The organism is Hephaestia sp. MAHUQ-44 (genome assembly GCF_023806085.1).
In the GTDB taxonomy this organism is placed as follows: Bacteria; Pseudomonadota; Alphaproteobacteria; order Sphingomonadales; family Sphingomonadaceae; genus Sphingomonas.
Window position 1 is genome coordinate 1 of the sequence record NZ_JAMSLX010000012.1, and the last position, 55785, is coordinate 55785.

Annotated in this window: 56 protein-coding genes, 1 tRNA gene and 1 pseudogene (1 of these 58 only partly in view); 39 read left to right on the top strand and 19 right to left on the bottom strand. The window is 64.7% G+C overall.

All coding sequences use genetic code 11. From position 1 onward, the window contains the following. Window positions 1–223: 223 nt before the first annotated feature. A pseudogene (locus NFE57_RS12625) lies at window positions 224–427 on the bottom strand (tyrosine-type recombinase/integrase); the annotation flags it as partial. 126 nt (window positions 428–553) lie between these two features. Between NFE57_RS12625 and trbF the strand changes: the two are divergent. Genes trbF through NFE57_RS12650 form a run of 5 tightly spaced genes read left to right on the top strand, consistent with a single transcriptional unit; the run spans window position 554 to window position 3919 of the window. After that, window positions 554–1366, top strand: a complete 813-nt coding sequence (trbF, locus tag NFE57_RS12630; protein ID WP_252135947.1) for a conjugal transfer protein TrbF — start codon at window positions 554–556, stop codon at window positions 1364–1366. Beyond that, complete coding sequence (trbG, locus tag NFE57_RS12635) at window positions 1363–2295, top strand: P-type conjugative transfer protein TrbG (protein ID WP_252135948.1); 933 nt, start codon at window positions 1363–1365, stop codon at window positions 2293–2295. The genes trbF and trbG overlap by 4 nt, the downstream gene beginning before the upstream one ends. Then, window positions 2292–3476, top strand: coding sequence for a TraB/TrbI/VirB10 family type IV secretion system protein (locus NFE57_RS12640; protein WP_252135949.1), 1185 nt, complete (start codon window positions 2292–2294; stop codon window positions 3474–3476). Before trbG ends, NFE57_RS12640 begins: the two co-directional genes overlap by 4 nt. Window positions 3477–3485: 9 nt before the next feature. Further along, complete coding sequence (locus NFE57_RS12645) at window positions 3486–3704, top strand: DUF2274 domain-containing protein (RefSeq protein WP_252135950.1); 219 nt, start codon at window positions 3486–3488, stop codon at window positions 3702–3704. Beyond that, the gene (locus NFE57_RS12650) at window positions 3701–3919 is read left to right on the top strand and encodes a helix-turn-helix transcriptional regulator (RefSeq protein ID WP_252135951.1); all 219 of its coding nucleotides are present in this window, start codon (window positions 3701–3703) and stop codon (window positions 3917–3919) included. Before NFE57_RS12645 ends, NFE57_RS12650 begins: the two co-directional genes overlap by 4 nt. Before the next feature lie 49 nt (window positions 3920–3968). On the opposite strand, the gene NFE57_RS12655 is transcribed toward NFE57_RS12650, so the two are convergent. Further along, window positions 3969–5309, bottom strand: a complete 1341-nt coding sequence (locus tag NFE57_RS12655; protein WP_252135952.1) for a tyrosine-type recombinase/integrase — start codon at window positions 5307–5309, stop codon at window positions 3969–3971. 381 nt (window positions 5310–5690) lie between these two features. Here NFE57_RS12655 and NFE57_RS12660 point away from each other — a divergent pair, with 381 nt between their 5' ends. Further along, window positions 5691–7670 (top strand): ATP-dependent nuclease, encoded by a 1980-nt coding sequence (locus tag NFE57_RS12660; RefSeq protein WP_252135953.1) that lies wholly within the window; start codon window positions 5691–5693, stop codon window positions 7668–7670. A 25-nt stretch (window positions 7671–7695) separates the two neighbouring features. Here NFE57_RS12660 and NFE57_RS12665 read toward each other — a convergent pair whose 3' ends face one another. Then, on the bottom strand, window positions 7696–11769 hold the full coding sequence (locus NFE57_RS12665; RefSeq protein ID WP_252135954.1) for an Eco57I restriction-modification methylase domain-containing protein: 4074 nt from the start codon (window positions 11767–11769) through the stop codon (window positions 7696–7698). 685 nt (window positions 11770–12454) lie between these two features. Here NFE57_RS12665 and NFE57_RS12670 point away from each other — a divergent pair. The 4 genes from NFE57_RS12670 to NFE57_RS12685 all read left to right on the top strand — a co-directional run bounded on the left by NFE57_RS12670 (window position 12455) and on the right by NFE57_RS12685 (window position 15435). After that, complete coding sequence (locus tag NFE57_RS12670; RefSeq protein WP_252135955.1) at window positions 12455–13048, top strand: hypothetical protein; 594 nt, start codon at window positions 12455–12457, stop codon at window positions 13046–13048. Then, on the top strand, window positions 13041–13430 hold the full coding sequence (locus tag NFE57_RS12675; protein ID WP_252135956.1) for a hypothetical protein: 390 nt from the start codon (window positions 13041–13043) through the stop codon (window positions 13428–13430). Before NFE57_RS12670 ends, NFE57_RS12675 begins: the two co-directional genes overlap by 8 nt. A gap of 130 nt (window positions 13431–13560) precedes the next feature. After that, the gene (locus NFE57_RS12680; protein ID WP_252135957.1) at window positions 13561–13785 is read left to right on the top strand and encodes a hypothetical protein; all 225 of its coding nucleotides are present in this window, start codon (window positions 13561–13563) and stop codon (window positions 13783–13785) included. A gap of 21 nt (window positions 13786–13806) precedes the next feature. Next, window positions 13807–15435, top strand: a complete 1629-nt coding sequence (locus tag NFE57_RS12685) for a recombinase family protein (protein WP_252135958.1) — start codon at window positions 13807–13809, stop codon at window positions 15433–15435. Here the strand turns inward: NFE57_RS12685 and NFE57_RS12690 are convergent. Further along, a tRNA-Ser gene (locus tag NFE57_RS12690) sits at window positions 15397–15486 on the bottom strand. The genes NFE57_RS12685 and NFE57_RS12690 overlap by 39 nt on opposite strands. A gap of 120 nt (window positions 15487–15606) precedes the next feature. On the opposite strand from NFE57_RS12690, the gene hspQ reads away from it, so the two are divergent. From hspQ to lptG, 13 genes are all read left to right on the top strand, one after another. Further along, window positions 15607–15987: a heat shock protein HspQ gene (gene hspQ / locus NFE57_RS12695; protein WP_252135959.1), complete on the top strand. Its 381-nt coding sequence runs from the start codon at window positions 15607–15609 to the stop codon at window positions 15985–15987. A gap of 141 nt (window positions 15988–16128) precedes the next feature. Then, window positions 16129–16554, top strand: coding sequence for a 50S ribosomal protein L21 (gene rplU / locus NFE57_RS12700; RefSeq protein WP_252136029.1), 426 nt, complete (start codon window positions 16129–16131; stop codon window positions 16552–16554). Between the two features lie 19 nt (window positions 16555–16573). Next, window positions 16574–16843, top strand: a complete 270-nt coding sequence (gene rpmA / locus NFE57_RS12705) for a 50S ribosomal protein L27 (RefSeq protein WP_252135960.1) — start codon at window positions 16574–16576, stop codon at window positions 16841–16843. Between the two features lie 172 nt (window positions 16844–17015). Next, window positions 17016–17573 carry a GNAT family N-acetyltransferase gene (locus NFE57_RS12710; protein WP_252135961.1) on the top strand — a complete coding sequence of 186 codons (558 nt, stop codon included), beginning with the start codon at window positions 17016–17018 and terminating at the stop codon, window positions 17571–17573. 79 nt (window positions 17574–17652) lie between these two features. Then, window positions 17653–18246, top strand: coding sequence for a TetR family transcriptional regulator (locus NFE57_RS12715; protein ID WP_252135962.1), 594 nt, complete (start codon window positions 17653–17655; stop codon window positions 18244–18246). Between the two features lie 27 nt (window positions 18247–18273). Beyond that, window positions 18274–19320: a GTPase ObgE gene (obgE, locus tag NFE57_RS12720; RefSeq protein ID WP_252135963.1), complete on the top strand. Its 1047-nt coding sequence runs from the start codon at window positions 18274–18276 to the stop codon at window positions 19318–19320. A gap of 33 nt (window positions 19321–19353) precedes the next feature. After that, window positions 19354–20484: a glutamate 5-kinase gene (gene proB / locus NFE57_RS12725; RefSeq protein WP_252135964.1), complete on the top strand. Its 1131-nt coding sequence runs from the start codon at window positions 19354–19356 to the stop codon at window positions 20482–20484. Next, window positions 20481–21386, top strand: coding sequence for an NAD-dependent epimerase/dehydratase family protein (locus tag NFE57_RS12730; protein ID WP_252135965.1), 906 nt, complete (start codon window positions 20481–20483; stop codon window positions 21384–21386). The genes proB and NFE57_RS12730 overlap by 4 nt, the downstream gene beginning before the upstream one ends. Window positions 21387–21452: 66 nt before the next feature. Then, a complete protein-coding gene (locus tag NFE57_RS12735; RefSeq protein ID WP_252135966.1) occupies window positions 21453–21698 on the top strand; it encodes an acyl carrier protein in 246 nt (81 codons plus the stop codon). A 106-nt stretch (window positions 21699–21804) separates the two neighbouring features. Continuing rightward, a complete protein-coding gene (spt, locus tag NFE57_RS12740) occupies window positions 21805–23028 on the top strand; it encodes a serine palmitoyltransferase (RefSeq protein ID WP_252135967.1) in 1224 nt (407 codons plus the stop codon). 51 nt (window positions 23029–23079) lie between these two features. Further along, window positions 23080–25026, top strand: a complete 1947-nt coding sequence (locus tag NFE57_RS12745; protein WP_252135968.1) for a hybrid sensor histidine kinase/response regulator — start codon at window positions 23080–23082, stop codon at window positions 25024–25026. A gap of 71 nt (window positions 25027–25097) precedes the next feature. Then, the gene (gene lptF / locus NFE57_RS12750; RefSeq protein WP_252135969.1) at window positions 25098–26291 is read left to right on the top strand and encodes an LPS export ABC transporter permease LptF; all 1194 of its coding nucleotides are present in this window, start codon (window positions 25098–25100) and stop codon (window positions 26289–26291) included. Beyond that, on the top strand, window positions 26288–27385 hold the full coding sequence (gene lptG / locus NFE57_RS12755; RefSeq protein ID WP_252135970.1) for an LPS export ABC transporter permease LptG: 1098 nt from the start codon (window positions 26288–26290) through the stop codon (window positions 27383–27385). The genes lptF and lptG overlap by 4 nt, the downstream gene beginning before the upstream one ends. A 65-nt stretch (window positions 27386–27450) precedes the next feature. On the opposite strand, the gene NFE57_RS12760 is transcribed toward lptG, so the two are convergent. Then, complete coding sequence (locus tag NFE57_RS12760; RefSeq protein WP_252135971.1) at window positions 27451–28539, bottom strand: fatty acid desaturase family protein; 1089 nt, start codon at window positions 28537–28539, stop codon at window positions 27451–27453. Window positions 28540–28767: 228 nt separating this feature from the next. Here NFE57_RS12760 and NFE57_RS12765 point away from each other — a divergent pair, with 228 nt between their 5' ends. Next, the gene (locus NFE57_RS12765) at window positions 28768–29922 is read left to right on the top strand and encodes an N-acetyltransferase (RefSeq protein WP_252135972.1); all 1155 of its coding nucleotides are present in this window, start codon (window positions 28768–28770) and stop codon (window positions 29920–29922) included. Window positions 29923–29957: 35 nt separating this feature from the next. Next, entirely contained in the window at window positions 29958–30512 is a 555-nt protein-coding gene (dcd, locus tag NFE57_RS12770; protein WP_252135973.1) for a dCTP deaminase, read from the top strand. A gap of 179 nt (window positions 30513–30691) precedes the next feature. Here dcd and NFE57_RS12775 read toward each other — a convergent pair whose 3' ends face one another. The 4 genes from NFE57_RS12775 to NFE57_RS12790 form a co-directional block, all read right to left on the bottom strand. Then, entirely contained in the window at window positions 30692–31120 is a 429-nt protein-coding gene (locus NFE57_RS12775) for an ExbD/TolR family protein (RefSeq protein WP_252135974.1), read from the bottom strand. 26 nt (window positions 31121–31146) lie between these two features. Continuing rightward, window positions 31147–31629 carry an ExbD/TolR family protein gene (locus NFE57_RS12780; RefSeq protein ID WP_252135975.1) on the bottom strand — a complete coding sequence of 161 codons (483 nt, stop codon included), beginning with the start codon at window positions 31627–31629 and terminating at the stop codon, window positions 31147–31149. A gap of 90 nt (window positions 31630–31719) precedes the next feature. Beyond that, entirely contained in the window at window positions 31720–32493 is a 774-nt protein-coding gene (locus NFE57_RS12785) for a MotA/TolQ/ExbB proton channel family protein (RefSeq protein ID WP_252135976.1), read from the bottom strand. A gap of 95 nt (window positions 32494–32588) precedes the next feature. Next, window positions 32589–33251 carry an energy transducer TonB gene (locus NFE57_RS12790; protein ID WP_252135977.1) on the bottom strand — a complete coding sequence of 221 codons (663 nt, stop codon included), beginning with the start codon at window positions 33249–33251 and terminating at the stop codon, window positions 32589–32591. A 335-nt stretch (window positions 33252–33586) separates the two neighbouring features. Here NFE57_RS12790 and NFE57_RS12795 point away from each other — a divergent pair, with 335 nt between their 5' ends. Next, window positions 33587–34333 carry a hypothetical protein gene (locus tag NFE57_RS12795; protein ID WP_252135978.1) on the top strand — a complete coding sequence of 249 codons (747 nt, stop codon included), beginning with the start codon at window positions 33587–33589 and terminating at the stop codon, window positions 34331–34333. A 45-nt stretch (window positions 34334–34378) separates the two neighbouring features. Here NFE57_RS12795 and NFE57_RS12800 read toward each other — a convergent pair whose 3' ends face one another. Together NFE57_RS12800 and NFE57_RS12805 are read right to left on the bottom strand one after the other, a co-directional pair. Then, a complete protein-coding gene (locus tag NFE57_RS12800) occupies window positions 34379–34750 on the bottom strand; it encodes a dihydroneopterin aldolase (RefSeq protein WP_252135979.1) in 372 nt (123 codons plus the stop codon). A gap of 92 nt (window positions 34751–34842) precedes the next feature. After that, a complete protein-coding gene (locus NFE57_RS12805) occupies window positions 34843–35475 on the bottom strand; it encodes a glutathione S-transferase family protein (RefSeq protein ID WP_252135980.1) in 633 nt (210 codons plus the stop codon). A 103-nt stretch (window positions 35476–35578) separates the two neighbouring features. Between NFE57_RS12805 and NFE57_RS12810 the strand changes: the two genes are divergently transcribed. From NFE57_RS12810 to NFE57_RS12825, 4 genes are all read left to right on the top strand, one after another. Continuing rightward, complete coding sequence (locus NFE57_RS12810) at window positions 35579–36085, top strand: GNAT family N-acetyltransferase (RefSeq protein ID WP_252135981.1); 507 nt, start codon at window positions 35579–35581, stop codon at window positions 36083–36085. An 89-nt stretch (window positions 36086–36174) separates the two neighbouring features. Continuing rightward, window positions 36175–36738 carry a DUF1285 domain-containing protein gene (locus NFE57_RS12815; RefSeq protein WP_252135982.1) on the top strand — a complete coding sequence of 188 codons (564 nt, stop codon included), beginning with the start codon at window positions 36175–36177 and terminating at the stop codon, window positions 36736–36738. Then, the gene (locus tag NFE57_RS12820) at window positions 36735–37337 is read left to right on the top strand and encodes a CoA pyrophosphatase (protein WP_252135983.1); all 603 of its coding nucleotides are present in this window, start codon (window positions 36735–36737) and stop codon (window positions 37335–37337) included. Before NFE57_RS12815 ends, NFE57_RS12820 begins: the two co-directional genes overlap by 4 nt. After that, the gene (locus tag NFE57_RS12825) at window positions 37325–38527 is read left to right on the top strand and encodes a CCA tRNA nucleotidyltransferase (RefSeq protein ID WP_252135984.1); all 1203 of its coding nucleotides are present in this window, start codon (window positions 37325–37327) and stop codon (window positions 38525–38527) included. The genes NFE57_RS12820 and NFE57_RS12825 overlap by 13 nt, the downstream gene beginning before the upstream one ends. Here the strand turns inward: NFE57_RS12825 and NFE57_RS12830 are convergent. The 4 genes from NFE57_RS12830 to NFE57_RS12845 all read right to left on the bottom strand — a co-directional run bounded on the left by NFE57_RS12830 (window position 38491) and on the right by NFE57_RS12845 (window position 42617). After that, a complete protein-coding gene (locus NFE57_RS12830) occupies window positions 38491–40107 on the bottom strand; it encodes a putative bifunctional diguanylate cyclase/phosphodiesterase (RefSeq protein ID WP_252136030.1) in 1617 nt (538 codons plus the stop codon). The genes NFE57_RS12825 and NFE57_RS12830 overlap by 37 nt on opposite strands. A 149-nt stretch (window positions 40108–40256) precedes the next feature. Continuing rightward, complete coding sequence (gene kynU, locus NFE57_RS12835) at window positions 40257–41471, bottom strand: kynureninase (RefSeq protein ID WP_252136031.1); 1215 nt, start codon at window positions 41469–41471, stop codon at window positions 40257–40259. A gap of 2 nt (window positions 41472–41473) precedes the next feature. Further along, on the bottom strand, window positions 41474–42334 hold the full coding sequence (locus NFE57_RS12840) for an alpha/beta hydrolase (protein ID WP_252135985.1): 861 nt from the start codon (window positions 42332–42334) through the stop codon (window positions 41474–41476). 94 nt (window positions 42335–42428) lie between these two features. After that, window positions 42429–42617 carry a hypothetical protein gene (locus tag NFE57_RS12845; RefSeq protein WP_252135986.1) on the bottom strand — a complete coding sequence of 63 codons (189 nt, stop codon included), beginning with the start codon at window positions 42615–42617 and terminating at the stop codon, window positions 42429–42431. Between the two features lie 94 nt (window positions 42618–42711). On the opposite strand from NFE57_RS12845, the gene gcvA reads away from it, so the two are divergent. Then, the gene (gcvA, locus tag NFE57_RS12850) at window positions 42712–43638 is read left to right on the top strand and encodes a transcriptional regulator GcvA (RefSeq protein WP_252135987.1); all 927 of its coding nucleotides are present in this window, start codon (window positions 42712–42714) and stop codon (window positions 43636–43638) included. Between the two features lie 74 nt (window positions 43639–43712). Beyond that, complete coding sequence (gene parC, locus NFE57_RS12855) at window positions 43713–45974, top strand: DNA topoisomerase IV subunit A (RefSeq protein ID WP_252135988.1); 2262 nt, start codon at window positions 43713–43715, stop codon at window positions 45972–45974. Between the two features lie 3 nt (window positions 45975–45977). Here parC and NFE57_RS12860 read toward each other — a convergent pair whose 3' ends face one another. Then, on the bottom strand, window positions 45978–47495 hold the full coding sequence (locus NFE57_RS12860) for a PAS domain-containing hybrid sensor histidine kinase/response regulator family protein (RefSeq protein ID WP_252135989.1): 1518 nt from the start codon (window positions 47493–47495) through the stop codon (window positions 45978–45980). Window positions 47496–47633: 138 nt separating this feature from the next. Then, entirely contained in the window at window positions 47634–48020 is a 387-nt protein-coding gene (locus NFE57_RS12865) for a hypothetical protein (protein ID WP_252135990.1), read from the bottom strand. 224 nt (window positions 48021–48244) lie between these two features. Between NFE57_RS12865 and NFE57_RS12870 the strand changes: the two genes are divergently transcribed. The 3 genes from NFE57_RS12870 to NFE57_RS12880 all read left to right on the top strand — a co-directional run bounded on the left by NFE57_RS12870 (window position 48245) and on the right by NFE57_RS12880 (window position 50827). Further along, window positions 48245–49414, top strand: a complete 1170-nt coding sequence (locus NFE57_RS12870; RefSeq protein WP_252135991.1) for an acetyl-CoA C-acetyltransferase — start codon at window positions 48245–48247, stop codon at window positions 49412–49414. A 124-nt stretch (window positions 49415–49538) separates the two neighbouring features. Further along, the gene (locus NFE57_RS12875) at window positions 49539–50321 is read left to right on the top strand and encodes an SDR family NAD(P)-dependent oxidoreductase (RefSeq protein WP_252135992.1); all 783 of its coding nucleotides are present in this window, start codon (window positions 49539–49541) and stop codon (window positions 50319–50321) included. 95 nt (window positions 50322–50416) lie between these two features. Further along, complete coding sequence (locus NFE57_RS12880) at window positions 50417–50827, top strand: endonuclease domain-containing protein (RefSeq protein WP_252135993.1); 411 nt, start codon at window positions 50417–50419, stop codon at window positions 50825–50827. A gap of 28 nt (window positions 50828–50855) precedes the next feature. Here NFE57_RS12880 and NFE57_RS12885 read toward each other — a convergent pair whose 3' ends face one another. Beyond that, window positions 50856–51638 (bottom strand): crotonase/enoyl-CoA hydratase family protein, encoded by a 783-nt coding sequence (locus NFE57_RS12885; protein WP_252135994.1) that lies wholly within the window; start codon window positions 51636–51638, stop codon window positions 50856–50858. Between the two features lie 104 nt (window positions 51639–51742). Between NFE57_RS12885 and NFE57_RS12890 the strand changes: the two genes are divergently transcribed. After that, entirely contained in the window at window positions 51743–52192 is a 450-nt protein-coding gene (locus NFE57_RS12890; RefSeq protein WP_252136032.1) for a PaaI family thioesterase, read from the top strand. Further along, a complete protein-coding gene (locus tag NFE57_RS12895; RefSeq protein WP_252135995.1) occupies window positions 52189–52572 on the top strand; it encodes a PaaI family thioesterase in 384 nt (127 codons plus the stop codon). The genes NFE57_RS12890 and NFE57_RS12895 overlap by 4 nt, the downstream gene beginning before the upstream one ends. A 14-nt stretch (window positions 52573–52586) precedes the next feature. Here the strand turns inward: NFE57_RS12895 and NFE57_RS12900 are convergent, their stop codons facing one another. Beyond that, window positions 52587–53837, bottom strand: a complete 1251-nt coding sequence (locus NFE57_RS12900) for a PQQ-dependent sugar dehydrogenase (protein WP_252135996.1) — start codon at window positions 53835–53837, stop codon at window positions 52587–52589. 192 nt (window positions 53838–54029) lie between these two features. Between NFE57_RS12900 and rimP the strand changes: the two genes are divergently transcribed. Then, complete coding sequence (rimP, locus tag NFE57_RS12905; RefSeq protein ID WP_252135997.1) at window positions 54030–54572, top strand: ribosome maturation protein RimP; 543 nt, start codon at window positions 54030–54032, stop codon at window positions 54570–54572. Window positions 54573–54578: 6 nt separating this feature from the next. Beyond that, window positions 54579–55785: the 5' portion of a transcription termination factor NusA gene (gene nusA / locus NFE57_RS12910; RefSeq protein ID WP_252135998.1), read on the top strand. It continues 443 nt past the right edge of the window; only the first 1207 of its 1650 coding nucleotides appear in the window; it begins with the start codon at window positions 54579–54581; its stop codon lies off the right edge, out of view.

Below are 55785 nucleotides of genomic sequence, written 5' to 3' on the forward strand. Positions count from 1 at the left end.
CCCCCGGCAAGCCGTCGCAACGCGGCGAGATGTTCGATCGACTCGTTCATTTCAAATGTTCTCGCTATGTTCCTTATAGCGCTTTGGACCTGTTTTTTGTCAAGCGATCAGCGCAGGACTGCCAACATAGCGCTCGTTCACGGGGCCGGTTCACCCAATTGATACCTGCCGGTCGTTCATATGGGTGAACCGGCTTCCCAGAGATCTCGGGAAGCCGGAATTTTCAAATTTCGGTCCGCTCGGACAACGTCAAAGCATCATCGACATCTACGCCGAGGTATCTGACGGTATTTTCGATGTTGGCATGGCCGAGCAGGATCTGCACGGCGCGAAGGTTGCCTGTGGCTTTGTAGATCAGCGCCGCCTTGGTCCGTCGCATTGAGTGCGTGCCATATTCCCGCCTGTCGAGACCAATCGTTGACACCCATGGGCGCGCGCCATGCGCGGTCAGCAGTCCGCCCGCCATCACCGCCAGATCGCGATGCACACCCTTCAGCAGGGTGATCGCGGCGGTGCCTCCGCCACCCCCGACATCAAAGAAAGGGACTGATCGATGATCTTCAAACGCGCTGTCCAGCGATACGGACGAACCCCGGAGCCGGAGACGCCCTACCAGCGCGCCGGCCAGGTCTGGGACGAGCGGATCGGGTCCGCCCGTGCGCAGGCGCGAAACTGGCGACTGATGGCGTTCGGCTGCCTGACGCTGACCGGCGGCCTTTCGTCCAGTCTCGTCTGGCAATCGACCCAAAGCCGCGTCACGCCCTATGTCGTCGAGGTCGATCGGCTGGGCGAGGCTCGCGCCGTCACCGAGGTCGAGGCCGGATATCATCCGACCGATCCGCAGATTGCGTGGCACCTGTCCCGCTTCATCGCGAATGTTCGTGGCCGTTCGCTCGATCCGGTGCTGGTTCGCCAGGACTGGCTCGAGGCCTATGATTTCACGACCAAGCGCGGTAGCCAATTCCTAGGCGACTATGCGCGGGATTCCGATCCCTTCGCCAATATCGGCGAGCGGACAGTGTCGGTACAGGTCACCAGCGTGGTGCGGGCGTCCGACCGCTCGTTTCAGGTCAAATGGACCGAGACCGCCTATGAGCATGGCGCCGAGGCGGGAACGTCGCGTTGGACCGCGATCCTCACCGTGATGATCAAACCGCCTGACGATGCCGATACGCTCCGCAGGAATCCGCTCGGCGTCTATGTCGACGCGGTCGACTGGAGCCGCGAACTCGAGACCGCAACGCCGCCGCGACCATCCGCGCCGCCGACCCCGGTCCCGCCGCTAGCCGTCAACGCTGCCTCGGACATGCCCCTCGATCTCACCCTCGCTGCGCCCACGCAGCCCGCCCCGGAGTTACGCCAATGAGATTCATCCTTGCCGTATCGGCCATCGCCCTCGCGACCGCGCCAGCGTCCGCGCAGAGCGTCGCGTCACCGAGGGTGTCGGCACCTGTGGCCGCGCACGCTACCGCACCAACATCGAAGCCCACGGTCCGTCGCGCTCGGGTCAAAAGACAGATCAGCCCTAACGTGGCGCGCGTCGCCGCCGCGAACAAGGCGGCAACGCAGGAACCGGAGCGCCAAGCGTTCATGAACGCCGTGCAAGTCTTTCCCTTTTCGGATGGAGCAATCTACCAGGTCTACACCGCACCGGGCGCGGTGACCGACATAGCCCTCCAGCCCGGCGAAAGCCTCGTGGCGGTTGCCGCCGGCGATACGGTACGCTGGGTGATCGGCGACACGACCAGTGGCAGCGGCGCAGAGAAACGCACCCATATATTGGTGAAGCCGTTCGCGTCAGGCTTGGCCACCAACCTCGTCATCACCACCGATCGGCGAAGCTACTACCTCCAGCTTGCGGCCACCTCCCGAACTGCGATGGCTGCGCTGTCCTGGACCTATCCGGCGGACGAGCTGATCGCACTTCGCCGGACCGCCGAACAGTCTGCCGCGGCCGCCCCGGTTGCGGAAGGCCTGTCGGTCGACAGCCTTCATTTCAACTACACCATCAGCGGTGATCACCCGGCATGGCGACCGCTGCGCGCGTTCGATGACGGCCGGCAGACGTTCGTCGAGTTTCCCGCCAGCATCGCCTTCGGCGAAGCGCCGCCGTTCTTCATCATCGGACCGACGGGCGAGGTCGCACTCGCCAACTATCGCGTCCGTGGTCGATTCTACGTGGTCGATCGTATCTTCGATGTGGCCGAGCTCAGGCTCGGCACCAAAAAGCAGCAGATCGTCCGCATCAGCCGCGTTGTCGAAAGCGGTGCCTCACGCAAGGGCAAGCACTCATGAGCGGGGCCGTCATTTCGCCGGCTCCGAAGGTCGATCCCGAGACCTTGGAAATCCGGACCAATCCTCCTCGGGCAATCCGGTTTCGCCGGGATGTCATCATCGCCATTGCCGCCTTGGGATCGGTCAGCCTGATGACGGTGGCCTGGATCGCGTTGAGGCCGCGCGTGTTCAGCGCCATTACCGACCGCCAGGAATTGTCGGAGCCGCGCAATCGGCCATCAACCGACACGCTGAATGGATTGCCTGCGACCTATGGTGACATCCCGAAGCTTGGGCCGCTATTGCCGGGAGATCTCGGACGGCCGATTCTCGAAAGTCAGCGCAGAATGGCGGCGGAGACCGGCACCCGTAGTGATCCGTCGGCTCAACAGGCAGCGCAGGAAAGGGAGCGCCGGCTTTCGGAATTGAAGGCCGCTCGCGAATCCGCGGTGTTGGTGCAGGGGCGTACTGCTGCGACAACGACCGCCATGCCCGAAATGGCGACAACGCTACCCTCTGCAGCAGCGGAAGTATCTGGTTCGACCCTCTATCCTGGCCGTGACTCCAACGCCAAGGCCAAAGCTGCCGATGCGCTCGATCGCCGCGGCGACGTGAATCCACACACGCTAACGCCGGCGCCGTCGCCCTATCTGCTTTCGGCAGGAAGCATCATTTCGGCGAGTCTGATCACCGGCCTGCGCTCCGATCTGCCGGGGCTGGTGACGGCGCAGGTAATTAGCCAGGTGTTCGACAGCCCCACAGGGCGGATCTTGCTCATACCGCAAGGGGCACGGCTGATCGGCAGCTACGACAACGTCGTGGCATTCGGCCAAAAGCGCGCGCTGATCGTGTGGCAGCGGATCATGATGCCCGATGGCAGCTCACTCAGGATCGACAATGTGCCGGCCACCGACGCATCGGGCTATGCTGGCCTGCAGGACAAGGTCGATTTCCACACCTGGGCACTCCTCAAAGGTGTCGCTCTGTCGACCGTGCTCGGGGTTGGTTCACAGCTGACAGCAACGGGCGAGAGCGACCTCGTCGAGGCCATCCGAGAGTCAACGCAACAGAATGTGTCGCGCGCCGGCGATCAGCTCACTTCGCTAAACCTCAATATCCAGCCAACGCTCACAATTCGTCCCGGCACAATCGTCCTTCTGGTCGTCCAAAAGGATCTCATTCTCGCGCCCTGGCGCGGCTAGGAGCATATCATGCTCGAATTGAAACTGGCGAAGCTGCCGGACAGGACGCCGGTCAAGCTGGCGATCACCGTCACGCCCGATTTGCACCAAATGCTACAGCAGTACGCCACGCTCTATGCCGAAGCATATGGCCGCGAGGAACTCATTGCGGAGCTTATACCCCCCATGCTGGTGGCCTTTCTCGAAAGCGATCGCGCGTTTACGCGCCGTCGTACCGCCAGCAGATGACCGCCATCGACAGACCTGAACGCTTGCTCAAACTCGACGAAGTTCAACGCCGCGTCGGGCTCGGCAAGTCGATGATCTACCGCCTCATCCAGGAGGGAAGGTTTCCGCCCCCCTACAAATTGTCGCCATTCGCATCGCGCTGGAGCGACCGCGAGATTGTCGCATGGATCGACGACGTGAAGGACGGCTTCGAAGGGAAGAAGCGAAAAATCTGACGAACGATCGAGGGCGCGTCCGAAGACGCGGCCGACGAAAGCTGTCCCGCTATCCCTCCCCTGCTTGATCCGGGAACCGAAAATCTGCCGGCACCGGCGTGGGAATCTGTCGGCGCGAATGGCGCGACGCTTCCTTCGATGGCCGGGACAGCAGCGTCTCCGGCGCTGGCAAGCTCAGCGTCAGCATATCCGCCCAGGCACATGCCAACTCACGCCGCCGCGGCATATATGCCGATCGATTATAGGCACCTTCGACCTTTTCCTTCGGGACATGACCGAGCATCAGGTCGATCACCTTGCGATCATGCTTCTTGCCCCGCCGCTCCGCCCATTCGTTCATGATCGTCGAGAAAGCGGCACGGAAGCCGTGCGGAACATGATGTCCATGGTAGCCTGCTCGGTTGAGCAGATATCCGATGGCATTTTCGCTCATCGGTCGATGACAATGGCGGTTATTCGGGAACAGCAGCGGGTAACTGCCAGTAAGCGGCCATAGTGCGCGAAGCACGGCAACGCTTTGCGGCGCGAGCGCGACGAGATGATCGCCGCCGATCTCCTGCTTTCGGTCGAGATCGCCCTTCATACGCGCGGCCGGAATGCGCCAAAGCGGGGCATCACCGTTGAGGTCATGGAACTCAGTCCACAACGCCCCGCGAATCTCGTTCGGACGAACCGCGGTCAGCGCCAGAAGTCGAAGCGCGAGCCGCGTGACGGGTCGCGCATAATCTTCTTCGGCATCGCCGATCATTTTCCTGAGTCTGACGAGATCGACGATTGCAGGCTGCCGCCCTTTGCGCAGCGGCTTGAGCACGGCACCGAGCTTCTCTGCCGGATCCTGCACCGCCGTCCCCTTGGCGATCGCATAGACGAACACGGCGGAAATGCGTTGGCGTACGCGCTTTGCGGTCTCGATGGCGCCGCGACGCTCGATGGCGGTCAGCACCTCCATGACGAGCGGTGGCGTCAGTTCAGCGATGGGCAGCATGCCGATGACGGGAAAGACATCACGCTCGAGGCTGCGCAGCACGTCCTGTGCATGGATGGCGGCCCACTGGCTCTGGCAGACGCCGTACCACTCGCGAGCGACAATTTCGAATGTTGTCCGGGGGGATTGCAGGTTCGCCTCGATCTGCAGCCGCTTGACGATCGCCGGATCGCGTCCCTCCCCAAGCTGGGCACGGACTTCGTTCCTTTTGGCACGGGCATCGAGCAGCCCGACCAACGGGTAGGTGCCAAGGTGCATCGTCTTCTGCTTGCCGTTGTAGGCATAGCTCCACTTCCAGAGCTTCGACCCGCCTGATTTGACCAGCAGGTAGAGGCGATGGCTGTCGGTCAGCTTATAGGCTTTGTCGCGAGGCTTGGCCGCGCGGATTTTGGCGTCGTTCAGCATGGCTGTCTCCAGGACCACGTTTTTCCAATGCCGGGACCACGTTTGAGGACCACGCCCCTGGGTGGAGGCGTGCGAACCGCTGTGGCCGAGTCGAGCCGATAAAGCTTCGATTTCAGGGGAAAATCGTCAATTCTGGTGGACTTCTGCGGCCCCCTATGGAGGGGTCACTGGCGGGCCGCGACCGATAGTGATGATCACTATGAATACGCTGTAGCACTATAATCTGCGCCCGATAGCGATTTCAGCCCTGCGCTCCTTGCAAAAAACGCCATTGTCAATCGAGAGGCGGTGAAGTCTCTTTGAACATATAGAGAACACGTTGCTACGCAGGAAGCGACGGGTTATCGTTGCGTCATTATCGACGAGGGGGAATCCGCCAATATGAGACTAAAGCGCGCCCGCATCACCAACTTCCGCAGCGTTGAGGATACAGGTGAGTTCGAGCTCGACCGGTCAACCTGCCTCGTCGGAAAGAATGAGGCTGGGAAGACGGCCATTCTCCAAGCTCTTGCAGGTCTGAACCCGCATCCCTCCACGCCGATGACGTTCGAGAAGGAGCGGGATTATCCGCGCCGCTTTCTCGCCGATTACGCCGAGCGGCATGGCGATGATGAGGCCGTCGTCGTTACCACGGTATGGGAATTGGACGAGGAGCAGAAGGCCAAGATCATAGAACTCTTCGGCGAAGACTGTTTGAGTTCCGATGAGACGACGATCAGCAAGAGCTACGGGATGGATGGGACGAGCGTTGTCGTCCCCATTGACGAGCAGCGAGCTGTCGCGAATCTGCTCTCGCAGGAGCGGCTGAATGCGGCGGAGGCGTCCGCGATCGGACAGCCGGCAACCGCGCACCGGTTACGCAAAGTGATAGCGGCGATTGAAACCCCGACCGATAAACAGCAGCGCATCGTCACCCGGCTTGATGAGCTTAAAGGAAAGAGCATTGTTGGAGCGGTCGCTGCGATCATTCGCGCCAAGCTCCCAAAATTCATGTATTTCTCGCACTACGATCGGATGGAGGGGCAAATTCAGCTTGCGACCTTCAGCCAGCGCCTCGCGGGCCAGAACGGCAACCCTGTAATGCCTGGAGAGCGGGTGTTCGTGGATTTTCTGGAGTATGCCGGAACATCGCTCGACGAGATCAACGCGGCGACGACTTACGAGGGCTTGAACGCGCAATGCGAATCAGCGTCCAACCGGATCACCGAGCAGCTCCTTGAATATTGGACGCAAAACCCTTTTCTGGAAATCGACGTAAGGGTTACGAAGGGAGAGCCGAACGACCCTGCTCCCTTCAACAACGGAATTGTTGCGCGCGCTCGCGTGCGAAACAACTTGCACAAAGTCACCGTTCCATTTTCCGAAAGGAGCGCGGGATTTATCTGGTTCTTCTCGTTTCTTGTTAAGTTTGCGCAAGTCAGGAAGAGTTGTTCCAACCTGTTCCTACTACTTGATGAACCCGGTCTAACCTTGCATGGCAAGGCGCAGGCAGACTTGCTTCGTTATTTCGATGAAAAGCTGGCACCTCATCACCAAGTGGTCTTTTCGACGCATTCGCCGTTCATGGTTCCATCCGACGATCTGCAATCTGTGCGAACCGTCGAGGATCGATTGGTAACGACCAAGCAGGGCAGAACCGCATCGGAGGGCACCAAGGTCAGCGGGGAGTCTTTGGCCAAAGACCCCGACACTTTGTTTCCTCTCCAGGGTGCGCTCGGTTACGATATCACCCAGACCCTTTTTATCGGCAAGAACACGCTGCTCGTCGAAGGGCCGAGTGACATTCTCTATCTCCAGGTGCTGTCGTCCGAGTTGGAAAGGCGGGGGCGCACGAAACTGGATCTCCGCTGGACTCTTTGTCCGGCTGGTGGGATCGACAAAATTCGATCTTTTGTCGGTCTATTTTCAAGCCAAAATCTGCACGTCGCAGCTATGACGGATTTCGCCAAGGGTGACGGCAACAAGCTGAAAAATCTCGAGCAGAGCGGCCTTTTGGAAAATGGTCGGCTGAAAACCTTTGCATCTACGCTTGGGGTTGAGGAAGCCGACGTCGAGGACATCTTCGCACCTGCGACCTACGCAGCGATCCTCAAATCGGCGTTCGATTTGAAGAAAGCGGAAATCCCAACGGCAGATTCGCTTCTCGCGGCCGATGACAAAACCTCTCGCTTGGTCAAGAAGGCGGAAGCCTACTTCCGTGTGTTGTCGCCGGATACGGCCGAGTTCGATCACTTCACTCCGTCGATGTGGCTGCTTCGCAATCCCAATATGCTGGAGGCCGAGGATGCTGCCACTTCCGAAACTCTCGACCGCGCCGAGAAGGTGATAACGGCGATCAATGAGATGTTACCGGACGGCTGACGCGAGGATCAGACCGCCAACGATTTCATTCAGTGACAAACGCATCGGGCTGACCCGCCATCAGCGCGTTGATCCAGGCGAGGCATAGGTCGCGGCTGCGATAGCTGCCCCAGCGGGCGGTTTCCTCGCGTTCGATGATCGGGAAGGTCGAATAGATGTAGCGGATGTCTTCGCGGCTTTGCGCCGGGTCGGCGGGATCGAACACACCGTAGAGGATGAAATAGAGCGCATCGAGCTTGGCGCGGAGGTGCAGGCGGCGCTCCTCGTCCCAGATGAAGGGTGGCAGCACGTCGCCGTTCGCATCGACATGGCCGAGGTCGTGCGCAAACGGGGCAAGATCGTGCGCCGTATAGCTGAGTTCAAGGACGGTTTCGCGGACGATATCGGCGGCCGATTTGGAGCCGAACAGGCGGGCGTAGGCGGCGGGCGGCACGACGGGAAGTTGCGCCAAAATGTACTTATTCAAATGGCGACTCTGAATCTTCTGACGCGCAACATAATCCGTTGGGATTGATGAAAGGTTTCCCTGCAAGAGCGCGGCATCGCGCAAACTTTCCGAAGTCCAAGTTAATAAGGGAAGGGTGTTTCCATATGCCCCGGAAGGCACGATTGCACTGATAAGGCTGCGCGCGTTGTTCGTGTTGCAAACGTCGTTGAAGCCGATGGCCCACGGAAAGTCCGGAGCCGCATCGCTTTCTAAAATCCAGTACCGGGGGATGGGCAAAAACGAGGGGTCGGCGAGTTGCGCCATGCTGCTATGGATCGGCTGTCCTTGGCCGCTAACAGAGTTTGAACGGTTTTGGACACCTGCATAGCGATGGTTCAAGATCGACACCATCTTGCCTTCGTAAAGGCGGAGCCATCTACCAGCGGGCGAGTCAAACTCGCCGTTTTCTGCGGGCCATGCGCCTTCTTGCTCAGCGAGCATTTGAGCAGTGCGAAAACCCTCACTTCTGCTCGTCATGTTGATCATCTGACGGTATTTGATCGGCCAGACGGGCGTCTCGTTGTGCCCGGTTCCGTCGATCAGGACCGGAGACCCGTCATAGATTTTGGCTACGATCCCCAAGTCGGTCATCGATCGGAAGATTGGCATCGTCCCGGTCGTCGGATTCACCTTAGTTAAAGTCTCCCGAGTCAAAGTAACTGTCCTGGGTGCGTCCGGATCAGTAGGCAATCTGTTAAGTTTTACTCCATATACAAACTTCGAAAATGTTCGCAGCGAGCCTCCAACGCAAAATATAGTGGGCTGATCTTCAGCATGGACGTCGGCGAATAGCCACCTGCGCTTGTTTTCGAAAGCGACAAATGCCTTGAGTCGATCTGCTTGGGTAATTTTGCGCAGAAATGATGCGACGTTATGATCGGTCCCGATACCAATAGGCGTCAGAAGACCAACCATGCCCTCAGACTTGACGAGCGAAATCGCCCGCTCAACGAAGATTTTGTATATGTTGAGCTTCCCGCTATTCAACTCGCTGTAGATTTTTCCGCTTCTGACAATCTTTGCCGCCGCTCTCTGTCGTGCTTGAGCCGTCTCAAATTCCGAAAGGAGCTGAGGGTTGCTGGTTTTCAACGCTGCAATCATGGCTTTGCGTTTTGATTTTAGCGGTTCCGTTGCAATCGCCGCGTCGCGTGCAGCGAACCACGGCAATTCTTCAAACTCAAACCTGTCCCAAGGCGGATTGCCAACGACGGCATCGAACCCGCCTTCGCGGCCCTTGCTCGCCCAATTATCCCACACGCCGGGGAAGCTGATCTGCCAGTTCAGGAAGCCCTCTTCCTCGATAAGCGCGCGAGCGCGTTCCCAGATCGCCGTGAAGGCTTCGACTTCTTGGAGCTTAGCCTTGCCGCCCTCCGGAGCCTTTTTGCCCCGCGCAATCGGAATCGGATCGCCGAACCGTCCATCGAGCCAAAGGCGAACCAGGGCGCGGCCCGCTGTATTGAGATTTAGCCAGTCGAGCGCGTGAATGAAGCTGACGAACCCGTCGAGCTCGCCGGTCATCAGTTCGACGTCCTGATACATCGCCGCCGAGCGATGCGCCTCGGCAATCTCAACATCGGTGAGCGCTTCAATCGTCTTCATCGCTTCCGCCGAACGCTGCGCATTGCGGAGCGCCTCGTTCCACAGCAATTCGCCGCCCAGCGCCCCCGCCTTGTCGATCGCTTCGCGGACCCACAGCCCGAACAGGCTGTCGCCGGCGCGGAGATGATGGTCGATAAAGGAAAGCGGCGCGCCGACGGTGAAGGTATGCAGCCACAGCGCCACCTTGGCGAGTTCGACCGCCATCGGGTTCTTGTCCACGCCATAGACGCAGCGTTTGAGCACCATGCGGCGAACGATGTGGCGATCGTCGAGCTGTGCTTCGTCGATTGTCCAGTTCGCGGCCTTGGCATTCTTCAAGATGGTGGTGCGGATGTCCTCGATCTTGTCGGCCAAGGGCGACGTGTATGCGAGACCGGTGCCCAGCGATGCCGCTTCCGCCATTGCATCGAGAACATGATCGGCAAGCGTATCGACGAGGCTGACGAGGAAATGCCCCGACCCCATCGCCGGGTCGCAAACGCGCAGCGACAGGATCGCGTTGGCGGGATCGGCGTCGCGCAATTCGCGTCGCTGATAGTCTTCGGCATTCTTGGTGTTCAGTTTGCCAAGTGCGGTGCGAAAGGCGTCGAGGCGTTCGGTAATGAGCGGTTCGAGCGTTTCGTCGAGGATCAGCCCGACCAGTTCGTCGGGCGTGTAATAGCTTCCCGTATTCTTGCGCGCGAACAGGTTCGGGCGGACGGCGAGTGTGCCCGAAGCGTCGCGCACAATCTCGAATTCGAGCAGCCGTTCGTAGATTGACCCAAGCTGCTGAACCGAGAGATCGCGGTAATTGATGTAGCGCCGTTCGCCGGTGGAACGCTCGTAGGACAGCGCATCGAGCGCCGGAGCCATGACGTTATCCGCGATGCGGACGCTTTCCAGCAAGGATGCGCCGTCCGCGCCGAACAGGCCGCCATTGTAGGGCGGGATGCCGACCGACACGTCGCCCTTGTCGATGATCCGCGACAGGTCCGCGATATGGCTCCAGATGCGTGACGCGGACGACGAGAGCGCATCGCCTTCCGACACGCGCTTGCCCACGTCGATGCGGAGCGGCCGCAGCGCATAATCGTCATATCGCTTGTCGCTGACCGGCAGTAGGTCGCGGTCCTCGGCGTAGAGCAGGAACAGCAGCCGGTAGAGCAGCACCAGCGACGCTTCGCGTACGTCCTGGAGCGGCGCTTGCGGGGCCGCGTTGGCGATGGCCATGGCAAGGCTGGGGAAAACTTGCTCGAACACCAGCTTTGACAGGCTGGCGGCTACGCGTTCCTCATAGAACGCCGCCGCGGCGCGGGCGCGTTCATGGAACGAGCGATCGTCCGTTCCGTCCTTGATGAACGCATCGCGCGAAAACATGACCGCGAAGACGCGCAGCCAATGGTCGCGATCGGCTTCGCTGGCAAAAAGATCGCCCTCGCCATCGAGCGCAAGGACGCGCCCGAGATCGACTTCCAGAAACTCTTCCGAGACCGACCGCGCACCCGCCCAATAGAGTCGCCATTTCGTCCCGTTGGTAAGGATGCCCCAGCGCAGCTTGCCGCTCGTCAGATCGTCGATCCGGCGGAGGTAGCGGAGCATCTGTGTGGACGGTGCGGTTGCTTCGTCGCGACCCGACGCTCGATCCAGCGGTCGCGCCCACCGCTTGCTTTCTACGACTGCGAGGCCGTGCTGATAGCGCCGCCACTGATCGTTATGAGCGTTCGCGGCTGCCTTCGCCTCAGCATCGGCAAACAGCAGCCCATCCGGCACGTCGTCGCGTCCCGAAACAGTCAGGTTCTGTTGTCTTAGCCATTCCGTCCAGCCGAGCGCAGCAAGCACCGGCCAGATGAAATCATCTTCAGTCTGGCTTTCATTGGTTCGATGGTTCTGCGGAAAAGCGTCCGCGATACCATCGAGCCGCGCACGGAGAGTAGCGACATCAACCGCGACGTAGGCAGGTGTGCCTGTGACCGCCTCGACAAGATAGTCTGTCGTGAATAGCGAACCCGAAATGAACAACGCGGAATCAGACAATAGCGCCCCCTGTGCCTTTCGAGCAGTAACGAGACGCGCCCATTCTGGCAAAGCGAACATCTCTTGGCAGCACTCAATCGACGGCTCGGCTGGCATCGGGACGGACGCAGGTGGCCGATGGATTTAAGGCGCGTAATCAGCAATTTGAGGTCCGGGGTAGTCGAAAAATTACGATGGCGAGATAAAAGGAGCGCCATACAGCGGCTCATATGTGGTTGTGTGTAGGCGATAATTTCGTCTGGCACCTTTGCTATGCGTCTGGCAGCTTTTCCAAAAACTCCCGAACATCTGCGCTTTTCGCGTCTGGCACCCGCTGAAAATCCCCGCCCGATTGCTCTTTGAGCAATGCGGACGAAGAAGGGACCGGAAGGGGGCAGCGGCCGCAGGTGCGGCCGCTGGATATGCCCTCTCGCTCCAAACTTGGCGCTGGGAATCCAGTCTGATACACTTGGGGTGCGCTGCGCAAAGGGCAGCGCCGGGACTGGTAATCCCGCCAGAGAAGCAACTCGGATAATTTCCGGGGTGCCGTCGCGCATGTCCAGACCTTCGGGTTAAAGGCGGCGGCGCATGTCTCTGGCATGTTACCAGCCCCGGCGACTCCCGCGCCCAGCGTGCGGGAGTTCGGGACCGTGCCGCATCCACCCGTCGCTTCCGCCCAACCGCAGGATGCGGGACGGAGGTGCATATGGATAACCTTGCCCCCACTACATCGCGCCGGGCGATGCTCGGCGCGCTGACTGCAACCACCATCGCAACGGTCGCACCGTCCTGGCGTGCGGCGCTGGTGCGCGTTCAGCGCAGCTATGACGACGATCCGGTTACCTTGATCCGAACGGTCGAGGGACGCGCGCTCAGCCGGGCGCGTTACCGCCGGGCGGAAGAGTTTTTCCCAAGTGGTCCAGCTCGACCGAGATCGGAACAGCGAGATCTTCTCTATCACGCCGGGATAACAGCCCAGCTTGGCCTGTCTGCGCATTTGCTGGACGTGGGTTTTCCCGACGCATGGTGCGCGAGACACATCGGCCTGCGGGTCGCCAAGTCGCTTGGCTATGCCAACGCCACCGCGCTTGGCCATAACTGTCCTGACATGGCGCGGCTCGCCGATGTGCTTTCGCCATATCGCAAGTGGAATGAACCGTGTTTGTTCACCGCGCCACCCGACGATGGAGGGTTCACGGCCGAGCAGGTGCGGACGTTGCTCCGCGCGTTACTCGATCGCGTTCGGCTCGTGACCGGCCATGCTCGATTGCGGCTAGGCCGGGAGGCGCGTCATGTCTGAGGAAGACGAAGCGAATCTCGCCGCCTACCACGCGGCGGTGGCTGCGTTACCGGTTCTTGCCCGAACGGTACTTCTGTTCAGACGCCATCAGAGAGCGTCCTACCGGGACATTGCCACCTGGCTGGAACTGGACATCGAAACCGTGAAGCGGATCATGGTTTACGCCAACGCCAACGTCGCGACCATCGTTGAGAAAAAGCCCCCGCTAGAAAGCGGGCTGTTCCTCAAGCCGACACAAGCGATCAGCGACGCAGAGGCAGCGCTGTTCGACCGCTATGCGGATTACCTTTCTCGCAACCGGGTTTTAACCTTCGAAGGTTGGCTACGCCACATCGGACCAACCGCGAAATCGCGCGCGATACGCTGGTGGAAGGCACGATGATCGCCGCCGTGCGTAGTCCGCCATACCCTGCCATTGGCCGCGTCCTGTTTTCCTTTGCCACGATGCGATGGAAAGGCTGGCAAAGGAAAATGCCATTGGTTCTGCACCGGCTGTCGGGGATCATCCCCCGATGGCACGGCCCCGCAAACCACGCGCGCCGACCGCATCCGAGCAGCTTTCCGCGCTGCTGGGCTATCCCTGCCAGATCGGCGGCAGGCCGCCCAAATACGATCTTTCCCGTTGGATCGTCACCGACGACTGGCCCGACTGCGTGCCCGTCACCGAGACCGAAATCGTTACGTTCGAACGCTGGTTTGGCGACCTGTTCGATGAGGTGTTCGGCCCCAATCGATGACCTGACCCCAAGGAGTCTGCCATGACCGTTCCGCTTCGCGCCGCCTTGTATCTGCGCGTCTCGACCGCCCGGCAAGCCGAGCACGATGTTTCGATCCCGGACCAGAAGCGACAGGGCGAGGCGTATTGCCAGTCGCGCGGCCTTACGCTGGTCGACACGTTCATTGAACCGGGCGCGTCCGCCACCAACGATCGACGACCGGAGTTCCAGCGGATGATCGAGGCGGGCACGACCAAGCCCGCGCCGTTCGACATGGTGGTCGTCCACAGCTTTTCGCGTTTCTTCCGCGACCATTTCGAGTTGGAGTTCTACGTCAGGAAGCTCGCCAAGAACGGCGTGAAGCTCGTCTCTATCACGCAGGAGATGGGCGACGATCCGATGCATGTCATGATGCGGCAGATCATGGCACTCTTCGATGAATATCAGTCCAAGGAGAACGCCAAGCACGTCATCCGGGCCTTGAAGGAGAATGCCCGGCAGGGATTCTGGAACGGCTCGTTACCACCGATCGGCTATCGGACGATCGCGGCCGAAACGCGGGGCGCGAAGGTCAAGAAGAAGCTGGAGATCGATCCGCTCCACGCCGACACCGTGCGGCTGATCTACCGCCTCGCGCTGGAGGGCGACGGCACCACCGGCCAGATGGGCGTCAAGAATATCGTCTCCTACCTCAATAGCCATCGCATCTTCACCCGCGATGGCGGGCGCTGGGGGATCGGACAGGTCCACCGCATCCTCACCCGGCGCACCTATATGGGCGAGCATGAGTTCAACAAGCGCACCAAGACCAAGGCGCTGAAACCCGCCCATGAGATCGTCACGGTCGCGGTCCCGCCGCTTATCGATCCCGAGACGTTCCAAGCGGTGCAAGCGCTGCTCAAGGCCCGCAACCCCAAGACCATGCCTTCCCGCGTCATCAGCGGGCCGACCATGCTTACCGGTCTCATCCATTGCGCCAAATGCGGCGGCGCCATGACCATCCGAACCGGCAAGGGTGGGCGCTATCGCTACTATGCCTGTTCGACGAAGGCGCGTCAGGGGCCGACCGCCTGCACAGGGATGGCGGTGCCGATGGAGAAGCTCGACGATCTCGTCGCCGAGCATCTTGAGAAGCGGCTTTTGCGTCCCGAACGGCTGGAAACTATCCTCGCCGCTGTTCTCGATCGTCGGCAGGAGCAGGGCGGACGTCGCCGCGAACATATCGCCGAACTCCGCAAGCGCAGCGCCGAATCGGAACTACGGCTCAAGCGGCTTTATGATGCGATCGAGGCGGGCGTCGCCGACATTGACGACCCGGCGCTCAAGGACCGCATCGACGGCCTCAAGGCTGTGCGCGACCAAGCCAAGGCCGACGCTGGGCGGGCGCAGGCAATGCTCGACAGTTCAGGTAGCAAAGCCGTTACACCCGACATGATCGAGCGGTTCGCCGAGACCGCTCGCCGGCGCATCCGCCTTGAGGGCGGTGGCTATCGCCGCGACCATCTCCGCGCGCTCGCCCAACGTGTTGAGGTCGCAGAGGGTGAGGTCCGTATCATTGGATCGAAGACCCGGCTGCTACAGACGCTTCTCGGAAAAACCGGCGTAAACGCGGTGCCCATTCAGGGACTGAAATGGCGGAGAGGGTGGGATTCGAACCCACGGTACCCGTAAAGGCACAACGGTTTTCGAGACCGTCCCAATCGACCACTCTGGCACCTCTCCGCACGAAAGGTATCCGCGCCAACGCACGGCAGGACGATGTGGGCGGGGCCTCTAACCCAATCGATACCGGCCCGCAAGCACCCGCTTGTGCGCTGCCGAATCGCTATTAGATTAGGCGGCATGGAACGTTCCCGCCTTCTTCTTCCGCACATCGACGCCAACACGCCGCTTCCGGCCGTGGCGCACGCGAATTTCACGATCGGCGATGTCGTGCGGCATCGCGTGTTCGATTTCCGCGGCGTGATCTTCGATGTCGATCCGATCTTCGCCAATACCGACGAATGGTATGACGCGATCCCGCAGGACCTGCGCCCGCGCAAGGATCAGCCCTTTTACCATCTGCTCGCCGAAAACGGCGATTCGAGCTATGTAGCTTATGTCAGCCAGGCCAATCTGGAAGCCGATGACAGCGACGAGCCGATCCACCACCCGGCGCTGGCGGGGATGTTCACCGATTATCAGGACGGCCGCTACACGCTGCGTCGCGAGCATCGGCACTGAAGCACGCCCGGCGCGGCCCGACAAATGTCGCCGCGCACGTCCGAGAGGCGTTGACAGAATCGGCCCGCTGTCATAGGCGGGCCCCCTTTCCCGCCAGGCATGCCCTGCGCGGGCACATGCATTTGGAAAGTGATGAGGGCCATGTTCGCAGTCGTGCGCACTGGCGGCAAACAATATCGTGTTGCCGCGGGAGACAAGATCGTCGTCGAGAAAATCGGCGGCGAAGCCGGTGACAAGATCACGCTGGACGACGTGCTGCTCGCGGGCGAGGGCGCTGAGCTGAAGGCCGTCGACGGGCTCACCGTCGGCGCCGAGATCGTCGCGCAGGCGAAGGCCGACAAGGTCATCGTCTTCAAGAAGCGCCGCCGGCACAATTATCGCCGCCGCAACGGCCATCGTCAGCAGCACACGATCCTGAAGATCGTCGCGATCGGCGAAGAAAAGGCCAAGAAGGCCGAACCCAAGAAGACCGCTGAGGCCAAGCCGGAGTCCGCGGAGCCCAAGGCCGCCGCGCCCAAGAAGGCAGCAGCGAAGGCACCGGCCAAGGCCGCGGCCGACAACGCCTGAGCGCGAAGGAGTTTAGACAATGGCACATAAAAAAGCAGGCGGTTCGTCGCGCAACGGCCGCGATTCGATCGGTCGTCGTCTCGGCGTGAAGAAGTTCGGTGGCGAAATCGCCGTTCCGGGCAACATCCTCGTGCGCCAGCGCGGCACCAAATTCTATCCGGGCCGCAATGTGGGCATCGGCAAGGATCACACGCTGTTCGCGCTCGTCGAAGGCCGCGTGACCTTCCATCAGGGCAAACTCGGCCGAAAGTTCTGCTCGGTAGACGCCATTATGGCGGCAGCCGAATAATATCGGGTGACCATCCGGGTCGCCCACCGTGGCGATCCGGGTTCCACCGCAATCGGAACCAGTAAAGGGAGACGGGTCGCCCCGGCTCCCTTTTTTGTTGCTCCCTCCCCGGCTGTCTCGGGCGCGTCACGGTGGCGCGTCATGGGGCCGCACAACAGCGTGAGGAGAGCGTATGATGTTCGCCCGTACCAAGAGATTGACCCTGCGGCCCGGCTGGCCCGAGGATGCCCATGCCCTGTCGCGCGCGATCGCGCACGACACGGTGGTCACCAGGCTCGCCCGCGCGCCCTGGCCCTATACGCTGGCCGATGCCGAGGCGTTTCTGGGCCAGCCGCGCGGCGCCGCGCAGCCCAGCTTCCTGATCTGCGCGCGCGAAGGCGACACCGCCGAGATCGTCGGCGGGATCGGCATCCACCACGAGACCGACGGCACCCACCAGCTTGGCTACTGGCTGACGCCCACGGTCTGGGGGCGCGGCTACGCGACCGAGGCAGGCCATGCGGTGATCGCCATGGCGCGCCATGCGCTCGGCTACAAGCGGCTCCACGCCTGGCATTTCGTCGACAATCCGGCGTCGGCGCGCGTGCTCGCCAAGCTCGGCTTTCGCCCCACCGGGCGTATCGAGCCGCGCCGCTCGATCGCGCGCGGCGGCGTCGCGCCGGGGGCGAATTATGCGCTCGTGCTCGACGAGGACAACGAAACCGACGATCCGATGCGTATGGCGGCGTGACCCACGCCGCCACCGCCATCGGCCGTCTGCGGGGGCTTGCCTTGATCTTCCACCGGATTCCGCCGACAGAGGCAGGGTAATGGCCACAATCGCCCTCGCCTCCCGTCGCCGGATGACTCCTGAAGAATCGCGCGACGCCGCGCTTGAAGCGGCGCGTGCGCTGCTGCTCGAATCGGGGCCGCAGGCGGTAACACTCAAGGCGGTCGCGGCGCGGATCGGGCGCACCCACGCCAATCTGCTCCACCATTTCGGATCGGCGGCGGGGCTGCAAAAGGCGCTGATCGGTCGCATGGCGGGCGCGATCACGACCACGATCCGCGAGGCCGCGCTGCGCGCGCGCGCCGGCGACCAGAACCCGCGCGAGGTGGTCGACCTTACCTTCGATGCGTTCGACACCGGTGGCGCGGGGGCGCTGGCGAGCTGGATGATCCTGTCGGGCGACGAAGGCGCGCTCGATCCGATCCTCACGGCGATCCACGATCTGGTCGACGAACTTGCCGAAGACCATGACGACGCGACCCATTCGATCCACGAGGAAACGTTGCAACTCGTGCTGATGGCGCTGGGCGACGCGCTGCTCGGCGGGCCGATGGCGCGCGCTCTCGGCCTGCCCCGCGATCGCGCACGCGGGCTCGCTTTCGACATCCTGCTGTCGAACCACAAGGGTGGCTAATCCACGCGATTTCGCTATCTAGCGGCGATGCATTTTCTCGATTCTGCCAAGATCTTCGTGCGCTCGGGCGCCGGCGGGCCCGGCGCGGTCAGCTTTCGACGTGAAAAGTTCATCGAATTCGGCGGGCCCGACGGCGGCAACGGCGGCAAGGGCGGCGACATCATCTTCGAGGCGGTCCACGGCCTCAACACGCTGATCGACTTTCGCTACACCCAGCATTTCCGGGCGCCGCGCGGCAAAGGCGGCGCGGGATCGAACCGCACCGGCGCCGGCGGCGACGATCTGGTCATCAAGGTGCCGGTGGGCACGCAGATCCTGTCCGAAGACAAAGAGCATGTGCTGCTCGATTTCACGCACGAGGGCCAACGCACGGTCTTTCTGCGCGGCGGTGACGGCGGCCGCGGCAATCTGAGCTACAAGACCTCGACCAATCGCGCCCCGCGCCAGCACGGCACCGGCTGGCCCGCCGAAGAAGCCTGGGTGTGGTTGCGGCTCAAGCTGCTCGCCGATGCCGGACTGGTCGGGCTGCCCAATGCCGGCAAATCGACCTTCATCAACGCGGTTACCAACGCGCAGGCCAAGGTGGGCGATTATGCCTTCACCACGACCCGCCCGCAGCTCGGCGTGGTCCGCCACAAGAGCCGCGAATTCGTGCTCGCCGACATTCCGGGACTGATCGAGGGCGCGGCCGAGGGCGCCGGGATCGGCGATCGCTTCCTCGGCCATATCGAGCGCTGCCGCGTGCTGCTCCACCTCGTCGATGCCCATGACGCGGATGTCGCGACCAGTTACGCCATCGTCCGCGACGAACTGGCGGCTTATGGCGCCGGGCTCGACGCCAAGCCGGTCGTCATCGCGCTCAACAAGGTCGACATGCTCGACGACGAACTGATCGAGGCGTTGTCGGGCGAGCTCGAAGACGCCAGCGGCGCGCCGGTGATTCCGGTATCCGCCGTGAGCGGCACCGGGGTCGATTGGGTGCTCGACAAACTGGTCGAAATCCTCGGCACCGCGCCCGATCCGGTGTCGGCGGATGACGACGGGGAGGAGGCGATCGAATGGTCGCCGATCTGACGCGACCGCGGCCTGCAACGACAGGAGATTCGCGTGGAAAATGAAGCCAACCGCTTCTCTCCCGGCACCTGCGCGCGGCTGATCCTCAAGGTCGGTTCGGCGCTGCTCGTCAGCCCCGAAGGCGAGGTCCATACCGATTGGGTCGAGACGCTGGTCGCCGACATCGCCGGGCGCGCGCAAGCCGGCCAGCAGATCGCCATCGTCAGCTCGGGCGCGATCGCGCTCGGCGCGCGGCGGCTCGGGCTGCCCGGCGGCGGGCGCAACAGCCTTGAGGACGCGCAGGCCGCGGCCGCGACCGGCCAGATCGCGCTCGCCCATATGTGGGCGGATCTGCTGTCGGCGCGCGGGATGACCGCCGCGCAGGTGCTGGTGACGCTCGACGATCTCGAGGATCGGCGGCGCTATCTCAATGCCTCGGCGACGTTGAGCCGGCTGCTCGGCCTCGGCGTGATCCCGATCATCAACGAAAACGATACGGTCGCGACCGAGCGCATCCGCTTTGGCGACAACGATCGTCTCGCCGCGCGGATCGGGCAGGCAGCCGATGCGAGCGGGGTGGTCCTGCTGTCGGACATCGACGGGCTGTACGATGCCAACCCGCACAGCAACCCCGACGCGCGCCTGATCCCGGTGGTCGCGCGGATCGATGGCGCAATCGAGGCAATGGCCGATAACAAATCCTCGTCGGGGATGGGATCGGGGGGCATGGTCTCCAAGATCGAGGCGGCGCGGATCGCGACCGGCGCGGGGATCGATCTTGCGATCATCTCGGGCCACGGACCGCACGCGCTCGCGCGCTTCACGCATACCGGGCACGGCACCGTTTTCATCGCCGAAGGCCATCCCAGCGCGCGCAAGGCGTGGATCGCCGGCGGGCTCACCTCGGGCGGAACGATCCGCGTCGACGAAGGCGCGGCCAAGGCATTGCGCGCGGGCAACAGCCTGTTGTCGGCGGGTGCCACCGCGGTCGAGGGCAATTTCGCGCGCGGCGACATCGTCGAGATCGTCTCGGTCAAGGGGCGCCGGATCGCGCGGGGCTTATGCGAATATGATTCGGCCTCGGCGCGCCTCATCATCGGCAAGCGCACCGACGAACTGACCGATATTCTCGGCCACGCCCCGCGCGCCGCGCTCGTCCATCGCAGCCATATGGCGCTGGTGTGAGCAAAATCGCGCTCACCGGCGGCACCGGGTTCGTCGGAGGCTGCCTGATCGACCAGGCGCTCGCCGCAGGCCACGAGGTGCGCGCGCTCACCCGCCGACCGCAGGCCGAACGCGACGGGATCGACTGGATCGAAGGCGCGCTCGACGCCCCCGATGCGCTCGACCGGCTGGTAAGCGGCGCGGAGGCGGTGATCCATGTCGCGGGCGTGGTCAACGCACCCGATCGCGCCGGATTCGTGGCGGGCAATATCGACGGGACGCGGGCGATCGTCGCCGCCGCCGAGCGCGCCGGCGTGCGCCGCTTCATCCACGTTTCGTCGCTTGCCGCGCGCGAACCGCAGCTTTCGGCCTATGGCTGGTCGAAGGCCGAGGCCGAGACGGTGGTCCAGGCCTCCGCGCTCGATTGGGCAATGGTGCGCCCGCCCGCGATCTACGGCCCTGGCGACATGGAAATGCGCGATCTGTTCCGGCTCGCGCGCTGGGGAATCGCGCTGCTGCCGCCGCCGGGCAAGCTCTCGGTGATCGCGGTGTCCGATCTGGCGCGGCTGTTGCTCGCGCTGGTTGCCGCGCCCACCAACCAGCGCGTGCTCGAAGCCGATGACGGCAAGCCCGGCGCCTGGACTCACGACGACTTCGCGCGCGCGATCGGCCGTGCGGTCGGCCAGCGCGTGATGCCGATGGCGCTGCCGCCGCCGCTGCTGCACCTCGCCGCGCGCGCCGATAGGCTGGTGCGCGGCACCCGCGCCAAGCTGACCCCCGATCGGGTCGCGTATTTCTGCCACCCCGATTGGACGATCGACGCCGAAAAGCGTCCCGATCCGGCGCTTTGGCAGCCCGAGGTGCCCACGCCCGAGGGGTTGGCGGCGACCGCACGATGGTATCGGGCGCATTCGCTGCTATAGCGCGCCGAAATCCCGCCCCAATTCCTTGTCAGAGCCGGCGGGAACGATCTCACGAAAGGACTCGCCTTGAGCGACCGCCAGCAGACCTTCGCTACCGTCTCCCGCCTCATCGAGCCCTTCAACAAGAAGGGCGTCGCGCTGAGCGATGCGACCACCTTCCAGACCGATCTCGAATGGGACAGCCTGACGGTGATGGATTTCGTCGCCGCGATCGAGGACGAATTCGACATCCTGATCACGATGAACATGCAGGCCGAGATCGAGACTGTCGGCCAGCTGGTCGACGCGGTCGAGAAATTGAAGGCACAATAATCCCGTTCGCCCTGAGCTTGTCGAAGGGCCGCCCTTTCTTCTCACCGCAGCAAAAGAAGAGCGGTGCTTCGACAAGCTCAGCACGAACGGTTGAGGACATGAGATCATGACAAATTCCACCGCCCCCGACCGCGACCTGATGAGCAAGTTCGACGGCCTGATCGCCGAACGCCAGGCGCTGATCGATTCGGGCGTCACCGATCCGTTCGCGATCGTGATGGAACAGGTAAAATCGCCCACCGAGGCGGTGATCAAGGGCAAGGACACGATCCTGCTCGGCACCTATAATTACATGGGGATGACCTTCGACCCCGACGTGATCCAGGCGGGCAAGGACGCGCTCGACCAGTTCGGTTCGGGCACCAACGGCAGCCGGATGCTCAACGGCACTTTCCGCGACCATATGGGGGTCGAACAGGCGCTGCGCGATTTTTACGGCATGTCGGGCGCGATCGTCTTTTCGACCGGCTATATGGCCAATCTGGGGATGATCTCGACGCTCGCGGGCAAGGGCGATTACGTCATCCTCGATGCCGACAGCCACGCGTCGATCTATGACGGCTGCAAGCAGGGCGTGGCCGAGATCGTCCGCTTCCGCCACAATGACGTGACCGATCTCGACAAAAGGCTCGGCCGCCTGCCCGCCGAGGCGGGCAAGTTGGTGGTGCTCGAAGGCGTCTATTCGATGCTCGGTGACATCGCACCGCTCCGCGAGATGGTTGCGATCGCCAAGAAGCACGGGTGCATGGTGCTCGTCGACGAGGCGCATTCGATGGGCTTTTTCGGCCCCAACGGGCGCGGCGTGTACGAGGATCAGGGGCTGGAGGGCGAGGTCGATTTCGTCGTCGGCACCTTTTCCAAATCGGTCGGCACCGTCGGCGGCTTCTGCGTTTCGAACCACCCCAAGTTCGAGGCGATCCGCCTCGCCTGCCGCCCCTATATCTTTACCGCCAGCCTGCCGCCCTCGGTGGTCGCGACCGCCGAAGTATCGATCCGCAAGCTGATGCACGCCCACAACAAGCGCGCGCATCTGTGGGAAAATGCCCGCACGCTCCACAACGGGTTGACCGACATGGGCTTCAGGCTCGGCACCAAGACGCCCGATTCGGCGGTGATCGCGGTGCTTCTCGAGGATCAGGAACAGGCCGTCGCGATGTGGCAGGCGCTGCTCGACGGCGGCCTTTACGTCAACATGGCCCGCCCACCGGCGACGCCCGCGGGCATCTTCCTGCTGCGCTGCTCGGTGTGCGCCGAACACACCAGCGACCAGATTGACGCGATTCTGAAAATGTTCCACGCTGCCGGGCGGGCCGTGGGCGCGATCGGCTGAGCCGAGACCCCCCTAGGCGCGCGGGCCGCCTTTGGCTAAAATCGATGTCGGATGAGCGATATGGCGAGCGCACAGGCGGGGACTGGGGCTCCGATCGTGCACTGGCGGATCATCTTGCTGGTGGTCGCGGCGGTGTTGGGGATCGGCGTGCTCTCCGGATTGGTCGTCACCATCTCGGGAGCCGACCGCGAGCGCGATCGCGCGTTGCAACTCCAGTCGCACAGCTACGAAGTCATGATCCTGACCGGTGGGCTGGCGAGCACGCTTCGGCAGGCCGAAGCATCGCTTGGCCGCTACGTCATTTCGGGCGACCGCACGCTCGGCCGCCTCTATTACGAGCAATGGCAGAGCGCCGGGCGGCAACTCGACCGGCTCGATCAGGTAACGCGCGACGATAAGGTTCAGCAGGACCGCATCGATCGGTTGCGCAGCGCTTATGAAAAGCGCGGCGACGCGCTGTCGGATACCGCGCTCAGCACCTTCTACAACAAGAACAGCCAGGCGTTGGCGCGTTTCTACAAGGCGCGCGCGAGCGATTCGCTCAACACCGTCAATCGCACGCTCGACGAGATCGTCACCCATGAGCGGACGTTGCTCGGCAAGCGCACGCGGGCGGCGGCCGAAACGGTCGCGCGCGCCAACCGCGTGGTCAAAATCCTGGTCGCGTTCGGCGTGCTGATCGTGCTCGCGATGATCGTGCTCGGCTGGCTGGCCGTCCGTGCGATCGGCGAACGTGCCCTGGCGCGCGCCGAGGCCCAGGCCGAACGCCTGCGCGTCGAGGGGCTCGAAGAACTGATCGCCGAAGCGACCGCCGAACTGAAACAGCAGGAAGCCAAGCTGCGCCAGATCCAGAAGATGGAAGCGGTAGGCCAGCTTACCGGCGGCATCGCGCATGATTTCAACAATATGCTCGCGGTCGTCCTGGGCGGACTCGAACTTGCCCGGCGCAATGTCTCCGTCGATCCCGATAGCGCGGTCCGCTATATCGACAATGCCACCGAAGGCGCCAACCGCGCCACAACGCTCACCCGCCGCCTGCTGGCCTTTTCGCGCGCCGAGGCGCTGCTGCCCGAAGCGATCGAGGTCAGCGCGCTGATCGCGGGCATGACCGACCTGCTCGACCGCACGATCGGCGACGCGATCACCGTCGAAACGCACACCAGCGGTACCGATTGGCGGATCTGGGCCGATCGCCACCAGCTCGAAAACGCCCTGCTCAACCTCGCGGTCAATGCGCGCGACGCGATGGAAAGTCGCGGCACGCTGACGATCGCGGTCGATAGCGCAACGCTCGCGGCCGAGGAGGTCGGGCGGTGCGCCGCCGGCGATTACGTCCGGATCGCGGTGTCGGACACCGGCTGCGGCATGGCGCCCGACGTGCTCGAGCACGTGTTCGAGCCGTTTTTCACCACCAAGCCGGTCGGCAAGGGCACCGGACTCGGGCTCAGCCAGATTTTCGGCTTCCTGCGCCAGTCGGAGGGCGAGATCGCGATCGCCTCGACCCCCGGCAAGGGCACCACCGTCACCGTCTATCTGCCGCGCTATCTCGGCGAGGCCGCCGCCAGCACCGCCGACCGTGGCGAACCGGCCGCACCCGCGGCGGTCGAGGCGATCGACGTGCTCGTCGTCGAGGACGATCCGCGCGTGCTGGCCGCCACCGTCGGCGCGCTCAAGGAACTGGGCCATCGCCCGATCCCCTGCAGCGACCCCTTACGCGCGCCCGAATTGCTTGGACAGCATCCGCACGTCGAGCTGATCGTCTCCGACGTCCTGATGCCCACCCAGACGGGGCCCGAGATGATCGCCGCGCTCGCCCCGCTCCACCGCCATGTCGCGGTGCTGTTCGTCACCGGCTATTCGGGCGAGGCGACGGGCGAGGCGTTCCACGGCCACACCGTCTTGCGCAAGCCGTTCACGCTCGCGGGGCTTGAGACCGCGATCGGCGCCGCGCTCGCAACCGAGCGCTCCGTCGCACCGCACCGCGTGGCCGCCGAATAAGGCTGACGGGTGGCGTTCGCGCCGATATAGCGGGCATTCCACGCATTATCGGGACCACCGGCGCGACCGCCATGAAATCGATCGATCGCTATCTGGCCCGACTGATTGCGGTGCCGCTGATTTCGACATTGCTGATCGCGGCGATGCTGCTCGTACTCGATCGGATGCTGAGGTTGTTCGAATTCGTCGCGACCGAGGGTGGGCCGATCAGCGTCGTGTGGCGGATGCTCGCCAATCTGCTGCCCGAATATCTGGGGCTGGGCATCCCGATCGGATTGCTGCTCGGGATCATGCTCGCCTTCCGGCGGCTCGCCACCTCGTCCGAACTCGACGTGATGCGCGGCCTCGGCATGAGCTATGGGCGGCTGTTGCGCGTGCCGATGCTCTACGCGCTGGTGCTGGCGGCGCTCAACCTCGCGATCGTCGGCTATATTCAACCCTATGCGCGCTTCCAGTACGAGCGGCTGCGCTTCGAGCTGCGTTCAGGCGCGCTCGGCGCATCGATCAAGGTCGGCGAGTTCACCCATTTCGGCAAGGACATGACGCTGCGTATCGAGCGCAGCCGCGACGAAGGCCGGCAACTTTCGGGCATCTTCGTCCATGCCGACACCAAATCGGGCAGTTCCTATTCGGCCAATGCCGAACGCGGGCAATTCCTCGGCACCGATGATCCCGATGTCATCATCTTCCGCCTCACCAACGGCACGCTGGTCAACGATGCGCCGGGCTATCGCACGCCGCGGGTGCTCACTTTCACGTCGCACGACCTGCCGATCAACCTGCCCAAGTTCGAGACTTTCCGCGCGCGCGGTGGCCGCAACCTCGAACGCACGCTACCCGAGCTGGTGCGTTTCGGCCGTGATCGGGACGCATCCGAAGAGGTGCGTGCCACCTCGCGCGCCGAATTCCATTTCCGCATCGCCGAGGTCGCGACGATGCTGCTGCTGCCGTTGCTCGCGGTCTCGCTCGGGGTACCGCCCAAGCGATCGACCTCGGCGCTTGGCGTGTTCCTGGGCATCGTGATGATCGTGAGCTACCACAAGGTGAACCAATATGCCGCCGACATCGGCGGTCTCGGCCGGATCGATCCGGTCATCGCCTTGTGGACGCCGTTCGTGATCTTCGCGGCGCTGATCCTGTGGATGTACCACACGATCGCCTACGTCCCCGGCGGCCAGCCGATCGGTGCACTCGAACGCGGCTTCGCCAAGCTCGCCAAAGCGGTGACGCGATTGCTGCCCGGCCGGCGCAAGGCGCGCGCATGAGCCAGGCGAGCTTCTTTCCGTCGCGCACCGTGGCCTTCTACATGGTGCGGATGTTCCTGGTGCGGACGTTCGTGATCGTCGCGGCGCTGGTGCTGGTGCTCCAGATGCTCGACCTGCTGAGCGAATCGGGCGACATCCTTGCAGTGCCGGGCAACGACCAAAGCGAGGTGTGGCGCTATGTATCGTTGCGCGCGCCCCAGATCATCGCCTTCGTGCTACCCTTCTCGGTGCTGCTCGGGACGATCGTCACGCTCGCGACGATGAACCAGAACAGCGAGGTGATCGCGCTCAAGGCAGCCGGGCTGTCGGCGCATCAGGTGCTCGCGCCGCTGATCCTCGCAGGGCTCGCGGTATCGGCGATCTCGTTCACGTTCAACGACCGCATCCTCGCGCGCGCCAGCGCGACGCTCGATCAGTGGAAGGCGGTCGAATATGGGCCGTTGCCGATCGACCGGGGCGACCGCTCGAACGTCTGGGTGCGCGACGGCGACGATCTGATCCGCGTCGGCCAGATCCGTGGCCGCGGCGATGCGGCGCAACTCGGCACCATCACCGTCTACGATCGCACCGACGGGCGGTTGACGCGTGTGCTCTCGGCACCCCGCGGCACGCGCGACGGCGACGGCTGGCGGATCGGCCCGGTCAGGAGTTTCGAGGTCGCGAACGGGGCGCTGACCCATCACGACAGCCTGGTGATCGGCCACGGCGTCCGGCCCGATCAGTTCACCCTGTCGAACATCAATACCGACGGGCTCTCGTTCGGTGCGCTCAAGGAAGCGATCGACGATCTCAACGCGGCGGGGCGGCCCACCAAGGCGCTCGAGGGCGCGCTGTGGCATAAATTGTCGGGCCCGCTCTCGTCGATGCTGATGCCGATCCTCGGTGCAGTGGCGGCGTTCGGGCTGGCGCGATCGGGCAAATTGTTCGTCCGCGCGGTGATCGGCATGGGGCTGGGCTTCGCCTATTTCGTCGCCGACAATTTCGCGCTCGCGATGGGCAGCCTCGGGGCCTACCCACCCTTCCTCGCCGCCTGGGCGCCGTTCCTGCTGTTCCTGATGATCGGCGAAGCCGTGCTGATCAGGACGGAGGAATAGGTTTATCTGCTGATGTGGCCCGCTCCCGCCCGATCTGGAGGTGGGGGAGCGGCCGGGGCCGCCAATCAGCCAAGCCGCATCGTGCTCCGGGCGATCTTGGCGATCAGCCCCGGCATCCCCTTGTAGCTCGCCTTGTGATAGGGCGATCCCTCGTCCACCGCGGCAGTGATGCGGCGGTGCGCCTCGCCCAGCGCGTGATACGGCACCCCCGGCAGCAGATGGTGCAACGCGTGGTAACGCAGCCCCACCGGCGCCCACAGCACCGGCAGCGTCGCCGGCGGCGGCACGTTGACCGAATCGAGATATTGCGCGGTCACGCTCATCGGTTCGCCGTCATTCTCCCACAGATGCGCGACCAGCGTCCGTACCTGATTGAGCAAGGCGACCCCCGACGAGACCACAAGAATGATCGCAAACGCCTTGAGCGGGATCACCCCCGTCGCGACCAAGGCGATCAGCGCGATCGCCCACACGCTCGCCGCCGCCTCGGTGCGGTGCCACAGCCGCTTGGCCTCGCCTTCGGGCGCGCGGCGGCGGAAGTGCGGGTTGATCGCCAGCGCCGAATAACGCTCGACCACCAGCGTGCGCAGCCCCGGCACGATCGCCGAGATCGGTGCCAGGATCGCATAACGGATCAGCAGCCCCACCGGCGCCAGCGCCGCGATCACGATGAACGCCGGCAGCGTCCATGGCTTCATCAGCGCGAGCGGCAGATATTCGGGATCGTCGACCGTGCCGTAGCGCGTCTTGGCGTGGTGCAGATTGTGGACGCCCTCGTACATGAACGACGGCGTCAGCATCGGCACGCCGACCAACGCGTTCCAGCCGAGCCGGAAGCCGGGCATCACACTGTGCTTCAGATGCGTCAGTTCGTGGATGAAGCTGAGCGCGCGATACAATGCGATCACCGCCACCACACCCGCCGCAACCGCCCAGCCGCCCGTCAGCATGAGCGCACCGGCAAGCGCGATATAACCGACCGTCACCGATGCCAGCAGATCGGCCCAATAGAGGCGCGGACGCGGTGCATGGAGATCACGCGTCAACTCCGCCGCGGCGCGCAGCATCGCCTTGTCGTCGGCGATCCGCAGCCGCGGCGTCGGCGCAGCCTCGGCCGTCGCGCGCCGCGCGTTCAGGGGAAGCGTCGTGTTCATAAGCGATTCCATTGGCGGGAAATAGTGGCGCGAGCGTGGCGTTGCCAGTGCCAGATCGCCACAGTTCGCCGACTTTGATCGATCAAGGCGATTACCGGCGTCGATCAGTGATTGCCGCACGTCGGCTGGAGGGGATGGCGAACCGGTGCGGCGTAAACATCAAGCGAGGCCTCGTCTTCGCCATCTTCGCCCGCTAAAGCGCGGCGATCCAGCATCGAAAGGCAGCCCGTGGCCAGCACCCCGACGATCCGTCCCGTCCTCACCCAGGCCGATCGCAAGGCGTTCGTCGACCTGCCCTTCCGGCTCTATCGGGACGATCCGAACTGGGTGCCGCCACTCAAGAGCGAGGCGCTGGGGCTGATCACGCCCGCCAAGAACGGCTGGTTCAGCCATGCCGACGCGCAACTCTTCCTCGCCGAGCGCGACGGGCAGGTGGTCGGACGCATTTCGGCGCATATCGACACGCTGGCGCAGACCATGCCCGCCGATCAGGGCTTCGGCCCCGGCTGCGGCCAGTTCGGGCTGATGGAGGCCGAAAGCGAAGCGATCTTCACCGCGCTGCTCGCCACCGCCGAAGCCTGGCTGCGCGACCGCGCGATCACGCGCGTGATCGGGCCGATCAGCATGTCGATCTGGGAAGAGCCGGGACTGCTGATCGAGGGCTATGATCACCCGCCGACGATCATGATGGGGCACGCCAAGCCCGCCTATCGCGGCTGGATCGAGCGCGCCGGCTTCACCCCCGCCAAGCAATTGATGACCTACGATCTGGATATCACCCAGGAATTTCCGCCGATCGTCAAACGCATCATCCAATCGGGTGAGCGCAACGATCGCATCGTCGTCCGCAAGGTCGACAAATCCCGGTTCGAGCACGAGGCCGCGATCATCCTCGCGATCCTCAACGATGCCTGGTCGCACAATTGGGGGTTCGTGCCACTGACCCAGCCCGAGATCGACGATGTCGGCAAGAAGCTGAAGCCGATCGTCTTCAACGATCTGATCCGCATCGCCGAACTCGATGGTCGGCCGGTGGCGTTCATGATCACGCTGCCCGATCTCAACGAAGCGATCAAACCGCTGGGAGGCAGCCTGCTGCCGTTCGGCTGGGCCAAATTGCTCTGGTGGCTGCGCAAGCCCCGCGTGCGCACGATGCGCGTCCCGCTGATGGGCGTGGTCAAGGACCTGCAATCGTCGCGGATCGCGAGCCAGCTTGCTTTCATGATGATCGAATATATCCGCCGCGCGTCGCTTGCCCATTACGGCGCGACGCGTGGGGAGATCGGCTGGATTCTCGACGACAATCAGGGCATGCGCGCGATCGCCGAGACGATCGATAGCCGCGTCAACAAAGTGTATCAGATCTACGAGAAAGCGCTGTGACGCGCCTTTCGCCCATCAAGCCGGAGACGAAGTGAATGTCGATCATGTCCGACCGCTGGATTCGCGACGCCGCGCTCAACCGCGCCATGATCGAGCCGTTCGTGGACGGCCAGCGCAATGCGGGCACGATCAGCTACGGCTTGTCGTCCTACGGCTATGACGCGCGCGTCGCCGACGAATTCAAGATCTTCACCAATGTCGACAGCGCCGTCGTCGACCCCAAGGATTTCGCCGCGAACAGCTTCGTCGACCGCAAGACCGACGTGTGCGTCATCCCGCCCAACAGTTTCGCGCTCGCCCGCACGGTGGAATATTTCCGCGTGCCTGACGATATCCTCGTCATCTGCCTCGGCAAATCGACCTATGCGCGCTGTGGGATCATCGTCAACGTGACCCCGCTCGAGCCGGGCTGGGAAGGCCATGTCACGCTCGAATTCTCGAACACGACGCCGCTGCCCGCCAGGATCTACGCCAATGAAGGCGCGTGCCAGTTCCTGTTCCTGCAAGGCAACGAACCCTGCGAGACCACCTATGCCGATCGCGCGGGCAAATATATGCGCCAGCGCGGCGTTACGCTGCCCAAGCTGTAGCGCGGGTGCAGGCTGAGCCGAGCCGCTTTGCCCGATCAATCCTTACAACCACCCGGACCGCGCCGACACGCGCCTGCCGGCCTTGGCCGCGGAGCGTATGACGCCCGCGCGAGACGATATAAAAAAAAGGGCGGCCCGAGGGCCGCCCTGCTTCGTGCCGTCGCTGGCGCGAAAAGAGGTTAGAAATCGCGAGCATATTGCTCGTTGCCGATAAAGCCAAGCTTCGTCACGCCCGAGCGCTTGATGATCGCCAGCACGGCATCGACCTTCGCGTATTGCGCGTTACGATCGGGCTGAAAATGAAGCTCGGGTTCGGGATTCATCGTCGTCGTCTGGTCGAGATACTGACGCAACGTCACCTCGTCGACCGGCGATCCGTTCCACGCCACCACGCCCGCAGGATCGATCGAGATCTTGTTCTTGTCGGGCTCGATCGGGTTCTGCTGCTGGTTGGGGTCGTTCTGCGGCAGATCGACCTTCACGGCGTGGGTTTGAACCGGGATGGTGATGATGAACATGATGAGGAGCACGAGCATGACGTCGATCAACGGCGTCGTGTTCATTTCCATCATCGGTTCGCCGTCATCGCGGCCACCACTCATTGCCATTTCGTCTTAACTCCTGTCCCTCGGGCTCACATGCGCACCGTGACACCACCCGGGGGCGGCTCAGAAATGAAGCCCACGCGCGCGAAGCCGGCCATCTGCATGGTGTAGATCGCGCCGCCGATGCAATGATACGGCGTGTTCACGTCACCCCTGATATGGGCCTCGGGAAGCTCGAGGTCGGGCGCATTGACGCCACCCTGACGGTCGATCTCCAGCTTGAGCTTGTCGACCGCCATCTTGAGCAGATCCTCGCTCGTGACCTTGGTCATGTTCCAATAGACTTCGCAATCCCCCGCGGCCCCGGCCTTGATCGAGAGCGACACGTTCTCGGGCTTGGTCGTGGTCGGATCGAAGCGAACATCGGGCAGCTTGACCGGCACCGACTGAATCACGACCGGAATCGCGATCAGGAACACGATGAGCAACACCAACATGACGTCCGTTAGCGGAACGACGTTGATTTCCGACATTGGGGTTTCGGTGGCATCCCCACCAACGCTCACTGCCATTGAGAGCTATCCTCTGCAATCTTGGTCGCCGCAGGACGATCCTGCGACGCATGCGGCCGGTATCGTCGAGCGATACCGGCCTTTATCGTCTTACGAACGCTTCTGCGCAGCAGCGCCCGCAGCCGCCGGCTTCGCGGCAGGAGCAGCGGCCGCCTTGACCGTCGGCTTCACCGAACCGGCCGACGACAGATAGCCGAGCACGTCGTTGGAGAAGGACGACAGATCTTCCGCGATCGTCTTGTTGCGGCGCTGCAGCCAGTTGTACGCCAGCACCGCCGGCACCGCGACGACGAGGCCGAGCGCGGTCATGATGAGCGCTTCACCCACCGGACCGGCAACCGCGTCGATCGACGCCTGACCGGCCGCACCGATCTTGATCAGCGCGCGATAAATGCCGACCACGGTCCCGAACAGACCGATGAACGGCGCGGTGGCGCCGACGGTGGCGAGAAACGGAAGGCCCGAGCTGAGCTTCGAGTTGATCGAGGCTTCCGAGCGCGACAGCGAATTGTGCACCCACTCATGGGCTTCGATCGGATCGGTCAGCTGGCCATGCTGGTCCTGCGCGGCGAGGCCGTCATCGACGATCTGCTTGAACGCGGAGTTCTTCTCGAGCTTGGCAGCCGCCTCGCGCAGGTTGGGCGAGTTCCAGAAGGTCTGGCGGACGCGCTTGGCCTGGTTGATGATCTTCTGCTGCTCGAACAGCTTGGTGAACAGGATGTAAAACGACACGATCGACATCAGAACGAGGACCGCGAAGGTCGACTGCGCGATGATACCACCCTGCTGAAGGGCGGGGATGAGACCGTACGGGTTTTCGCCCTGGGGGGCCGCGGCGCCCGCGGCAAGAATGGTCGTGAGCATTTGGCGTTCTTCCTTGTTAGATCAATATTTCGAGCTGGAGATCGGGTCGCAGGGGGGCAGCGCGATCGCCATCCCCCCGCTCCCGAAACCGGTGATCAGCCAGTCAACTTCCACGTGACCGATTGGGTGAGCGAATCCGAAATCGGATTGCCGTTGTGGTCCTTCGCCGGCGTGAACCGCACCCGCGAACGGAAGATGCGACACGTTGTATCGTCGAGCGAATCGTTGCCGCTCGATGACGTCACCGTACAGTCGGTAACCTTACCATCGGTCCCCACCGTAAGGCGGACGCGCGTGGTGCCTTCGGCATTCTCGCGCTTCGCCTGCGACGGATAGTTGTCCGGCCCGAAGAATCGGCCCGCATTTCCTCGAATCTTTGCAGATTCATCGACTCGCGGCGGCGGCGGCGCTGGCGGCGCTGGCGGCACGGCGATCGGCGTTGGCACGTACACCTTGGGGGGTGTCGGCACAGTGTTCATAATAACCGTCGGCGCGCGCGGCGTCATCACGATCGGCGGCGGCGACACCACGGGCGGTGGCGTCATCGGCTGGTCCGGCGGTGGCGGGGGCGGCGGTTCATCCGGCGGTGGCGGGGGCGGGGGCTCGACGTCGAACGTATTCAACTTCTCCGAAACCTTTTTGACGTACTGGTACGCCAGGCCGGTTACGAAGGCATAGCCGAGCGCAACGTGGAGCAGGCCAACGATCACCAGCGCCACCACGCGACTTCCGCTCGCATTCCTATCAGCGTAGGCCATTCAGAAACGACACTCCTCAATCCCAATGACAGGTCCGGCTGTACTTTTGTGCGATCCCGTCAGGCCGACCATTCTCAATCGAGGCTAAACCAGCCCGTCAGAGATCGCGAGTCTCTATCGACACCAATCGCCGGACGCAACGCCTTGTCTGACGTAATAAACGTTCAAACCGCGTCCCGTAGAATTATTTCTGTATAGAGTGATTGGTATCGCGTAACGTTCCAGGCATGTTTTACGCTTCTCGAACGCTCCTCGCGGCGACCGCCGCAGCCACCCTTCTCGTCACCCCCGCCGTTGGACAAAATGCTGTTCAGCCGGGAGGATACGCGGTTTCCATGCCACGTTATGCGGACTTCGCCGATCTCGTGCTGGCGGCACCGATGATCGTCGATGCCGCGATCGACAGCGCGGTTCGAATCAAAGGTGACGAAGCGATCGGCGTCGCCCCCGGAATGATGAGATTTTATATCAATGCCCAGGTCCAGACCTTGATCCGGGGATCGCAAGGCATCCCCAAAAAGGTCGGCTACATCGTCGACGTTCCGCTCGATTCGCTGGGTAAAGCCCCCAAATTGAAGAAGTTGCGAGTACTGCTGTTCGCCCGGCCGGTCGCGAATCGCCCCGATCAGCTTCAATTGGTCGCCCCCGACGCCCAGCGCCGCTGGTCGCCCGCCGCCGATGGGCTGGTACGCCAGATCGTCCGCGAATCCGTCGCGGCCGACGCGCCACCGGTCATCACCGGCGTCGGCAACGCTTTCTATGTACCCGGATCGCTGCCCGGCGAAGGCGAGACCCAGATCTTCCTCGGGACCGCCGACGGCAGCCCGGTGTCGCTCAACGTGCTGAGCCGCCCGGGCGAACAGAAACAATGGGCCGTGGCGCTGAGCGAGATCGTCGACGACGCCGCGGCCCCGCCCGCGCCAAACACCTTGCTATGGTATCGCCTCGCCTGCGCGCTGCCGCCCGAACTACCCCAATCCAGCGTTGATTCGGCCGATCCTGCCAATGCGCGGCAGGCCCGCGCCGATTATCGGTATGTGCTGCGCGCGCTCGGCGCGTGCGATCGAACCCCGTCTTACTGAGCGCATTACCGGGCGCGCGGCCGGGACTGGCCCGGCCGCGCCGAATCAGCCCCGGTGGCGAATCAGCGTGATTCCGATCGATTCGCCCGCCTCGGCGATCGCAAGCTTGACGATCTTAACCGCGACACGCGCGACGCGCTTGTCCTGGAGAAACAGCGTCTCGGCGATATAATCGGCCACGCCTTCGATCAGGGTGAAATGCCGCCCCTGCGGCAGATCGGTCGCCGCCCGCTTCAGATCGAGATAGTTCTTCGATTCGCTCAGCGGCGTATCGGGGGTGTAACGATCGGGGCAATCGAGATCGACCGTCAACGAAATCCTGAGCGGCTGCGGCAGATGCGTCTCCTCCGAATAGATACCGGTGAGCACCGGCACTTCGAGATCGTGCACTTCGAGCTGGAGACGGTCACGCTGCATGGCGCGGCCCTTAGGCCTGCGATCGGCAAACGGCAACGGGCGTGACGCATGTTCGGACAAGCCCCCCGGCGCCGCGTTCCCGAACAGGCCTTTCAGGCCGCTGCGCTCGGCCGTGCCGAGGCGGCCGCGTGCCAGCGGGCGATATTGCCATAGGCGTCGGGCACCGCGAGCCGAACGGCGCGGGCGAAGTCGATCGTCACCAATGCCGTGATGTCCGCAAAGCTATAGGTGCCGCCCGCGATCCAGTCGGTCTCGCCAAGCCGCGCCTCGAGCCCCTCGACAAACGCGTTCCACATGATCGCCCCGCGTGTCGCCAGTTCGGGAATCTGGGGAATCGGCGGCCATTTGCCAGAGGCGGCGCGATCCTTGAACGCCTCGCGGCTGTTGCGGAACGCATAGACCACGGCGGTATAGCCATCATTCTCGATCCGGCGCGTCCAGGATTCGATCCGCGCGATTTCGACCGGCGTGGCCCCGAAGAGCGATGGTTCGGGTTGGAGCGCTTCGAAATAGCGGCAGATTGCCGCCGATTCGCAGATCACCTCGCCATCATCGAGTTCCAGCGCGGGCACCGCGCCGCGCGCATTGATTGCCAGATAGGCATCGCCGCGCTGCTCGTCACTACGCAGATCGACCATCACGCGCTCGATCTCGATTCCCTTTTCGGCGAGAAAGATGCGCACCCGGCGCGGGCTGGGCGCCCATTCGGCATCGTAAAGCTTCATCCCGATCACCGCCCTTTCGCGATTCGCGCTTGCCAGAACGTCCTGTAGAGCTAAAGCGCGCCGCCCCGGCCGTCCATTGCGCCGGCTCTGAAGGACATGCCCGGTGCCGCAGTTCGTGCCCCTTGCCGAGATCGATGATGCCGCCGTCGAGCATTTGCTCGACCGCGCCTTCGGCAGCGATCGGCACACACGAACCGCCTATAAGGTCCGCGAGCACACCGCTCCGATCGCGGCGCTCAGCCTCGCGCTGGTCGACGGCGACGCGCTGATCGGCACGATCCAGTGCTGGCCGGTGGCGCTCACCGACGACGATGGCCGCGTCTGGCCGATGGTCATGGTCGGGCCGGTTGCCATCGATCCGCCGCGACAGCAACGCGGGCTCGGCCATAGGCTGATGGAACAGATGCTCACCGCGGCCACCGCGATCGGTGCGAGCGAGCGGCTGATGCTGGTCGGCGACCCCGAATATTACGGCCGCTTTTTTGGTTTTACCGCCGATCGGACGAGCGCCTGGCGCCTGCCGGGGCCGGTCGATCGCCACCGCCTGCTCGCGCGCGGCGCCGAGATCCCCGATCGGCCCGGCCTGCTCGGCCCACACACCGAAAACTGAGGGGCGTTTCGGGAAAGCCGGCAATTGTGCGCGCTGCCGGACCGTCCCTGAGCTTTACGCATCCGCGCGGCTCGCCTACCCAGCGGCCGATGCCGATGCCCGCCCCACCTGCGTTCGCCGCCTTGTCGCTCGATGCGATCGGTGCGTTTGCGCGCGATCGCCGGTTACCCCCGGTCGATCAATGGCACCCCACGCATTGCGGCGACAGCGAGATGCGTATCGCCGCCGACGGTACCTGGTTCCACCAGGGGAGCCCGATCGCCCGCCCCGAAATGGTGCGGCTGTTCGCGACCATCCTGCGGCGTGAGCCCGATGGCAGCTATGTGCTGGTGACCCCCACCGAAATGCTGACGATCGCCGTCGACGACGCCCCCTTCGTCGCCGTCGAGATGAAGGCCGAGGGCGACGGCGCACAGGCCCGGCTCGCCTTCCGGCTCAACACCGATGACATGATAACCGCCGGGCCCGACAACCCGCTGCGTCTCGTCCACGGCGCCGACGGGCCCCGCCCCTATCTCCATGTGCGCGGCGGCCTCGATGCGCTGATCGCGCGGCCGGTGTTCTACGATCTCGCCGAGCGCGCGCTGGCCGGCAGCGACACCCCCGCCGGGGTATGGAGCAACGGCGCTTTCTTCGCCCTGGATGCCCCATGATGCTGGTCGATCGTCTACGCAGCGCGCTCCACCACCCCGCCGAGGACATCGTGCTGCTCGCGGGCGACGAGCGTGACGATGATCGGCGCGGTCGCGGCGGCTCGATCATGCCCGCCGCGGTGCTCGTGCCGGTCACCGATCGCACCGAACCCGGCGTGATCCTGACCCGCCGCACCGACACGCTGAGCCACCACGCCGGGCAGATCGCCTTCCCCGGCGGGCGGATCGATTCCGACGATGCCAACGCGACCGCCGCCGCGTTGCGCGAGGCCGAAGAGGAAATCGCGCTGCCCCGCGACCTGGTGACGGTGATCGGCGCGGCCGACCGTTATCGGACGATCACCGGCTTCGAGGTGACGCCGATCGTCGGCGTGGTGCCGACCGATCTGGTGCTGATCCCGCACGAGGCCGAGGTCGCCGAAGTGTTCGAAGTGCCGCTCGCGTTTCTGCTCGACGGTGCCAACCACATCGAGGCGACGGTCGAATGGCAGGGCCGCGACCGGCATTATTACGAGATCAACTGGGACGACCACCGCATCTGGGGCGCGACCGCGGCAATGATCGTCAACCTGTCGCGGCGGCTGCGATGGACCTCGTGACGCTCCCCGACGCCGATTGGCGGCAGCGCGCGGACATGGTGGCGCTGGCCGATGTTCTCGGCGCCGGCGCGGGCGAGACGCGCGTCGTCGGCGGCGCGGTGCGCGATACCTTGCTCGGGCTCGTCGTCGCCGATGTCGATCTGGCGACCCGCCACCCGCCGCAGACGGTGCTCGATCGGCTGCGCAAAGCGGGCATCAAGGCAGTGCCCACCGGCCTTGCGCACGGCACGGTCACCGCGGTGCTCGCCAGCGGACCGGTCGAGGTGACGACGCTGCGCCGCGACGTCGCGACCGACGGCCGCCACGCGATCGTCGATTATACCGACGATTGGCGCGAGGATGCGGCCCGGCGCGATTTCACGATCAACGCGCTCTACGCCGATCCGTCGACGGGCAAGCTGTTCGATTATTTCGACGGGCTCGCCGATCTCGTGGCACGGCGCGTGCGCTTCATCGGCGATCCGCTGGAACGCATCGCCGAGGATCATTTGCGCATCCTGCGTTATTTCCGCTTCCACGCCCGGTTCGGCGACACGCCCGATACCGCCGGGCTCGATGCCTGCACCGCGCGCGCCAACGACCTGATGGCGCTGTCACGCGAGCGGATCGCGATGGAATTGAGCAAGCTGCTGGTCGCGCGGGGGGCAGTCCCGGTGGTGCGGCTGATGCTGACGCGCGGCATTTTCGCGCCGATCGTGCCCGAAATCGATGCCGACGGCGTCGACCGGCTCGCGCGGCTCGCCGATGCCGAGGCGGCCGCCGCGATTGCCCCCGATCCGGTCCGGCGGCTCGCGGCGCTCTTGCCGCCGACGCCCGAGACCGCCGACCCGATCGCCGCGCGGCTCAAGCTCTCCAACGCCGATCGCAAACGGCTCTCCGCCGCCCTGACGCCGATCGACGAGGCGACCGGCGTCGCGCTCGCCTATCGCCGCGGCACGAGCGGCGCGATCGATGCGCTATTGCTCGCGGACAGCCCGGCGGCGGCAGCGCGGCTTGTCGGCCGGGAACCGCCGCGCCTGCCCGTCGGCGGCGGCGCGCTGGTACGACGCGGCATCAAGGCCGGGCCCGATGTGGCGCGGCTGTTGCGGCAGATCGAACGCCAGTGGATCGACGAGAGCTTCCCGCCCGCCGATCGCGTCGAACAACTCGCCGATCAGGCCGCCGAGGAATGGTTGCGCGCGATCAGGTGAGCGTACGCCGCGTCGGGATCGAGCGCGCGCGCAAAAGCATAGCCCTGACCGTAAGTGCAGCCCAGCGCGGTGAGCGTCTGCGCGAGTTCGAGCGTCTCGACGCCCTCGGCGGTGGTCTTCATGCCCAGCGCCTGCGCGAGGCTGAGGATCGCGCGCACGATCGCCACCTTGTCGCGATCGGCGAGCAGCCCGATGACGAAGCTCTGGTCGATCTTGAGCGCATCGATCGGGAGTTTTTGCAGATAGGCCAGGTTCGAATAGCCGGTGCCGAAATCGTCCATCGCCAGCGTGCAGCCGATTTCCTTGAGCGCGTGCATCGCGCGCGCGATCCGATCGGGATCGGTGATGAACGCGCTCTCGGTGAGTTCGAGTGTCAGGCGTTCGCCGGTCAGCCCGCTCGATTCGACCACGCGCTCGACCACCGACGCGATATCGTCGCGCTGGAGCTGGATCGCCGACAGATTGACCGCGACGCGCACCCCGCAATCGCCGCCCGAGCGCGCATCCCATTCGGCCAGCGTCGCCGCCGCTTTGTCGAGCGCCCAGCGCCCCAGCGGCACGATCAGCCCCGATTCCTCGGCAACGGGAATGAAATCGGCCGGCGGATGCGCAATCCCCCGCTCGTCGATCCAGCGCGACAGCGCTTCGAACCCCATCACCCGGCCGGTGCCGAGATCGCAGATCGGCTGGAAGCTGAGCCGCAGATCGCCATTGTCGAGCGCGCGGCGCAGCGCGGTTTCCATCTCGAATTGTTCGTGGACCAGCGTGAGCGCGCGCGGGTGATAGGCCTCGACCAGCCCACTCGTCTTGGATCGTTTCACCGCGAATTGCGCGTGGCGAATCAGCACATCGGGATCGTCGAGACACGCCGTGCCGAACGCCACCCCGATCGCGCAGTCGATATGGAATTCAAGATCGGACAGGCGGAACGGCGTCGCCAGCGCGCCGCGAATACGTTCGGCGACACGATCGGCTTCGGCCGCTTCCTCGTCGATCGTCATCAGGATGCCGAATTCGTCGCCGCCGAGCCGCGCCAGCGTATCGCGGGCGCGCAGCGCGCCCTTGATCCGGCGGGCAACGGTAATCAGCAATTCGTCACCAGCCAGCGCGCCCAGGCAGGCATTGACGCGGCTGAACCGGTCAAGATCGACCACCAGCACCGCGCACGATGCCGCGCGCCCCGCCTCGATCATCGATTCGAGCCGGTCGGAAAAGCCGGCGCGATTGGGCAGGCCGGTCAGGCTGTCGGTCAGCATCTCGCGGCGCAAATGCTGCTCGGTGCGCACCTCGGCGGTCCGATCGATCAACGTCGCGAGGCAGCGTGTCCGCCCGAAATGGTGCGCCCGCGCCAGCGTAACGTTGTAATGGCGGCATTCGACCGGGTCGCCCGCCTGCCAGGCGATGTCGTGCAGATCGCCGTCCGATGCGAGGAAACCCTCGATCTCGGCGCCCAGCGTGCCGACCAGCGCCGATGGGCCACGCTCAAGCGCGAAGCCGGCATCGTGAAACGCCCGGTTGGAAGCCTCGATCGTCAGACGGCCATCGACAAGGGCAAACAACGCGACCGGAACCGGCAGCATATTGAGCCTGCGCGCGCTCTCCGCCGGCTCCAGAATCGTTCCCGATTCCGTCCGGCTGGTTGCGCCCCCCGCGCAATCGAGCTTTTCGAGCGCCATCAGATCAGCGCTTAGGGCGATTGGGTTAATAGCGTGCTAAACCGAACGCCCGATCAGGTCACTTTTTGACGAATTGCATAACGCGGCGACCGAAACGTTCCGCTGCCCATGATGTCGGTGAAAATCGCACCGGCACGCACGATATCCTCGAAACCGAGATAGAGCGGGGTCAAGCCGAAGCGCACGATATCGGGATCGCGGAAATCGCCGATCACCCCGCGCTCGATCAAAGCCTGGCAGATCGCATACGCATCAGCGTGACGGAAACTGATATGGCTGCCACGCGCGGCGGGATCGCGCGGCGTGACGCAGTCCAGCGCCATCGCATCGCCCACCGCGGCAAGCGTTTCGAACAAGGCCGCGCTCTTGGCCTCGATCAGCGCCATATCGGCCTCGAGCGCGAGATCGACCCCGGTTTCGAGTCCGGCCAGCCCAAGGATCGGCGGCGTCCCCGCGAGCCAGCGATCGATCCCCGGCGCCGGGCGATAACCATCCTCGAACGCGAACGGTGCGGCATGCCCCATCCAGCCCGACAGCGGGTTGGCGAGCGTGCTTTGCCAGCGCTCGGCGACATAGAGAAACGCCGGTGCGCCCGGCCCGCCGTTCAAATATTTATACCCGCAACCAACCGCGAGATCGGCACCCGCGCCAGCCAGATCGATCGCGACCGCGCCGGTCGAATGGCTGAGATCCCACAACACCAGCGCCCCGGCGTCGTGCGCGCGCGCGCTCCACGCCGCCATGTCGAAACGGTCGGCGGTCTTGTAGTGGACATGCGTCAGCAGCAGCACCGCGGTATCGTCGCCAAGCGCGTCGGCGAGCGCATCGCGCGGCACCGCGTTCAGACGCGCACCGGGAACGCACCCGACCGCGCCCTCGGCGATGTGAAGATCGGTGTGGAAATTGCCGGTCTCGCTGACGATCGTGCTGCGCGCCGGATCATGGCGCAGCGCGGCGACGAGTAGCTTGAACAGGTTCGCCGAGGTCGAATCGGCCACGATCACCTCGCCCGGCCTGGCGCCGATCAGCCGCGCGATCTTGGCACCGACGCGGCGCGGGGCCTCGATCCAGCCCTCGTTCCAGCTCCGGATCAGCCGCTCGCCCCATTGGCGCCGGACGAGATCGTCGAGCACCGCCGGGGTTGCGCGCGGCAGCGGCCCCAGCGAATTGCCGTCGAGATAGAGCATGCCGTCGGGCAGCAGAAAGCGATCCCGAAAGCGCCGCAGCGGATCGGCGGCGTCGCGCGCCCGCGCTTCGTCGAGCGTCATCATCATGCGAATGCCCCCGCGATCAGTGCCTTGGCTGTCGCCCATGCCGCGCTGCCGGGTGCGATCAATTCGACATGCCCGGTCGCCGCAATTTCATGGAGCGCCACCGGATCGCCCGCTGCCCGCGCCTGATCGGCATAAGCGGTGCCAAAGCGGAACGGGACGATCCTGTCCTCGCGGCCATTGATCAGATCCTGCGGCACCCCGAGCGGCAACAGCCGGGGCACCGAGGTATCGGCATAGCGATCGGGCCGCGCGTCGGTCGCCGCACCAACCAGGTCCGCCACCACATCGGTGCCGCACCCATTGTCCGGGCTCGCCGCAACCGCCTCGAGATCGGGCATCCCGCCGAGCGCGACGACATGATCGATCCGCAATGGATCGCCCCCCGCGAGCACGCTTCCCGCCGGCAGGTTGCGCCGTGCCGCAAGCCACAAGGCCAGATGCGCGCCCGCCGAATGCCCGACCGCAACGATCCGGCGCAGGTCGAACGCGAAGGGCACAGCATGATCGCGCAGGGCATCCGCCGCGCGCGCCGCATCAAGGAAAATGCCCGGATAAGCGCCCCCGGCACGATCGACACCACGATAATCGATGTTCCACACCGCATAGCCCGCATCGCGCAGGTCGGCGGCGACCCAATCCATCAGTGACCGATCGGCGATCGCGGTCTGCCAGCACCCGCCATGCACCATCAGCACGGTCCTGAACGGGCCGGCGCCGGCGGGACGCCACACGTCGACCACCTGCAGCCGATCGTCGCCATAAGCGATCGTCGCATCGGCGCGCGATCGGGGGCGGCGGGTGAGATCGTCCCACGTCATCGACGCGGGCACCGGGCGTGCGCGGCCCGGCGGTGTCATCGGGCAGCCCGTCGCCACGAAAGGAACAGCACGATCGATCGGATCATGCCCTTCCCTACCCCGCCACCGGCGGTGCGCCAATCCTCCGCGGTGTTTAGCGGAAGGCAGAAAAGCGGGTGTCACGCACGTGCTGCCGCTCCCACGGCGCCGCGAAGCGCCGCGCGGTGAGGCGCGCGAAACCATGGTCGAGCACCGTGAGCGAGTCACGCACCAGCGTCGCGATATTCGCGGCAAACCGGCCGCGATACTGGGTCCAGATCGGACTGTTGAAATCGTTATTCATCACAATGATCCTTTGTTTTGTCTTCAGATCATCCTTCCGACCTCATCCATATCGGGCCGAGCGTCCTGCAATGCCAACAAATCGTTGGACGCAGATGACAAGCCAGGCTTATGAATATTCGATCATGCGCTCGCTGCCGCCTCTCGCCGCCGTCCGGGTCTTCGAAGCCGCGGCGCGGCACGAGAATTTCACCGCCGCCGCGGCCGAACTCGGGATGACGCAGGCCGCGGTCAGCTATCAGGTCAAGTTGTTGGAGGAGCGGCTGGGCGTGCCGCTGTTTCACCGCGAGAAGCGCCGCGTAGTGCTGACCGAGGCGGGCCGTCGGGCGGCCGCCCCCGTCAGCCGCGCACTCGACGCGATCGACGGCGCGTTCGCGGGGCTGCGCGCCGAAGACCAGGGCCTGCTGACAATCTCGACCTCGAATACCTTCGCCAACACCTGGCTGGCGTGGCGGCTGGGCAGTTTTCAGGTCGCACATCCCGAAATGGCGGTGCGGCTCGAGACCACCGACGCGCTTACCGATTTCGCGATCGACGCGGTCGATGTCGCGATCCGCGCCGGGCGCGGCGGGTGGCCCGATCTTGTCGAGGAGAAGCTGGTCGCGATCGAGTTCACCCCGATGTGCAGCCCGCATTTCCTCGATCGGCACAAAATCGCCACCCCCGCCGATCTGCTTGGCGTGCCCCAGATCAGCCCGCACGATCCGTGGTGGCCGCACTGGCTGCGCGAAGCGGGGGTGGACGTGCCCCCCGGCCCGCCGCGCGCGGGCGTGCGGCTCGATTCGCAGGCGCATGAGGGCCATGCCGCAATGGCGGGCCAGGGCGTCGCAATGCTGACCCCGTTTTTCTGGCGTAACGACCTTGCTGAGCGCCGCCTCGTGCGCCCGTTCGAGCAGCTTTCGACGCGCGGCTACGCCTATTGGCTCGTCTTTCCCGAGCACCGCCGCAACGTGCCCAAGATCAAGCGCTTCCGCGAATGGCTGATCGCCGAACTCGCGCGCGACCTGCCCAGCCCGGTGTAACGCCCGCCCCATCCACCCCACCGCATCCGCGCGCGCTGCTTTCGTCGCCGGGATGAAAAGGCTATCGCCCCCGCATGGCATCAGACGTCACCGACCTTCCGCCCGATAATCCGCCGATCGGCATTCTCGACGCCCCGTTCGATTCGGCGCTGTCGGAACGCTATCTCGTCTACGCGCTGTCGACGATCACTGCGCGCTCGCTGCCCGATGTGCGCGACGGGATGAAGCCGGTGCACCGGCGGTTGCTGTGGGCGATGCGGCTGCTCAAGCTCGATCCGAGCCAGGGCTACAAGAAATGCGCGCGCGTCGTCGGCGATGTGATCGGCAAATATCACCCGCACGGCGATCAGTCGGTCTATGACGCGATGGTCCGCCTCGCGCAGAGTTTTGCGCTGCGCTATCCGCTCGTCGACGGACAGGGCAATTTCGGCAATATCGACGGCGATAACGCCGCCGCCTATCGCTACACCGAGGCCCGGCTGACGCAGGTCGCGATCGACCTGATGGACGGGCTCGACGAGAACGCCACCGATTTTCGCCCGACCTATAATGGCGAGGACCACGAGCCCGAGCTGTTTCCAGGGCTGTTCCCCAATCTGCTCGCCAATGGCGCCGCGGGAATCGCGGTGGGCATGGCGACCTCCATCCCCCCGCACAACGCCGCCGAGCTGCTCGATGCCGCGATCATGCTGATCGACCGGCCGCAGGCGGACGACGCCGCAGTGCTCGAACACGTCAAAGGCCCGGATTTCCCCACCGGCGGCCAACTCGTCGACAGCCCGCAGGCGATCGCCGAGGCCTATGCCACCGGGCGCGGCACCTTCCACACCCGCGCGCGCTGGCACGTCGAGGATCAGGGCCGCGGCACCTGGATCGCGGTGGTCGATCAGATCCCCTACGGCGTCCAGAAGGGCAAGCTGATCGAGCATATCGCGGCGCTCATCAACGACAAGAAGCTGCCGATCCTCGCCGATATCCGCGACGAATCGGATGCCGAGATCCGCATCGTGCTCGAACCGCGTGCCCGCACCGTCGATGCCGATATGCTGATGGACTCGCTGTTCCGCCTGAGCGATCTCGAAAGCCGCTTCTCGCTCAACCTCAACGTGCTCGACGCCACCCGCACGCCGCGTGTGATGAGCCTGCGCGAGGCCCTGCTCGCGTGGGTCGACCACCAGTTCGTCGTGCTCCAGCGCCGCTCGCAGCACCGGCTCGACAAGATCGCCGACCGGCTCGAACTGGTCGGGGGCTATATCATCGCCTTCCTCAACCTCGATCGGGTGATCGAGATCATCCGCACCGAGGACGAGCCCAAGCCGGTGATGATCGCCGAGTTCACGCTGACCGACCGTCAGGCCGAAGCGATCCTCAACATGCGGCTGCGCTCCTTGCGCAAGCTCGAGGAAATGGAATTGCGCCGCGAGAAGGAGGCGCTCGAAAAGGAACGCGCCGACCTCGAACTGCTGCTCGGCAGCGAGCAACGCCAGCGCACCCGGCTCAAGCGTGATCTGGGCAAAATCCGCGACCGCTACGGCCCCGAAACCGACCTGGGCAAACGCCGCACCCTGATTGAACAGGCCGGACCAGCACGCGAGATTCCGCTGGAAGCGATGATCGAGCGCGAACCGATCACCGTCATCATGTCGCAGCGCGGCTGGATTCGCGCGATGAAGGGCCACGCCGATCTCGCCGCCGCCGACGCCCTCAAGTTCAAGGAAGGCGACGGGCCCGCCTTCGCCTTCCACGCGCAGACCACCGACAAAATCCTGCTCGCGGTCGAATCGGGGCGTTTCTACACGCTTGGCGCCGACAAGCTGCCCGGCGGCCGCGGCTTCGGCGAGCCGGTGCGCTCGATGATCGACATCGAGGGGGATCACGACATCGTCGGGCTGCTGCCCGCGAGCGCGGCCGAAAAACTGCTCGTCGTCGCCAGCGACGGCCGCGGCTTCGCGGTCCGCACCACCGATGTCACCGCCGAAACGCGCAAGGGCAAGACCGTGGTGACGCCGCGAAAAGGCGCCAGACTCGCGCTCGTCAAGCCGATCGATCCCAGCCATGATTATGTCGCCGCGGTCGGCGACAACCGCAAGCTGCTCGTCTTTCCCCTGTCCGAACTCGCCGAACTCGCGCGCGGCCAGGGCGTCCAGCTCCAGCGTTACCGCGACGGCGGGCTTTCCGATGCCACCACCTTCACTTTCACAGAAGGGCTAAGCTGGGCGATGGGGGGGGAAACCGGCCGCACGCGCACCGAACCCGACATGAGCGGCTGGCGCACCGCGCGCGGTGCCGCCGGCCGGATGCCACCGACCGGCTTTCCGAGGGACAATCGCTTCTGACGGTCACGCTCCGCTGACGAGCGCGTGGATCGCCCGGCCCAGGGCCTCGCCGGTATAGGGTTTGGCGATCAGCGCGAAATCGGCCGCCGCGCCTTCGATGACCTCGAGGCTGTACCCGCTCGCGAGCAAAATCGGCAGGCCGGGATGGCGCGCGCGCACCATGCCCGCAAGCGCGATTCCGCTCATGCCCGGCATCACGACATCGGAAAACAGCACGTCGACATCCTCGGTCGTCGCCAACATCGCCAGCGCCTCGTCCGCCGAGGCCGCGGTGCGAGCCCGGTAACCCAGCGTATCGAGCAGGTCGCGCGCGAATTCGCGGACATGATCGTTGTCGTCGACCACCAGCACGCGCTGCCCTGCCCCCGTTGCCGCAGCGGTCGTCGGGCTGGAAGCGGGGCTGGCGGCTTCGACCGCACGCGGCAGCACGATCCGCACGACCGTGCCCTGCGCCGACGATTCGATCGTACCGCGCCCACCCGACTGCGCAGCAAAACCATGAAGCTGCGGCAGCCCCAGCCCGGTCCCCTGCCCCACCGGCTTGGTCGTGAAAAAGGGCTCGAACGCGCGCGCCAAGACCTCCTCGGGCATGCCGGGGCCGTCATCGCTCACCGCGATGCACACCATGTCGCGCTCGGGCTCGGGACTATTGCTGGCCGAAATCGTGATCGTGCCCCCTTGGGGCATCGCATCGCGCGCGTTGATCGCGGCGTTGAGCAATGCGGCTTCGAGCTGGGTCGAATCGGTGCGCACGCGCCAGAGATCGGCCGGCGTCTCAAGCCGGATCGCGATCCCGGCGCCGATCGTGCGCTCCAGCATCTCGGCAAAGGCATCGAGCCGCAATTGCAGATCGACGACCTCGAATTTGAGCGCCTGCCGACGCCCGAACGACAGCAGCCGACTGGTCAGATCGGCCGCGCGATCCGCCGTTTCGAGGATATTGTCGGCATAGCGACGACGCTTTTCCTCCGGCATGTCATGGTTGCGCAGCAATTCGGCCGCGCCGCGCATCACCGTCAGCAGATTGTTGAAATCGTGCGCGATGCCACCGGTCAGTTCCCCCAGTGCCTGGAGCTTCTGCGCCTGAAACAGCGCCAGCCGCGCTTCTTCGAGATCGTGCTGCGCGCGCCATCGATCGGTGATGTCGCGCGTGATCTTGGCGAAACCGATATGCGTGCCATTGTCGTCATAGATCGGATCGAGCACGGCATGCGCCCAGAAGCGCGTGCCGTCCTTGCGCACGCGCCAGGCTTCGTCCTCATATTTGCCGTCGCGCAGCGCCGTTGCCAGCGCCAGCTCCGGCACACCGTTCGCGCGATCTTCGGGCGTGTAGAAGCGCGAGAAATGCTCGCCCACGATCTCGGCCTCGCTATAGCCCTTGATCGCTTCGGCACCGACATTCCAGTTGCGGACATAGCCGCCGGTATCGAGCATATAGATCGCGTATTCGGTGACCGAATTGACGAGCCGCTGGAACCGTCGTTCACCCAGATGGGCGTCGAAGCTCGCTTGGTTGGTCATCGGCACCCTTGCAACAGAACCTGGCCTTGAAACCGTATCGGGCCACTGAATGCGATCCAAAACCGATCACCGCGCCAAGCGTTCCCCACACCCCGGCCGCCCGTGCCCGCGAGCCCCAGTCTCGCGACCACAACGGGTTCACTTGCGGGCGATATGAATCCCCTCTTTTTCCCATTCAGCCGCGGTCTTGCAGACCTTGTGCGGCAGGATCGTTCCGGTCGTCGTGCCGATCTGGGCGCAATATTTTATCACGCCATCGGCCGAGGTCTGCACCTCCATATGCGGCGGCGGCGCCTTGGGATCGTCGGCGCCATGGGACGCGGCAAAAGCGGCCGGCCCGGTGACCGCGATGAGCCCCAGAGCAGCGCCGCCGAGCAGCACATGAGGAATAAAATTCGGCATGGTACGCATGATCAACCTCCAACAAACCGCCGCTTCGCCGGCGGCGGATATTGCGGTGCGTTCGGCGTGCCAGAAATCTAAGGCACGAAAATGCGGTGAATTTGGTACAAATCCGGTGCCCATCCATGGGATGACGCCCCGAAAATTGGCCGCAATCGCCCATCGTTGGCATCGCCTCTGTGATCGGCCCCGGTCATCGCGCCATAGTGTTCGCAACCGAACGTGATGACGCCCCGGCCAGCGATGCCCGATCGGCTTTCGATTGTCGGGTATGGGAAAACCGCTTGCCGCATCCCGGGATACGCGCCAGTATCAGTTGCAAAGGCGAACCAAATGGAGAACCCGGCATGGCCGAAGCCTATATCGTGGAGGCGGTGCGCACCGCCGGCGGCAAGCGCGGCGGCAGGCTCGCCGGATGGCACCCGGCCGACATGGCGGGCGCGGTGCTCGATAGCGTCGTCGCGCGCACCGGCATCGATCCGGGCCGAATCGAGGACGTCATCATGGGCTGCGTCAGCCAGGGCGGCGAGCAGAGCTTTCAGGTCGGGCGCGGCGCGGTGCTCGCCTCGAGCCTGCCCGAAAGCGTGCCCGCGGTGACGATCGATCGCCAGTGCGGCTCGTCACAACAGGCGATCCAGTTCGCGGCGCAGGCGGTAATGTCGGGCACGCAGGACGTGGTGATCGCCGCGGGGGTCGAGAGCATGACGCGCGTGCCGATGGGATCGACCGGCGCGCTGTTCGCGCAGGCCGGGCTCGGCACCGCCAAGTCGCCGCGGCAGGAGGCGCGCTATCCCGGCATCCACTTCTCGCAATTCACAGGCGCCGAGCGGATCGCGGCAAAATACGGCTTCTCGCGCGACACGCTCGATCAATTCGCGCTCGAAAGCCACGCCCGCGCCGCCGCCGCCACGACACGCGGCGACTTTACCGACGAGATCGTCCCGCTGACGATTCAGACCCCCGAGGGCGAACAGCAGCACCATATCGACGAGGGCATCCGCTTCGACGCGACACTCGACGGCATCGGCGCGGTCAAACTGCTCAAGGAAGGCGGCGTCATCTCGGCGGCGAACGCAAGCCAGATCTGCGACGGGGCGAGCGCGGTGCTGGTCGTATCCGAACGCGCGCTCAAAGAGCATGGCTTGACGCCGCTTGCGCGCATCCACAATCTCACCGTCACCGGTGGCGATCCGGTGGTGATGCTCGAAGAACCGCTGTTCGCGACCGACCGGGCGCTCAAACGCGCGGGGCTCTCGATCGACGATATCGATCTCTACGAGGTCAACGAGGCATTCGCGCCGGTGCCGCTGGCGTGGCTGCGGCACGTCGGCGCCGATCCGGCGAAGATGAACGTCAACGGCGGCGCGATCGCGCTTGGCCACCCGCTGGGCGCCAGCGGCACCAAGCTGATGGCGACGCTGATCCACGCGCTTCACAAACGCGGCGGGCGCTATGGCTTGCAGACGATGTGCGAGGGCGGCGGCATCGCCAACGTCACGATCGTCGAGCGGCTGTAACACCCCCCGTCACCCCGGACTTGTTCCGGGGTCCAACGCGCCGCAAGCGCTGGGCTTCGTGGAGGGTTGGATGCCGGAACAGGTCCGGCATGACGAAAAGCGGACGACAAGAGGGAGAGGCTTGATGAAACTCGACACCAATACCGCAGCGGTCGTCACCGGTGGCGCATCTGGGCTCGGCGCCGCGACCGCGCGGGCGTTGGCGGCGAAGGGCGTCAAGGTCGCACTCTTCGATCTCCAGGCCGAAAAGGGGCAGCAAATCGCCAACGAGATCGGCGGCACCTTCTGCGAGGTCAATGTCACCTCGGACGAATCGGTCGATGCCGGTTTCGCCAGGGCGCGCGCGGCCAACGGGCAGGAAACGATCCTCGTGTGCTGCGCGGGCACGGGCAATGCGATGAAAACCGCGAGCCGATCGAAGGAAGACGGGTCGATCAAGCATTTCCCCGCCGAGGCGTTCAACTGGCTGATCCAAATCAACCTCGTCGGCACCTTCCGCTGCGTCGCCAAATCGGCCGCCGGGATGCTGACGCTCGATCCCCGCGAGGACGGCGAGCGTGGCGCGATCGTGATGACCGCGAGCGTCGCTGCCGAGGACGGGCAGATCGGCCAGGCGGCTTATTCGGCGTCGAAGGGCGGCGTGGTCGGCATGACGCTCCCGATCGCGCGCGACCTGATGAACGAGGGCATCCGCGTCAACACGATCCTGCCGGGCATTTTCGACACCCCCCTGCTCGCCGCCGCGCCGCAACCGGTGAAAGACGCACTGGCCGCCTCGGTGCCCTTTCCCAAGCGGCTGGGCCGCCCCGAAGAATACGCCCGCCTCGCGCTCGCGATGATCGAAAATCCCTACTTCAACGGCGAGGACGTCCGCCTCGACGGCGCGATCCGCATGGCGCCGCGATAACGGCGCTTACCGACGGATTGCGGACATCCCCTCCCTGCAAGGGAGGGGGCAGGGGGTGGGTTGGCGAGCGTAGCGAGCCATTCTACGCTCGCAGCATGCGCCACCGCATCGATCCGGAACTGACGCGACGCGCGCGTGCGCTCCGCAACAACCCCACGCCGGCCGAGCAGGCGGTATGGCAACGGATCGCGCGATATCGGCCGGCCTTCACCCGCCAACTCGTGGTGTCGCCCTTCATCATCGATCTGGCGTGTCGCAAGGCGAGGCTCGGCGTCGAGTTCGATGGCAGCCAGCATGCCGAACAGGTCGAGGCCGATGCGCGCAGAACAGCATTCCTGAGCCGAAAGGGATGGCGGATTATCCGGTTGTGGAATTCGGACGTGCTCGGCAATCCCGACGGCGCCGTCCTGCACATCCTAGCGGAAGCCGCCGAGTGCCTCGGCGGCACCCACCCCCAACCCCTCCCTTCCAGGGAGGGGAGATCGAGGGGGGCATGTCGGAGATAAGCGTCCGCTTTCCACCAACTCCAGCCCCTCAATCCTCGAACACCGCCGCGCGCTTCGCCATATTCGCCGCCACCGCTTCCATCATATTGGGCTGGCCGATCACCTTCACCTGTTCCTCGGTCTCCGCGGCCAGCATCGCGCGCGGATCGGCGTCGTGCGCCATGTTGAGCAGCCGCTTGGCGCCGCGGATCGCGTGCGGGCTGCGGCCGGCGATCGCACGCGCGAGCGCCATCGCCTCGGCGTGCGGATCGTCCGCCAGCCGCGTGACGAAGCCGTGCGCCAGCGCCTCGGCCGCATCGAACTCACGCGCGGTGTAAACCAATTCGCGCAGCACATCGTCGCGCACCAGAGTGCGCCAGACGGGAAAGCCCGCCATGTCGGGCACCAGCCCCCAATGCGTCTCGCGGATCGCAAAGCGCGTATCGGGCGCGGCAATGCGGATATCGGCCCCCGACATGATCTGGAAACCGCCGCCGAAGGCAACGCCGTGAACCGCCGCGATCACCGGCATCGGCAGCATCCGCCACCCCCAGGTCACATGCTGCGGCAGGATCGCGCCATCGGCATTGCGCCCGCGCGCCGACAGCCCCGATCCGCCCGCGGCCATGCTCGCCATGTCGAGCCCCGCGCAAAACCCCCTGCCCTCCCCCGACAGCACCACGCAGCGCACGTCGCGCCGCTGGGCAAGCGCGTCGATCGTGGCGCCGATCGCGTCGAACATCGCCGGATCGAGCGCGTTCATCTTGTCGGGCCGGGCGAGGCGGACGTCGGCGATCTGACCGACGACGGAAAGGGTGACTCGGTCGTTCATGGACGAAGGCTATCCGGATGACAGCGCCGCTTCAATCCGCGACCGCGCGCGGGTGGGCCGGGGCGCTTGGCGAACACCATGCGGCGCGTGTAACAGGCGCGACGATGACCGCCTTTCCATCCTTCGATCCCGAACGCTTCCTCGCCCCCGGTCTGGGCGGGCACAGCGGGTTGCTGGGGATCACGCACCACGCGCACGGCGACGATTGGGTCGAGCTTGCGCTGCCTTATAGTGAAGCCCTGATCGGCGATGTCGACTCCGGGGTACTCGCCTCGGGGCCGATCCTGTCGATGATGGATATGGCGACCAGCATGGCGATCTGGCTCAAGCGCGGCCAGTTCCGTCCGCAGGCCACGCTCGATCTGCGGATCGATTATCTCCGCCCCGCGACCCCCGGCAAGACGGTGATCGGCCGCGGCGAATGCTATCGCATCACGCGCAACATCGCCTTCATCCGCGGCCAGGCGCACGACGGCGACGCGCATGATCCGCTCGCACATGTCGCCGGCACCTATATGTTCCTCGACCTGCCCGGCGCGGAGATCAAAGCGTGACGCTGCCGCCTTATGCTCAACTGCTCGGCCTTTCGGTCGAACCCGGCGATGGCAGCGCCCCGGTGCTGGTCATGCCCTTTTCCGACGACGTGCTCGGCCGCCCCGGCTTCCTCCACGGCGGCGCGATCGGCGGGCTGCTCGAAATGGCGGCGATCGTCGCGCTCCACACCGCGCTCGAAGAGGAGGGCGGCGGCCGGATCAAGCCGATCAACGTCACCGTCGATTACATGCGCGGCGGCCGCGAAAAGGAAACGCGCGCGCAGGGGATCGTCACCCGGCTGGGTACGCGCGTCGCCAATGTCGAGGCGAGCGCCTGGCAGGACGATCCCGCCAGGCCGATCGCCTCGGCACGGATGAACTATCTGATCGTCCGCGGGTAGGCGGGCCGGACCTTTCAGCCCTTCGGCGTCAGTCGTTCGAGCGCCCCGTCATCCTGAAGCAGCCAGATCGCCCCGTCGGGCGCCTGGATCACGTCGCGGATGCGCGCGCCCATATCCCATTGTTCGGCGGGTCTTGGTGCGTCGCCGCTCAAGTCGACGCGGACCAGCGCCTGTGCCGAAAGCGCGGCGAGGAACGCCGACCCCTTATATTGCGGGAACATGTCACCGGTATAGATGATCATCCCGCCCGGCGAGATCGACGGGTTCCACCACAGTTTCGGCGCCTCGAATTCGGGCTTGCTCGGATGATCGGGGATCGGCTGGTCGCTGTAATTGTCGCCGTTCGACACCACCGGCCAGCCGTAATTCTTCCCCGGTTCGATCAGATTGAGTTCGTCGCCCCCCTTCGGCCCCATTTCGGTTTCCCACAGCCGCCCGTCGGGGGCGAAGGCGAGGCCGTAGGGATTGCGGTGCCCCATGCTCCACGTCATCGCGCGGACGCCGCCCGCGGCGTACATCGGATTGCCCGGCGCGGCCTTGCCGTCGAGCGTCAGCCGCAGGATCTTGCCGAGCAATTGGTCGGGGTCCTGCGCGGGTGAGAAACGCTGCCGCTCGCCCGCGCTCAGGAACAGATGTTGACCATCAGGCGAAAAGGCGATGCGCGCGCCGAAATGCCCGCCCGGCCCGTTCGAACCCGACCGCCAGATCACCGACACATGGCGCAGCGCGGCGTGCGCGGGGTTGGGGGCAACCAACGTGCCCCGGGCAAGCGCCAGCGCACTCCCCTTCTCGCCGGGTTCGGAATAGGTGAGATAGACGTGCTTGCTGTCGGCGAAATCGGGCGCGATCGCGACGTCGAGCAACCCGCCCTGTCCGCCGGCCTCGACCTTGGGCACCCCGCTCACCGTCACCACCGATCCATCGGCGTGGCGCAGCTTCAACGTCCCCGCCTTTTCGGTGACAAGCAGACTACCGCCGGGGAGGAACTCCATCCCGAACGGCTCCTCGAACTGGCCGATTTTCTCGACCGTAAAGGGCCCCGCGGTCGCGGGCAGGTTCGCCTTGCCATCGGTTGCGGGCACGTTGACGATCGCGGTATCCAGCGGTGCGTTGCGGGGCACCGGCTGGCTCGCCGAGGCGGGCTGGGGCGGCACGAAAGCCTGCCCGGCCGCACCCGACGCGGCGTCGGTCGCGGACTGGCCCTGCGGCTGGGCGGAACAGGCGGTGCCGAGGAACAATGTGGCAAGCGCGAGGCGACGAATCATGGCGGGCCTTTCGAAAACGGGGCGGGCGAACCCGCGACTCGACGGCAACCAACCATGGTTGCGGCCGGTGCGCAACGTGCTTGCCAGCGCGCAGCGAGGCGCCTATATCCCGACTGTTCTCTTACATCGTCAGGTGAGGAGGTCGGAGCCACCCGGTTCCGGCGCCGACGCCTCACGCCCATTGGAGCAAGCATGGCGGACATCGCCCGATTGACGCAGATGATCGAACCCGAAGCGCAGGCTCTCGGTTTCGCGCTCGTGCGCGTCAAGATGTATGGCGGCGTCTCCGATCCCACGCTTCAGGTGATGGCCGAGCGCCCCGATACCCGCCAGCTCACGATCGACGATTGCGCGGCGCTGTCGCGCGGCATTTCGGATCGGCTCGACGAGGCCGAGGCGGCGGGCAAGGACCCGATCGACGGGGCCTATCGGCTCGAGGTCAGCTCGCCGGGCATCGATCGCCCGCTCACGCGCGTGCAGGATTATGACGATTGGAAGGGCCATGACGCGCGGCTGCACCTCGCCCGGCCGATTGACGGGCGCAAGCAGCTCACCGGTATCCTGCTCGGGCTCGACGCCGGGCGCGTCGTGATCGACGTGAAGAAATTTCAGACAATGACGGTCGATTTTGCCGACATCGCGGACGCCAAGCTGCTGATGACCGACAAATTGATCGCCGCAACCCAACCCCTGTCCGCCGAAGGTGCGGACAAGGTTATCGAAGTGGAAGGATAAGTCCCGATGGCCACCGCCGTTTCCGCCAACAAGGCCGAGCTGCTCGCGATCGCCGATTCGGTTGCGCGCGAAAAGCTGATCGACAAGGCGATCGTCGTCGAAGCGCTCGAGGAAGCGATCCAGCGCGCCGCCAAGACGCGCTACGGCGCCGAGAACGACATTCGCGCCAAGCTCGATCCCAATTCGGGCGACCTGCGCTTGTGGCGCGTCGTCGAAGTGGTCGAGGCGGTCGATGATTATTTCAAACAGGTCTCGGTCAAGGATGCGCAGAAGCTCCAGCCGGGCGCGGTCGTCGGCGATTATATCGTCGATCCGCTGCCCCCGATCGAGTTCGGCCGCATCCAGGCGCAGGCCTCGAAGCAGATCATCTTCCAGAAGGTCCGCGACGCCGAGCGCGAGCGCCAGTTCGAGGAATTCAAGGATCGCGTCGGCGAGATCATCACCGGCGTCGTCAAGCGCGTCGAATTCGGCCATGTCGTCGTCGATCTCGGCCGCGCCGAGGGCGTCATCCGCCGCGACGCGCAGATCCCGCGCGAGGTGGTGCGCGTCAACGATCGCATCCGCAGCCTGATCTTCAAGGTCGTGCGCGAGAATCGCGGGCCGCAGATCTTCCTTTCCCGCGCGCACCCCGACTTCATGAAGAAGCTGTTCGCGCAGGAAGTCCCCGAGATCTACGACGGCATCATCGAGATCAAGGCGGCGGCGCGCGATCCGGGCAGCCGCGCGAAGATCGGCGTCATCAGCCACGATTCGTCGATCGATCCGGTCGGCGCGTGCGTCGGCATGAAGGGCAGCCGCGTTCAGGCGGTGGTCCAGGAGATGCAGGGCGAGAAGATCGACATCATCCCCTGGTCGCCCGATACCGCGACCTTCATCGTCAACGCGCTCCAGCCCGCGAGCGTCAGCCGCGTCGTGCTCGACGAAGAGGAAGACCGCATCGAAGTCGTGGTGCCCGACGATCAGCTCAGCCTGGCGATCGGCCGTCGCGGCCAGAATGTGCGCCTCGCCTCGCAGCTCACTGGCAAGGCGATCGACATCCTGACCGAGGATGACGCGAGCGAGAAGCGCCAGCGCGAGTTCCTCGAACGCTCCGAGCTGTTCCAGCGCGAGCTCGACGTCGACGAGACGCTCGCCCAGCTCCTCGTCGCCGAGGGCTTCGGCGCGCTCGAGGAAGTCGCTTATGTCGAGCCCGGCGAAATCGCGAGCATCGAAG

Excerpts from the sequence above, each read along its gene's own strand:
- NFE57_RS12825 (WP_252135984.1), top strand. The coding sequence starts at position 37,325 with ATGGACCTCGTGACGCTCCCCGACGCCGATTGGCGGCAGCGCGCGGAC.
- rpmA (WP_252135960.1), top strand. The coding sequence starts at position 16,574 with ATGGCACATAAAAAAGCAGGCGGTTCGTCGCGCAACGGCCGCGATTCG.
- NFE57_RS12790 (WP_252135977.1), bottom strand. The coding sequence starts at position 33,251 with ATGGCCTACGCTGATAGGAATGCGAGCGGAAGTCGCGTGGTGGCGCTG.
- NFE57_RS12860 (WP_252135989.1), bottom strand. The coding sequence starts at position 47,495 with ATGACCAACCAAGCGAGCTTCGACGCCCATCTGGGTGAACGACGGTTC.
- NFE57_RS12815 (WP_252135982.1), top strand. The coding sequence starts at position 36,175 with ATGCCGATGCCCGCCCCACCTGCGTTCGCCGCCTTGTCGCTCGATGCG.
- rplU (WP_252136029.1), top strand. The coding sequence starts at position 16,129 with ATGTTCGCAGTCGTGCGCACTGGCGGCAAACAATATCGTGTTGCCGCG.
- NFE57_RS12795 (WP_252135978.1), top strand. The coding sequence starts at position 33,587 with ATGCCACGTTATGCGGACTTCGCCGATCTCGTGCTGGCGGCACCGATG.
- NFE57_RS12780 (WP_252135975.1), bottom strand. The coding sequence starts at position 31,629 with ATGGCAGTGAGCGTTGGTGGGGATGCCACCGAAACCCCAATGTCGGAA.
- dcd (WP_252135973.1), top strand. The coding sequence starts at position 29,958 with ATGTCGATCATGTCCGACCGCTGGATTCGCGACGCCGCGCTCAACCGC.
- NFE57_RS12675 (WP_252135956.1), top strand. The coding sequence starts at position 13,041 with ATGTCTGAGGAAGACGAAGCGAATCTCGCCGCCTACCACGCGGCGGTG.
- NFE57_RS12685 (WP_252135958.1), top strand. The coding sequence starts at position 13,807 with ATGACCGTTCCGCTTCGCGCCGCCTTGTATCTGCGCGTCTCGACCGCC.
- NFE57_RS12760 (WP_252135971.1), bottom strand. The coding sequence starts at position 28,539 with ATGAACACGACGCTTCCCCTGAACGCGCGGCGCGCGACGGCCGAGGCT.
- NFE57_RS12660 (WP_252135953.1), top strand. The coding sequence starts at position 5,691 with ATGAGACTAAAGCGCGCCCGCATCACCAACTTCCGCAGCGTTGAGGAT.
- NFE57_RS12800 (WP_252135979.1), bottom strand. The coding sequence starts at position 34,750 with ATGCAGCGTGACCGTCTCCAGCTCGAAGTGCACGATCTCGAAGTGCCG.
- spt (WP_252135967.1), top strand. The coding sequence starts at position 21,805 with ATGACAAATTCCACCGCCCCCGACCGCGACCTGATGAGCAAGTTCGAC.
- NFE57_RS12655 (WP_252135952.1), bottom strand. The coding sequence starts at position 5,309 with ATGCTGAACGACGCCAAAATCCGCGCGGCCAAGCCTCGCGACAAAGCC.
- NFE57_RS12840 (WP_252135985.1), bottom strand. The coding sequence starts at position 42,334 with ATGACACCGCCGGGCCGCGCACGCCCGGTGCCCGCGTCGATGACGTGG.
- NFE57_RS12775 (WP_252135974.1), bottom strand. The coding sequence starts at position 31,120 with ATGGCAATGAGTGGTGGCCGCGATGACGGCGAACCGATGATGGAAATG.
- NFE57_RS12865 (WP_252135990.1), bottom strand. The coding sequence starts at position 48,020 with ATGGGCACCGGATTTGTACCAAATTCACCGCATTTTCGTGCCTTAGAT.
- NFE57_RS12645 (WP_252135950.1), top strand. The coding sequence starts at position 3,486 with ATGCTCGAATTGAAACTGGCGAAGCTGCCGGACAGGACGCCGGTCAAG.
- gcvA (WP_252135987.1), top strand. The coding sequence starts at position 42,712 with ATGACAAGCCAGGCTTATGAATATTCGATCATGCGCTCGCTGCCGCCT.
- NFE57_RS12885 (WP_252135994.1), bottom strand. The coding sequence starts at position 51,638 with ATGAACGACCGAGTCACCCTTTCCGTCGTCGGTCAGATCGCCGACGTC.
- NFE57_RS12820 (WP_252135983.1), top strand. The coding sequence starts at position 36,735 with ATGATGCTGGTCGATCGTCTACGCAGCGCGCTCCACCACCCCGCCGAG.
- NFE57_RS12870 (WP_252135991.1), top strand. The coding sequence starts at position 48,245 with ATGGCCGAAGCCTATATCGTGGAGGCGGTGCGCACCGCCGGCGGCAAG.
- obgE (WP_252135963.1), top strand. The coding sequence starts at position 18,274 with ATGCATTTTCTCGATTCTGCCAAGATCTTCGTGCGCTCGGGCGCCGGC.
- trbG (WP_252135948.1), top strand. The coding sequence starts at position 1,363 with ATGAGATTCATCCTTGCCGTATCGGCCATCGCCCTCGCGACCGCGCCA.
- NFE57_RS12890 (WP_252136032.1), top strand. The coding sequence starts at position 51,743 with ATGACCGCCTTTCCATCCTTCGATCCCGAACGCTTCCTCGCCCCCGGT.
- NFE57_RS12640 (WP_252135949.1), top strand. The coding sequence starts at position 2,292 with ATGAGCGGGGCCGTCATTTCGCCGGCTCCGAAGGTCGATCCCGAGACC.
- NFE57_RS12680 (WP_252135957.1), top strand. The coding sequence starts at position 13,561 with ATGGCACGGCCCCGCAAACCACGCGCGCCGACCGCATCCGAGCAGCTT.
- lptG (WP_252135970.1), top strand. The coding sequence starts at position 26,288 with ATGAGCCAGGCGAGCTTCTTTCCGTCGCGCACCGTGGCCTTCTACATG.
- kynU (WP_252136031.1), bottom strand. The coding sequence starts at position 41,471 with ATGACGCTCGACGAAGCGCGGGCGCGCGACGCCGCCGATCCGCTGCGG.
- parC (WP_252135988.1), top strand. The coding sequence starts at position 43,713 with ATGGCATCAGACGTCACCGACCTTCCGCCCGATAATCCGCCGATCGGC.
- NFE57_RS12650 (WP_252135951.1), top strand. The coding sequence starts at position 3,701 with ATGACCGCCATCGACAGACCTGAACGCTTGCTCAAACTCGACGAAGTT.
- NFE57_RS12670 (WP_252135955.1), top strand. The coding sequence starts at position 12,455 with ATGGATAACCTTGCCCCCACTACATCGCGCCGGGCGATGCTCGGCGCG.
- NFE57_RS12830 (WP_252136030.1), bottom strand. The coding sequence starts at position 40,107 with ATGCTGCCGGTTCCGGTCGCGTTGTTTGCCCTTGTCGATGGCCGTCTG.
- NFE57_RS12900 (WP_252135996.1), bottom strand. The coding sequence starts at position 53,837 with ATGATTCGTCGCCTCGCGCTTGCCACATTGTTCCTCGGCACCGCCTGT.
- NFE57_RS12805 (WP_252135980.1), bottom strand. The coding sequence starts at position 35,475 with ATGAAGCTTTACGATGCCGAATGGGCGCCCAGCCCGCGCCGGGTGCGC.
- NFE57_RS12710 (WP_252135961.1), top strand. The coding sequence starts at position 17,016 with ATGATGTTCGCCCGTACCAAGAGATTGACCCTGCGGCCCGGCTGGCCC.
- NFE57_RS12845 (WP_252135986.1), bottom strand. The coding sequence starts at position 42,617 with ATGAATAACGATTTCAACAGTCCGATCTGGACCCAGTATCGCGGCCGG.
- trbF (WP_252135947.1), top strand. The coding sequence starts at position 554 with ATGATCTTCAAACGCGCTGTCCAGCGATACGGACGAACCCCGGAGCCG.
- NFE57_RS12745 (WP_252135968.1), top strand. The coding sequence starts at position 23,080 with ATGAGCGATATGGCGAGCGCACAGGCGGGGACTGGGGCTCCGATCGTG.
- rimP (WP_252135997.1), top strand. The coding sequence starts at position 54,030 with ATGGCGGACATCGCCCGATTGACGCAGATGATCGAACCCGAAGCGCAG.
- lptF (WP_252135969.1), top strand. The coding sequence starts at position 25,098 with ATGAAATCGATCGATCGCTATCTGGCCCGACTGATTGCGGTGCCGCTG.
- NFE57_RS12875 (WP_252135992.1), top strand. The coding sequence starts at position 49,539 with ATGAAACTCGACACCAATACCGCAGCGGTCGTCACCGGTGGCGCATCT.
- NFE57_RS12785 (WP_252135976.1), bottom strand. The coding sequence starts at position 32,493 with ATGCTCACGACCATTCTTGCCGCGGGCGCCGCGGCCCCCCAGGGCGAA.
- hspQ (WP_252135959.1), top strand. The coding sequence starts at position 15,607 with ATGGAACGTTCCCGCCTTCTTCTTCCGCACATCGACGCCAACACGCCG.
- NFE57_RS12880 (WP_252135993.1), top strand. The coding sequence starts at position 50,417 with ATGCGCCACCGCATCGATCCGGAACTGACGCGACGCGCGCGTGCGCTC.
- NFE57_RS12715 (WP_252135962.1), top strand. The coding sequence starts at position 17,653 with ATGGCCACAATCGCCCTCGCCTCCCGTCGCCGGATGACTCCTGAAGAA.